General features: G+C 61.9%; 54 protein-coding genes and 3 pseudogenes (2 of these 57 only partly in view). 30 read left to right on the top strand and 27 right to left on the bottom strand.

The annotated features are described in order from the left end of the window. The 13 genes from CD175_RS02925 to CD175_RS02865 form a co-directional block, all read right to left on the bottom strand. On the bottom strand, positions 1-272 hold the beginning of the coding sequence (locus tag CD175_RS02925) for a hypothetical protein (protein WP_104447596.1). The gene continues 283 nt to the left of window position 1, outside the view; the window shows 272 of its 555 coding nt (coding positions 1-272); its start codon is at positions 270-272; its stop codon lies off the left edge, out of view. A 2-nt stretch (positions 273-274) separates the two neighbouring features. Then, on the bottom strand, positions 275-868 hold the full coding sequence (locus CD175_RS02920) for a KwaA family protein (protein WP_104447595.1): 594 nt from the start codon (positions 866-868) through the stop codon (positions 275-277). A gap of 383 nt (positions 869-1,251) precedes the next feature. Continuing rightward, positions 1,252-2,019 carry a phosphonate ABC transporter, permease protein PhnE gene (phnE, locus tag CD175_RS02915; protein WP_104447594.1) on the bottom strand — a complete coding sequence of 256 codons (768 nt, stop codon included), beginning with the start codon at positions 2,017-2,019 and terminating at the stop codon, positions 1,252-1,254. Then, on the bottom strand, positions 2,016-2,843 hold the full coding sequence (locus CD175_RS02910; protein ID WP_104447593.1) for a PhnE/PtxC family ABC transporter permease: 828 nt from the start codon (positions 2,841-2,843) through the stop codon (positions 2,016-2,018). The genes phnE and CD175_RS02910 overlap by 4 nt, the downstream gene beginning before the upstream one ends. Continuing rightward, a complete protein-coding gene (locus CD175_RS02905) occupies positions 2,837-3,634 on the bottom strand; it encodes a phosphonate ABC transporter ATP-binding protein (RefSeq protein ID WP_104447592.1) in 798 nt (265 codons plus the stop codon). Before CD175_RS02905 ends, CD175_RS02910 begins: the two co-directional genes overlap by 7 nt. Further along, positions 3,631-4,482 (bottom strand): putative selenate ABC transporter substrate-binding protein, encoded by an 852-nt coding sequence (locus CD175_RS02900; protein ID WP_008046909.1) that lies wholly within the window; start codon positions 4,480-4,482, stop codon positions 3,631-3,633. Before CD175_RS02900 ends, CD175_RS02905 begins: the two co-directional genes overlap by 4 nt. A gap of 283 nt (positions 4,483-4,765) precedes the next feature. Beyond that, positions 4,766-5,944, bottom strand: a complete 1,179-nt coding sequence (locus CD175_RS02895; RefSeq protein ID WP_104447591.1) for a trans-sulfuration enzyme family protein — start codon at positions 5,942-5,944, stop codon at positions 4,766-4,768. Further along, entirely contained in the window at positions 5,941-7,317 is a 1,377-nt protein-coding gene (locus CD175_RS02890; RefSeq protein ID WP_007976080.1) for a pyridoxal-phosphate dependent enzyme, read from the bottom strand. Before CD175_RS02890 ends, CD175_RS02895 begins: the two co-directional genes overlap by 4 nt. A gap of 186 nt (positions 7,318-7,503) precedes the next feature. Continuing rightward, positions 7,504-7,686, bottom strand: coding sequence for a hypothetical protein (locus CD175_RS02885; protein ID WP_104447590.1), 183 nt, complete (start codon positions 7,684-7,686; stop codon positions 7,504-7,506). A 28-nt stretch (positions 7,687-7,714) separates the two neighbouring features. Further along, positions 7,715-8,764: a beta/alpha barrel domain-containing protein gene (locus CD175_RS02880; RefSeq protein WP_104447589.1), complete on the bottom strand. Its 1,050-nt coding sequence runs from the start codon at positions 8,762-8,764 to the stop codon at positions 7,715-7,717. Between the two features lie 25 nt (positions 8,765-8,789). Continuing rightward, on the bottom strand, positions 8,790-9,722 hold the full coding sequence (locus CD175_RS02875; RefSeq protein WP_104447588.1) for a DUF6282 family protein: 933 nt from the start codon (positions 9,720-9,722) through the stop codon (positions 8,790-8,792). 46 nt (positions 9,723-9,768) lie between these two features. Continuing rightward, a complete protein-coding gene (locus CD175_RS02870; RefSeq protein ID WP_104447587.1) occupies positions 9,769-10,539 on the bottom strand; it encodes an HpcH/HpaI aldolase family protein in 771 nt (256 codons plus the stop codon). Continuing rightward, on the bottom strand, positions 10,536-10,937 hold the full coding sequence (locus tag CD175_RS02865; RefSeq protein WP_104447586.1) for a cupin domain-containing protein: 402 nt from the start codon (positions 10,935-10,937) through the stop codon (positions 10,536-10,538). The genes CD175_RS02870 and CD175_RS02865 overlap by 4 nt, the downstream gene beginning before the upstream one ends. Positions 10,938-11,198: 261 nt before the next feature. On the opposite strand from CD175_RS02865, the gene CD175_RS02860 reads away from it, so the two are divergent. Together CD175_RS02860 and CD175_RS02855 are read left to right on the top strand one after the other, a co-directional pair. Next, on the top strand, positions 11,199-12,629 hold the full coding sequence (locus CD175_RS02860; protein WP_104447585.1) for an NAD-dependent succinate-semialdehyde dehydrogenase: 1,431 nt from the start codon (positions 11,199-11,201) through the stop codon (positions 12,627-12,629). A gap of 168 nt (positions 12,630-12,797) precedes the next feature. Then, positions 12,798-13,619, top strand: a complete 822-nt coding sequence (locus tag CD175_RS02855; RefSeq protein ID WP_104447584.1) for an IclR family transcriptional regulator — start codon at positions 12,798-12,800, stop codon at positions 13,617-13,619. Between the two features lie 159 nt (positions 13,620-13,778). On the opposite strand, the gene CD175_RS02850 is transcribed toward CD175_RS02855, so the two are convergent. From CD175_RS02850 to CD175_RS02830, 5 genes are all read right to left on the bottom strand, one after another. Further along, complete coding sequence (locus CD175_RS02850) at positions 13,779-14,594, bottom strand: ABC transporter permease (RefSeq protein WP_104447583.1); 816 nt, start codon at positions 14,592-14,594, stop codon at positions 13,779-13,781. After that, positions 14,594-15,802 (bottom strand): ABC transporter permease, encoded by a 1,209-nt coding sequence (locus CD175_RS02845; RefSeq protein WP_104447582.1) that lies wholly within the window; start codon positions 15,800-15,802, stop codon positions 14,594-14,596. Before CD175_RS02845 ends, CD175_RS02850 begins: the two co-directional genes overlap by 1 nt. Positions 15,803-15,820: 18 nt before the next feature. Further along, positions 15,821-16,876: an ABC transporter substrate-binding protein gene (locus CD175_RS02840; protein WP_104447581.1), complete on the bottom strand. Its 1,056-nt coding sequence runs from the start codon at positions 16,874-16,876 to the stop codon at positions 15,821-15,823. A gap of 96 nt (positions 16,877-16,972) precedes the next feature. Then, positions 16,973-18,097 (bottom strand): ABC transporter ATP-binding protein, encoded by a 1,125-nt coding sequence (locus CD175_RS02835; RefSeq protein WP_104447580.1) that lies wholly within the window; start codon positions 18,095-18,097, stop codon positions 16,973-16,975. 35 nt (positions 18,098-18,132) lie between these two features. Further along, entirely contained in the window at positions 18,133-19,503 is a 1,371-nt protein-coding gene (locus CD175_RS02830) for an aminotransferase (protein ID WP_104447579.1), read from the bottom strand. A gap of 340 nt (positions 19,504-19,843) precedes the next feature. Here CD175_RS02830 and CD175_RS02825 point away from each other — a divergent pair, with 340 nt between their 5' ends. From CD175_RS02825 to argE, 5 genes are all read left to right on the top strand, one after another. Then, positions 19,844-20,626 carry an IclR family transcriptional regulator gene (locus CD175_RS02825; RefSeq protein WP_104447578.1) on the top strand — a complete coding sequence of 261 codons (783 nt, stop codon included), beginning with the start codon at positions 19,844-19,846 and terminating at the stop codon, positions 20,624-20,626. A gap of 642 nt (positions 20,627-21,268) precedes the next feature. Continuing rightward, the gene (locus tag CD175_RS02815; RefSeq protein ID WP_205886313.1) at positions 21,269-22,630 is read left to right on the top strand and encodes a flavin-containing monooxygenase; all 1,362 of its coding nucleotides are present in this window, start codon (positions 21,269-21,271) and stop codon (positions 22,628-22,630) included. Beyond that, positions 22,630-23,040, top strand: a complete 411-nt coding sequence (locus CD175_RS02810; protein ID WP_003201555.1) for a RidA family protein — start codon at positions 22,630-22,632, stop codon at positions 23,038-23,040. The genes CD175_RS02815 and CD175_RS02810 overlap by 1 nt, the downstream gene beginning before the upstream one ends. Before the next feature lie 10 nt (positions 23,041-23,050). Further along, positions 23,051-23,725 (top strand): DUF1028 domain-containing protein, encoded by a 675-nt coding sequence (locus CD175_RS02805; RefSeq protein WP_007976091.1) that lies wholly within the window; start codon positions 23,051-23,053, stop codon positions 23,723-23,725. Continuing rightward, entirely contained in the window at positions 23,718-24,878 is a 1,161-nt protein-coding gene (gene argE / locus CD175_RS02800) for an acetylornithine deacetylase (protein ID WP_104447576.1), read from the top strand. Before CD175_RS02805 ends, argE begins: the two co-directional genes overlap by 8 nt. A gap of 29 nt (positions 24,879-24,907) precedes the next feature. On the opposite strand, the gene CD175_RS31210 is transcribed toward argE, so the two are convergent. Next, positions 24,908-25,063 carry a hypothetical protein gene (locus tag CD175_RS31210; protein WP_157222277.1) on the bottom strand — a complete coding sequence of 52 codons (156 nt, stop codon included), beginning with the start codon at positions 25,061-25,063 and terminating at the stop codon, positions 24,908-24,910. Here CD175_RS31210 and CD175_RS02795 point away from each other — a divergent pair. The 3 genes from CD175_RS02795 (at position 25,062) to CD175_RS02785 (ending at position 28,995) form a co-directional block, all read left to right on the top strand. Beyond that, positions 25,062-26,102 carry a gamma-aminobutyric acid-binding protein gene (locus CD175_RS02795; protein WP_104447575.1) on the top strand — a complete coding sequence of 347 codons (1,041 nt, stop codon included), beginning with the start codon at positions 25,062-25,064 and terminating at the stop codon, positions 26,100-26,102. The two genes, CD175_RS31210 and CD175_RS02795, sit on opposite strands and share 2 nt — an antisense overlap. A 314-nt stretch (positions 26,103-26,416) precedes the next feature. Beyond that, a complete protein-coding gene (locus CD175_RS02790; protein ID WP_104447574.1) occupies positions 26,417-27,832 on the top strand; it encodes a purine-cytosine permease family protein in 1,416 nt (471 codons plus the stop codon). Positions 27,833-27,954: 122 nt separating this feature from the next. Beyond that, entirely contained in the window at positions 27,955-28,995 is a 1,041-nt protein-coding gene (locus CD175_RS02785; RefSeq protein ID WP_240628881.1) for a GGDEF domain-containing protein, read from the top strand. A gap of 181 nt (positions 28,996-29,176) precedes the next feature. Here CD175_RS02785 and CD175_RS02780 read toward each other — a convergent pair whose 3' ends face one another. From CD175_RS02780 to CD175_RS02765, 4 genes are all read right to left on the bottom strand, one after another. Next, positions 29,177-29,536 (bottom strand): cupin domain-containing protein, encoded by a 360-nt coding sequence (locus tag CD175_RS02780; protein WP_015095627.1) that lies wholly within the window; start codon positions 29,534-29,536, stop codon positions 29,177-29,179. A 13-nt stretch (positions 29,537-29,549) separates the two neighbouring features. Beyond that, a complete protein-coding gene (locus CD175_RS02775) occupies positions 29,550-30,947 on the bottom strand; it encodes an NAD(P)/FAD-dependent oxidoreductase (RefSeq protein ID WP_104447572.1) in 1,398 nt (465 codons plus the stop codon). Between the two features lie 70 nt (positions 30,948-31,017). Further along, positions 31,018-32,301 carry a nucleotide disphospho-sugar-binding domain-containing protein gene (locus CD175_RS02770; RefSeq protein ID WP_104447571.1) on the bottom strand — a complete coding sequence of 428 codons (1,284 nt, stop codon included), beginning with the start codon at positions 32,299-32,301 and terminating at the stop codon, positions 31,018-31,020. Between the two features lie 99 nt (positions 32,302-32,400). Next, complete coding sequence (locus CD175_RS02765) at positions 32,401-33,333, bottom strand: GntR family transcriptional regulator (RefSeq protein WP_015095624.1); 933 nt, start codon at positions 33,331-33,333, stop codon at positions 32,401-32,403. A gap of 198 nt (positions 33,334-33,531) precedes the next feature. Here CD175_RS02765 and CD175_RS02760 point away from each other — a divergent pair, with 198 nt between their 5' ends. From CD175_RS02760 to CD175_RS32025, 15 genes and pseudogenes are all read left to right on the top strand, one after another. Further along, complete coding sequence (locus CD175_RS02760) at positions 33,532-34,587, top strand: polyamine ABC transporter substrate-binding protein (RefSeq protein WP_104447570.1); 1,056 nt, start codon at positions 33,532-33,534, stop codon at positions 34,585-34,587. An 82-nt stretch (positions 34,588-34,669) separates the two neighbouring features. Further along, positions 34,670-35,530, top strand: coding sequence for an ABC transporter permease (locus CD175_RS02755; protein ID WP_007987087.1), 861 nt, complete (start codon positions 34,670-34,672; stop codon positions 35,528-35,530). Next, positions 35,527-36,333, top strand: a complete 807-nt coding sequence (locus CD175_RS02750; RefSeq protein WP_007976115.1) for an ABC transporter permease — start codon at positions 35,527-35,529, stop codon at positions 36,331-36,333. Before CD175_RS02755 ends, CD175_RS02750 begins: the two co-directional genes overlap by 4 nt. Next, positions 36,326-37,405 carry an ABC transporter ATP-binding protein gene (locus CD175_RS02745; RefSeq protein ID WP_104447569.1) on the top strand — a complete coding sequence of 360 codons (1,080 nt, stop codon included), beginning with the start codon at positions 36,326-36,328 and terminating at the stop codon, positions 37,403-37,405. Before CD175_RS02750 ends, CD175_RS02745 begins: the two co-directional genes overlap by 8 nt. Positions 37,406-37,437: 32 nt before the next feature. Further along, positions 37,438-38,721, top strand: coding sequence for a nucleotide disphospho-sugar-binding domain-containing protein (locus tag CD175_RS02740; RefSeq protein WP_104447568.1), 1,284 nt, complete (start codon positions 37,438-37,440; stop codon positions 38,719-38,721). Continuing rightward, entirely contained in the window at positions 38,714-39,082 is a 369-nt protein-coding gene (locus tag CD175_RS02735; RefSeq protein WP_015095619.1) for a cupin domain-containing protein, read from the top strand. The genes CD175_RS02740 and CD175_RS02735 overlap by 8 nt, the downstream gene beginning before the upstream one ends. Before the next feature lie 131 nt (positions 39,083-39,213). Further along, positions 39,214-39,558 (top strand): cupin domain-containing protein, encoded by a 345-nt coding sequence (locus CD175_RS02730; RefSeq protein WP_007976122.1) that lies wholly within the window; start codon positions 39,214-39,216, stop codon positions 39,556-39,558. Between the two features lie 5 nt (positions 39,559-39,563). Beyond that, on the top strand, positions 39,564-40,631 hold the full coding sequence (locus CD175_RS02725; RefSeq protein WP_104447567.1) for an aminoglycoside phosphotransferase family protein: 1,068 nt from the start codon (positions 39,564-39,566) through the stop codon (positions 40,629-40,631). Further along, positions 40,618-42,126: an aldehyde dehydrogenase family protein gene (locus tag CD175_RS02720; protein ID WP_104447566.1), complete on the top strand. Its 1,509-nt coding sequence runs from the start codon at positions 40,618-40,620 to the stop codon at positions 42,124-42,126. The genes CD175_RS02725 and CD175_RS02720 overlap by 14 nt, the downstream gene beginning before the upstream one ends. Positions 42,127-42,153: 27 nt before the next feature. Further along, a pseudogene (locus tag CD175_RS31530) lies at positions 42,154-42,633 on the top strand (NTP transferase domain-containing protein); the annotation flags it as partial. Positions 42,634-42,927: 294 nt separating this feature from the next. Further along, complete coding sequence (locus CD175_RS02715; protein WP_240628913.1) at positions 42,928-44,406, top strand: aldehyde dehydrogenase family protein; 1,479 nt, start codon at positions 42,928-42,930, stop codon at positions 44,404-44,406. A 580-nt stretch (positions 44,407-44,986) separates the two neighbouring features. Then, positions 44,987-45,133 (top strand): hypothetical protein, encoded by a 147-nt coding sequence (locus CD175_RS31280; protein ID WP_167399494.1) that lies wholly within the window; start codon positions 44,987-44,989, stop codon positions 45,131-45,133. A 189-nt stretch (positions 45,134-45,322) separates the two neighbouring features. Then, entirely contained in the window at positions 45,323-45,448 is a 126-nt protein-coding gene (locus tag CD175_RS31850) for a hypothetical protein (RefSeq protein WP_256358990.1), read from the top strand. Positions 45,449-45,700: 252 nt separating this feature from the next. After that, a pseudogene (locus CD175_RS32030) lies at positions 45,701-46,828 on the top strand (PDC sensor domain-containing protein); the annotation flags it as partial. A 324-nt stretch (positions 46,829-47,152) separates the two neighbouring features. Then, positions 47,153-47,689 (top strand): annotated as a pseudogene (locus CD175_RS32025) (methyl-accepting chemotaxis protein); the annotation flags it as partial. Between the two features lie 22 nt (positions 47,690-47,711). On the opposite strand, the gene CD175_RS02705 reads toward CD175_RS32025, so the two are convergent. Both CD175_RS02705 and CD175_RS02700 read right to left on the bottom strand, forming a co-directional pair. Beyond that, positions 47,712-48,671, bottom strand: a complete 960-nt coding sequence (locus CD175_RS02705) for an HlyD family secretion protein (protein WP_104447563.1) — start codon at positions 48,669-48,671, stop codon at positions 47,712-47,714. Between the two features lie 3 nt (positions 48,672-48,674). Then, positions 48,675-49,046 (bottom strand): DUF3302 domain-containing protein, encoded by a 372-nt coding sequence (locus CD175_RS02700; protein WP_104447562.1) that lies wholly within the window; start codon positions 49,044-49,046, stop codon positions 48,675-48,677. Positions 49,047-49,197: 151 nt separating this feature from the next. On the opposite strand from CD175_RS02700, the gene CD175_RS02695 reads away from it, so the two are divergent. Both CD175_RS02695 and CD175_RS02690 read left to right on the top strand, forming a co-directional pair. Next, entirely contained in the window at positions 49,198-49,860 is a 663-nt protein-coding gene (locus CD175_RS02695; RefSeq protein ID WP_102702492.1) for a hypothetical protein, read from the top strand. A gap of 77 nt (positions 49,861-49,937) precedes the next feature. Next, positions 49,938-51,020 carry a sterol desaturase family protein gene (locus tag CD175_RS02690; protein ID WP_104447561.1) on the top strand — a complete coding sequence of 361 codons (1,083 nt, stop codon included), beginning with the start codon at positions 49,938-49,940 and terminating at the stop codon, positions 51,018-51,020. 145 nt (positions 51,021-51,165) lie between these two features. On the opposite strand, the gene mug is transcribed toward CD175_RS02690, so the two are convergent. Both mug and CD175_RS02680 read right to left on the bottom strand, forming a co-directional pair. Next, positions 51,166-51,687 carry a G/U mismatch-specific DNA glycosylase gene (gene mug, locus CD175_RS02685; protein ID WP_104447560.1) on the bottom strand — a complete coding sequence of 174 codons (522 nt, stop codon included), beginning with the start codon at positions 51,685-51,687 and terminating at the stop codon, positions 51,166-51,168. Then, positions 51,680-52,306 carry a TetR/AcrR family transcriptional regulator gene (locus tag CD175_RS02680; RefSeq protein ID WP_104447559.1) on the bottom strand — a complete coding sequence of 209 codons (627 nt, stop codon included), beginning with the start codon at positions 52,304-52,306 and terminating at the stop codon, positions 51,680-51,682. The genes mug and CD175_RS02680 overlap by 8 nt, the downstream gene beginning before the upstream one ends. A 260-nt stretch (positions 52,307-52,566) precedes the next feature. Here CD175_RS02680 and CD175_RS02675 point away from each other — a divergent pair, with 260 nt between their 5' ends. The 3 genes in view from CD175_RS02675 to CD175_RS02665 are tightly spaced (at most 19 nt apart) and all read left to right on the top strand, a layout consistent with a single transcriptional unit that may run on beyond the window. Beyond that, the gene (locus CD175_RS02675; RefSeq protein ID WP_104447558.1) at positions 52,567-53,703 is read left to right on the top strand and encodes an HlyD family secretion protein; all 1,137 of its coding nucleotides are present in this window, start codon (positions 52,567-52,569) and stop codon (positions 53,701-53,703) included. Then, positions 53,703-55,199 carry a DHA2 family efflux MFS transporter permease subunit gene (locus CD175_RS02670; RefSeq protein WP_104447557.1) on the top strand — a complete coding sequence of 499 codons (1,497 nt, stop codon included), beginning with the start codon at positions 53,703-53,705 and terminating at the stop codon, positions 55,197-55,199. The genes CD175_RS02675 and CD175_RS02670 overlap by 1 nt, the downstream gene beginning before the upstream one ends. Positions 55,200-55,218: 19 nt before the next feature. Further along, positions 55,219-56,661, top strand: the 5' portion of a protein-coding gene (locus CD175_RS02665) for an efflux transporter outer membrane subunit (RefSeq protein WP_104447556.1). 36 nt of this gene lie beyond the right edge of the window; the window shows 1,443 of its 1,479 coding nt (coding positions 1-1,443); its start codon is at positions 55,219-55,221; its stop codon lies beyond the right edge, outside the window.

Here is a 56,661-nt window from a genome sequence, read left to right as displayed (position 1 = left end):
AACTTGGCTGCATGGGTTTCGTCCTGCGGAATTGTGAGCGCGCTCGATTGATTGTTTTCAGCGAGCAACCCGTATTCAAGCGTTTCAGTGAGCGCCGCTTTGAAGGCCGCTGCCGTCGACTTCAATGCCAGTTTGAGCTCGTTATCCAGGCTTACCCATTTACCCGTGTATTTGGGCTCTGGTGGCGTGCCTTTTGTGTATCGCCTGAATATCCAGAAATTGACCGTTGCTTGTTCGAGATCAAAATCGTGTAGATCCTGCAGCACTGCCATGGCTAATCCCTTTTTACTATGACTTCTTGAATGAATTCGACGTCGATGGTGGCGTTGGCGGCGGGCTTGAACTCAGTTTTGGCCAAGGCTTTATCTACGCGCTCAGTTGGGCTGTTCTGGTACGTGTATTTGATCTCGTAAAGCTTCCAACCCAGGATAATCAGAATTGGATTAAGGACGACTTGACCTGTTTTGTAGGACAGCCAAAAGATCCACATCATGAATAGCGTAAAGCCCAACACTTTGGTCAATTGTGAGTATTCAAGGCTCATGAACGAGACGATGTAGGGCACTACGTAGTTGATCAGGTCGGTTGGAATTTGTTTTGACTCAATGATAGTAATGCTCTGAGGCTCTTGCTTACACCAGATCACAAAGACGGTGGTTAAAAAGCAAGCTAGGCAGCAGAGTGCAAATCCAATCGAAAGGCCAGAATTGTTGAAAGGGAGCTCGCACTCCGACGACATCTGCCAAAGCGTTGAGCAAAAAGGCCTACTGAAGAGGTCGACCTTCAAGTCCTGAACCAACAGGATGATGCTGAGCGGAAGGTAGGAGCCCAGGAAGATTGCTGCGGCGAATACTAGCCTGAGTTCCATTATGCATCCCTGCTAGAGCGGGGCGAATTCATCCGTCCCGTGGCGCGAAAAATATGGAAGTCAGGATAACGGCGATCACTGGCTGCTGCTAGTGGCCTTATGCTCCAGCAAGCTAGAGAGTCTAGGTTGTTGGCGCTGATGCGATTTTGACCCAGGCTGCTAATTTAGCTTAGTCCATGCTGCATCGAAATCACCCGCAATGAATCGCCTTGGGTTTCCCAGACACATCGAAGGTCTGCTATTGGCCGATTTCTGCCTGCCACGACCGGTTGAATCCACAGCCGTTTTCTGCCAGTTATGCCCATATAGCGCAGTAGCCAACACCATACAAACGCCTGCTCATCTCAAATGCAATCGTATGAGCAAACCCACCCAATCCCCCATCAAGCCTTAACCCACCGCTGCCGACTCCAACTACTCAACCCATCAACCGCAAACACCAGCACCAACATCGCCAAAATCACCGTACTAGCCTGAGCCTCCTGAAACAGGCTAAGGCTCACATAAAGCATCTGCCCCAACCCCCCAGCCCCGACAAACCCCAGCACGCTGGCCATGCGAATGTTGTTCTCCCAGCGGTACAAAATGTACGCCAACAGTTGCGGAAACAGGTTGGGCAGGGTGCCGTAGCAGAACGCCCAGACCACGTTACCGCCCTGCAATCGAATGGCTTCGGCCGGTTGCGGCGGGGTGTTTTCCAGTGCTTCGGCGAACAGGCGGCCGAGTACGCCGGTGGTGTGCATGGCCAGTGCCAGGGTGCCGGCGTTCGGGCCGAGGCCGGCGGCCAGTACCATCAGCGCGGCCCACACCAGTTCGGGAATGGCGCGCAGGCCATTGAGCACAAGTCGCGACGCGCTCTGCAGCAGCCAGCCGAAGCGTCCGGCCGCCGGCAGCGCCAACAGCAGGCCAAACACTGCCGCGAGCAGGGTGCCGAGGGCGGACATCGCCATGGTTTCCACGGCGCCACGGCCGATGGCTTGCAGGTGGCCGGCGCTCAGGTCCGGGCTGAGAAAGCGCAGCACGTAGGCGCCCATCTGCTTGAGGTTTCCGCTGCCCGTCAGTTCGCCGAGGTCGATGCCCAGATAGCGGATCGAGGCGACGACCGCGGTGCCGATGCCCAGGATCAGCAGCAGGTTGATCAGGCGATTCATGCAAACCTCCAGCGCAGCAGGCGGCTTATCTGGTCGGCGAACAGCACCAGGACGAAGAAGGTCAGCAGCATGCTCGCCACTTCACCGCCGGCGAACATGCGCAGCGACAGGTCGATCTGCTGGCCCAGTCCGCCGGCGCCGACGAAGCCCATCACCACGGACGCGCGGATCGCGCATTCCCAGCGGTACACGGTGTACGACAGCAGTTCCGCCGCAACATTGGGCAGGATGCCGTAGCAGAACGCTGCCAACCGGCCACTGCCGGCTTGCAGCAGTGAGTGGGCGGGGCGCTGGTCGACCGACTCGAAGATTTCCGCGTAGACCTTGCCCAGCATGCCGCTGTAGGTGATGGCGATGGCCAGCACCCCGGCGGTCGGGCCAAGGCCGACGGCGCGCACGAACAGCAGGGCCCAGACGATTTCCGGCACGCTGCGCAGGAAGATCAGCAACCCGCGCACCGGCCAGCGCAACAACCGGCCCAGGACGCTCGGGCGGCCACCGCGCGAAGCGGCCGACAGCGACAGGGCGCGGCTGGCGAGCAGGCTGGCGGGCACGGCCAGCAGCAAGGCCAGGGCCATGCCGGCGGTGGCGATGGCCAGGGTCTGCAAGGTGGCTTGCCACAGCAACTGGAGGAACTCTTCGCCATGGGCCGGCGGCCAGAAGGCCGAAACGAAACGGCCCATTTCACTCTGGCTGTCGGCCTTGAGCAGCACGCCCAGGTCCAGTTCGCTGAAGTGGATGCCGGGCCACAGCAGGGCAAGCGCCAACAGGCTGAGCAGCAGGCGGGGCAGGGTGGCCGGGTCTCGTGTATCGCGCGTCAGCATCGGGGAATCTGCAGGCTCAAGGGCGCCACCGGAGCGGGCGGGGATTGCAGTTGCTCGTTGGCGTAGAGCCGGTCGAGCAAGTCGTGGTCGACGTCGGCAGAGGGAAGATCGAAGAGAATCTGGCCGTCGCGCAAACCGATGATGCGAGAGAAGTTGCTCAGCGCCAGCTCCACCGCATGCAGGCTGGCGACCAGGGTCACCTTGTGTTCCCGGGCGTGGCGGCAGAGGATCGACAGGGTGTGCCCGGCCAGCACCGGGTCCATCGCCGATACCGGCTCATCGGCCAGCAGCACGTCGGGGGCCTGATACAGCACGCGGGCAATGCCCACGCGCTGCAGTTGGCCACCGGACAATTGCTGGCACTGGGCGAACAGCTTGTCGCCCAGATCGAGTTTAACCAGGGCCGCGCGTGCGCCGGGCACATCCACCGGATGCAGCAGGCTCAGCAGGCTTTTGGCAAAACCCCACTGCCCCAGTTTGCCGGCCAGCACCGCCGTGACCACGCGCTGGCGCGGTGGCAGCGGCGGCGCTTGATGCACCAAGCCGATGCGCGCGCGCAGGCGTTGGCGCTGTCGGGCGCCGAGCTGCCAGGCTTGCTCGCCGAGCACCTCGACCGTGCCGCTGCCGGGGCGCAGGGCGGTGGCCAGCAGGTTCAGCAGGCTCGACTTGCCGGCGCCGGACGGGCCGATGATCGCCACCTGTTCACCGGCGCCGATGTGCAGGTCGACCTCATGCAGCGCCCGCACGCCCGTGTCGTGGGTGAGGCTGACCCGGTTCAGATGCAAGGTCATTTCAGCAGGTCGGCAGCGCGCGCGGCTTCCTCGATGCCCTTGTAGTTCTCAGGCTTGGTTTCGATGAAGCGGCTGGCGGCCTGCAGGTCGAGGATCGCCTTTTGTTCCGGGTTGGCCGGGTCGAGCGCGAGGAAGGCGACCTTGATTTTCTCGGCCAGGGCCGGGTCGAGGGTGCCGCGCACGGTCCAGTTGTAGTCGAAGTAGGCCGGCGTGGTGGCGAAGACCTTGACCTTGTCGGTGTCGACCTTGCCGGCCTTGACCAGTTTTTCCCAGACGCTGGCGTTGAGTACGCCGGCATCCACTTTGCCCGCCTGAACCCAGGCGACCGTGGCGTCGTGGGCGCCGGAGTAACCGACGCGGCTGAAATAGGTTTCCGGTTTGATGCCGTCCTGCAGCATGAAATAACGCGGCATCAGGCTGCCGGACGTCGACGAGACCGAGCCGAAGGCGAACGATTTGCCCTTGAGGTCGGCCAGGGATTTGACCGCTGGATCGGCGGTGATGAATTTGCTGGTGAACTGGGCATCCTGCTCACGCTGTACCAAGGGAATGGCATTGCCGGTTTTCAAGCGCGCCTGCACGAAGGTGAAACCGCCCAGCCAGGCCATGTCGATACGGTCGGTGGCCAGCGCCTCGACCACGGCCGGGTAGTCGGACACCGGTACGAACTCGACCTTCATGCCCAGTTGCTTCTCGAGGTATTCGCCCAGTGGCTTGAACTTGCGCAGCAATTCGGTGGGGGCTTCGTCGGGAATGGCGCTGACCTTGAGGGTCTCGGCAGCCTGTGCCAGCAGGGTGGAAAGGGACAGGGTCAGGCCGACGGCCATAGCCAGGGTACGTTTGAGCATGGAAGTTCTCCGGTTCAATAGCGGAAAAATGTCGATGCGCCCCGCACAAGCTGATTGCTGCACGACGCTTCGTGAGGGTAGACGAAAACGGCGCGATTATAGGGAGTCTTGGGTGAGAGACCAAAGGCAAAAGATCGCAGCCTGCGGCAGCTCCTACAGAGGGTGTGCATTGGAATAAAAATGGGGCGATTGTAGGGAGGGTCAAAAGATCGCAGCCTGCGGCAGCTCCTACAGGGTACGCATTCCCCTGTAGGAGCTGCCGCAGGCTGCGATCTTTTGACCTTTACATCCGCGCCAACGCCTGCGCCAGATCCGCGCGCAAGTCCTCGACGTCCTCAACCCCCACCGACAATCGCACCAACCCATCGCCAATCCCCAACTCTGCCCGGGTATCGGGCGGGATGGTGGCGTGGGTCATGATCGCCGGGTGTTCGATCAGGCTTTCCACGCCGCCCAGGCTCTCGGCCAGGGCGAAGATCTGTACGTTTTCGAGGAAGCGTTTGGCGCCGGCCAGGTCGCTGTTGAGGTCGAGGGAGATCATCCCGCCGAAACCACGCATTTGCCGCTGGGCCAGTTCGTGCTGCGGGTGCGAGGGCAGGCCGGGGTAGTAGACCCGTGAGACTTGCGGCTGACGCTCCAGCCACTGCGCCAGTTCCAGTGCGTTGCTGCAGTGCCGTTCCATGCGCAGGGCCAGGGTCTTCACCCCGCGCAGGGTGAGGAAGGCGTCGAACGGCCCGGCGATGGCCCCCACGGCGTTTTGCAGGAAGCCCAGGCGCTCGGCCAGTTCGGCGTTCTGCCCGACCACGGCGATGCCGCCGATCACGTCGGAGTGGCCGTTGAGGTATTTGGTGGTCGAGTGCAGCACGATGTCGAAACCCAGTTCCAGCGGGCGCTGGATCCACGGGCTGGCGAAGGTGTTGTCGGCCACGCAGATGATGCCGCGCGCGCGGCAGGTGCGGGCGATGGCGGCGAGGTCGGTGAGGCGCAGCAGCGGATTGCTCGGGGTCTCGACCATGACCATGCGGGTGTCGTCCTGCAGGGACGCCTCGAACGCCGCCAGGTCGGTCAGGTCGACGAAGCTGAAGCGGTGCCCGGCGCTGCGCTGGCGCACCTTGTCGAACAGGCGGAAGGTGCCGCCGTACAGGTCGTTGCCGGAGACGACGTGCGAACCGGCGTCGAGCAGTTCGAGCACCGTGGAAATGGTCGCCAGGCCCGAGGCGAAGGCAAAGCCCCGGGTGCCGCCTTCGAGGTCGGCCACGCAGCGCTCCAGCGCCCAGCGCGTCGGGTTGTGCGAGCGCCCGTAGTCGAGGCCCTTGTGCACCCCGGGGCTCTGTTGCAGGTAGGTGGAGTTGGCGTAGATCGGCGGCATCAAGGCCCCGGTGGATGGGTCCGGCGTTTGCCCGGCATGGATCACCCGGGTGGCGAAGCCCTGAGGCGGGGCGTTTTTGTCCTGGTGACTCATGGCAGGGATCTCCGCAAATGGTTGAGCATGTCGGTTCGGGTAATCAGGCCGTGAAAGCCCGAGGCATCCTGGATGATCGCCACCAGCCCACGGCCCAGCTCTGCCTCCAGTTCCGCCAGGGTGGCAGCGGGGGACAGGGTCTGCAGTTTGTCGGTCATGGCGCTGGCCACGGTTTTACGGAAGTGCGCAACGTCTTCATGCACCCCCAGCAGGATGTCGGACTCGTCGATCACGCCGACCAGTTGCTGACCCTTCACCAGCACCGGCAATTGCGACACGTCCGCCAGGCGCATGCGCTGGAACGCGGTGAGCAGGGTGTCGTCGGGGCCGACGCTGATCACCCGTCCATCCTCGAAACGCCGCGCGATCAGGTCGCGCAGGTCGCCGTAGTGCTTGCGTTGCAGCAGGCCCTGATCGTTCATCCACTGGTCGTTGTAGACCTTCGACAGGTAACGCGTACCGGTGTCGCAGACAAAGCTCACCACCCGTTTCGGCTGGGTCTGTTCGCGGCAGTAACGCAGCGCTGCCGCCAGCAAGGTACCGGTCGACGAGCCGCCGAGAATGCCTTCGGCGCGCAGCAACTGGCGGGCATGGTCGAAGCTTTCTTCGTCGCTGATCGAATAGGCGTGGCGCACGCTGGACAGGTCGGCAATCGACGGGATGAAGTCTTCGCCGATGCCTTCCACCGCCCAGGAACCGGGGGTGGGGAGGGTGCCACCGCGGCTGTATTCGGCCATCACCGAACCGACCGGGTCGGCCAGGACCATTTCCAGGTCCGGCTGCACGCGTTTGAAAAAGCGGGTCAGCCCGGTGAGGGTGCCGGCCGATCCGACGCCGACGACGATGGCGTCCACATCATGCTGGGTTTGCGCCCAGATCTCCGGCGCGGTGCTGCATTCGTGGGCCAGGGGGTTGGCCGGGTTGTTGAACTGGTCGGCGAAGAACGCATCGGGAATTTCCGCCGCCAGCCGCGCGGCGACGTCCTGGTAGTACTCGGGATGGCCCTTGCCGACATCGGAGCGGGTGATGTGCACCTCGGCGCCCATGGCCTTGAGGTGCAGGACCTTCTCGGTGGACATCTTGTCCGGCACCACCAGCACCACCCGGTAACCCTTGGCGCGGCCGACCAGGGCCAGGCCGAGGCCGGTGTTGCCGGCGGTGGCTTCGACGATGGTGCCGCCGGGCCTGAGGCGACCATCACGTTCGGCGGTGTCGATCATGGCCAGACCGATGCGGTCCTTGATCGAGCCGCCGGGGTTCTGTGATTCGAGCTTGAGAAACAGCGTGCAGGGACCGGTATCGAACCGGCTGACACGTACCAGCGGGGTATTGCCAATCAGTTCGAGTACGGCAGGACGGGAATAGTCGGGCATGTCATCACTCCTTGCGTGGATCCGCACTGGATGGACAGCAATCCGCGCCGGGTCTTCGCGCCGGTCGCGGGCAATGCATCGCTTGGACCATAGGCCGGGATGGTGTCGCTCGCAACCTTGTACAGCCGACTGGTAGCGTTACTGTCGAAACGACAACGCCGGTCGATGCGTGCAGTAGAGCGTTTTTCAGACCAGCATCAGTTGCCACGATTCGACGATTTCGCGGCCGATGCGGCGCAGCCTGGACAGTCGCCCCTTGGGCGCCACACGCCGACAGATTCGATCGGTGGTCACTGTGCCCGATAGCCGCCGGGCAACCTCTGGTTCAATCCAGCGCCAGCGCGGCGTGCACGCGTCAATGTTGCCCATGCTGTCAGTCCTCGATTCGGTTTACAGATCAGTGGGTATCAGGCGCAAAGTCCTGCCAGTAGTCCTGTCGGCTGGGTTGTTCCTGATAGGTCTGTACGTGATCTGCCGCCAGTCCCAGTAATTCGCTGGCGGTACGACCGCGTTTGGCCAGGTAGTGGTCGAGTTCGTCGATGGCTCGCCCCAGCACCGGGTAGCCACCGGTGAAGACGGACGAGGTCATTTCTGTTGCACAGGCGCCAGCCAACAGGAAGCGCGCAACATCCAGGCCGTTGCGTGCACCATTGGTGGCGATCAGGGGAAAGTCCGGTCCGAGCTTCTTGCGGGTGAGCATCAACCAGCGGGCGGTCAGTGGCAGGGCCCAACTGCCTCCAATGGCCGCCGACGTGCCGAGCAATGGCCGCTCTGTTTCCAGGTCGGGTAGAAAGCCCATGAAGCGGCCCATCATTACCACGCTGTCGGCACCGCCTCGCCGGGCGGCTTCGGCCAGGCCGACAACGTTTTCACTTTGTCCGGTCAGCTTGATCCATAGCGGCAGATTCGTTGCCTGGCGAATCCGCCGAACAATCTGCTCGATCCGCTCGGTGCCGCGCTCCAGCACGATGGCACCCTTGGCGGCCTCTTCACCATGGGGGGCGCCGATGTTGAGTTCCAGTACTCGTAGACCGGCTTGCTCGATCTGTTGCGCAAAGCGTGCGCACTGTTCGAGGTCGCTGAGGATCAGGCTCGGTACGACATAGGCGTCCTGGCCTTTGGCCTGACGATCCAGCAACGCCAGCTCCTCGATCCAGCCCTCGAAGTCACGCTGGACCAGCCCGGAACGCCCGAACAGACTGGCGTCGGCTGGCGGATTGAAATCCCATGGCAATCGGTTCCACTGGGCATCGAGCAGGGCATAGTCGGTTTTGTCCAGTTGCTGCTTGGCGGCCAGCGATTCGTTGGTGGATTTGGCAACCACCGCACCAGCGCCGGTATCAAGGGCCCTTTTGATGGCGGCGCTGGTCATGGTTTGTTCGCCGGCACCACAGATCACCGGATTCTTCAGGGTCAATGACCCGACGTGTGTCGTCAGACGGCTCATGCAATTGCCTCGATTATTGACCGGATCAGATGTTCATCAGGCGCGCGGCGTTGAGCGAGGTCATCTTGCGCACATCGTCTTCGCTGTAACCCAGGTCGAGTACGGTGCCGATCACGTTGCGGAAACCGTCGACGATGGTCGGGTTACCCTGTTGGCCCAGGTCCGAACCGAGAATGGTCAGGTCCACGGTGCCTGCCTCGATGACCTGCGCGAGGAATTCACCGTCGTAGAATTTGAACTTCGAACCCGGTACCCACATGCACATCGAATGTTCCATGTACACGCCTTCACGGGCGAGCTGGCGCATGTCATCGAGGGTGGCATCGACCACATAAGTCGGATGATTGACCAGCAGGCGCTTGACCCCGCGCTTGCGCGCTTCTTCAAACAGCGGCCAGATTTCCTTGATGTTCAAATGTCCGGCTGAAAGCACGACATCTTCGGCAGCGATCAGGTCCAGGATGCCTTTGACTTCTTCACGCAGCTTTCCATCGTCGTCCAGCACCGTGAGCGGAATTGGTTGCAGCATGCGCTGGGTGGTCTGCGGGAACTTGTCGACGAACGCCACATCCTGATGATGGTGGGCAATGTGGTTGGCCGAAGAGAAGGTCGGCATCCATACCAGCTTCGCGCCCAGTTTCAGGCCGTGCTCGACCGCGTGGATGTTCAGGCCGCCCACGGAGTTGTTGAGTGGCACACCCGACAGCATCTGCACGTTGAGTTCGGAAAAGTGCTTGTTCAACAGTGTCGTGACCGGCGTGCAGGAATAGTAGTGATCCTTGAGCAGGACGGCTTTCAGGCCGGCTGCGGAGGCTTCCTGCATGGCTTCGATATGGTCGCAATAGCGCGGCATCACCGAAGGGCCGCTGTGGCAATGCAGGTCGATCGCGCCGCGCACCAGGCTGTCAATTTGGGCTTCACGATCTGCCGAGGAAGAGGTTTGGGCTGTGGCGTTCATCAGGGGCACCTTGTTTGGGTGGTTGTTCTTGTTGAGTGTGTTTGTGTCAGCGCGACGAGGCGTTGCGAAAAAGCTGTACTTGCTCGGTCCAGCCCTTGCGCAGGACGGCCTGATCGGAACCGACGATAAAAAAGCTCGCGCCGTGGGCGGCGTAACGCTCGACATCGCCGATGTCCGCGACGAAAAGGCCGGCGGCCTTGCCGGCTCGGCGAGCGGCCTGCAGGGTCTGGATCACGGCGTGTTCTACCGCCTCGTGATTGAGGTCGAAGTGGCGCAGCGAGACCGCCAGGTCGGCGCGGCCGACGAACAGGCAATCAACACCGTCAATGTTGGCGATGTCATCCAGCTGCGTGAGGGCGGCTGCATCTTCGATCTGGCAAATCACCGCTGCACGGCCATCGTGGAAGTCAATGTGCCGGGCCAGCGGCATGAGGCCATAACCGCCGGCGCGCGGTGAGTTGGAGAAACCGCGATGACCCTCCCGGTAACGGGTTGCGGCAACGATTTCATGGGCTTGCGCCGCGCTGGTCACGTGGGGCAATACCAGTCCGCCGGCACCGAGGTCCAGCGCCTGAAGCAAAGTAGCCGGACGGTTGTCCGGCACACGGACCAGCCCGCAAATATTGGCGGCCTGACAGGCCAACAGGCCGATGTCGAGGCTAGTGCCGGAGAACCCGGCATGCTCGGCATCCAGTACCACGGCATCGAGCCCGGCGATTCCGGCGATTTCAATCGAGGCGTGGGCGGGCGTCTTTATGAAGCTGCTCAGCAAGCGCTCACCTGCCAGCAGACGCTGCCTCAAGGTTGGGCTGCTCATGACCCGTTCTTCGCGGTGTCGATAGAGCCGAACTCGTTGGCCTGATACTCCACCAGATGCTGGTAGTCGCCGCGCAACGGCGAGAACACATCCAGGTTCATCACCACCTCGTCCCCCAACGGTTCGGCGTAATGCACCACATGCGGCGGGATGCGCAACATGCTGCCTGGCCCGCCTTCCACCACCTCATCGCCCAAATGAAAGTGCACGCGCCCCTGCACAATGATCACCAGTTGTTCAAAGGTATGGCTGTGGGGGAACACATCCATGCCCGGTGTCAGCCAGTTCATCACGCAGATCGTGTCATCACCCCGGAAGCCGACGCGCTCGACGCCCTTGCGGACAGTTTCGCGAGGCAGGTCATTCCAGTTGTGCAGCAGCGCCTGGGCCAGGTTCATCGTGAAAATCCTCGGTTGCGAGACCAGGGAAGGTCTGTCTTGATTGTAATTTTGGTTTCTTTGAAGAGAACAATGTTTCTCTTGTAGATAAAAGCTACTCCCGCTGACTTGGAGTCGTCAACACCTGTGGACATAACTTTTTCAAGCAGGGAATGACTTGACAGAGGTGAAAAACCGGCCATAGCATTGTGTCTTGCAGGAAAACAACGTTTCGTACAAAAGAACACAATTGAAGCGTCTCCAACACCGCGAGGATCCACAATGCGTGTTATCGAATCCATCTTGATTGACGGTCACTGGTCCCGAGGCAGTCATGAGCAACGGGGCGCCGTATTCAATCCCGCCAATGGCGAACACATCGCCGACCTGGGGTTTGCCAGTCGCGCTGACCTTGATCTGGCCCTGGTTGCCGCCGCCAAGGGATTCGAGGTCTGGCGCAAGATCTCGGCCTACGACCGTTCGAAAATTCTTCGTCGCGCGGCTGATCTGGTGCGTGAGCGCTCGGACGCGATTGCTGAACTGATCACCCTGGAGCAAGGCAAGCCACTGGCCGAAGCACGCATGGAGGCCTTTGGTGCCGGTGACCATATTGATTGGTATGCCGAGGAGGGCCGACGGGCCTATGGTCGAGTGATTCCACCTCGTATGCGCGGCGCGCGGCAGATCGTGTTGCGCGAGCCTGTCGGTCCGGTGGCGGCCTTCAGCCCATGGAATTTTCCGGTCAGCCAACTGGTTCGCAAGATTGCCGGGGCCTTGGCTGCCGGATGCTCGATCATCGCCAAAGGGCCGGAAGAAACACCGTCTTCGTGCATCGAGTTGTGCCGCGCCTTCCAGGATGCAGGTGTGCCGCCCGGCGTACTCAACCTGGTGTTTGGTGTGCCGGCGGAGATCTCCGATTACCTGATCCGCTCGGAGGTCATCCGCAAGATTTCCTTCACCGGTTCAGTACCGGTTGGCAGGGCACTGGGCGCGTTGGCAGGGCAACACCTCAAGCGCTGCACGCTGGAACTGGGCGGCCATGCGCCGTTCATTGTCTGCGATGACGTTGACGTCGAGTCAGTGGCGGCATTGGGTGCCGGATTGAAGTTCCGCAATGCCGGGCAGATCTGCGCATCGCCTACGCGTTTTTTTGTCCAGCGCGGGATCTACCAGCGGTTCGTCGACGCATTCAGCAAGGCCAGTGCCGCGTTGAAAGTCGGAGCTGGCGACGTCACCGACAGCCAAATGGGGCCGCTGGCCAATCCGCGGCGGGTGGCGGCGATGCAGGCGTATGTCGATGACGCATTGGCTGTGGGGGCAACCCTGGCGGTCGGAGGGCAGAACGCCGCGCAACCGGGCTTCTTTTTTCCTCCCACCGTACTGGCAGACGTACCCGACAACGCTCGCGTGATGCACGAAGAACCCTTTGGTCCGATCGCCTCGATCATCGCCTTCGATGACCTGGAGGACGTGATTGCCAAAGCCAATGCCTTGCCGTTCGGTCTGGCGGCGTTTGCCTTCACGCGCTCGATTTCACGCGCTACGTTGCTGGCCGATGAGCTGCAAAGCGGCATGGTGTCGATCAATCACTTCGGCATCGCTGCGCCCGAAACCCCGTTCGGCGGGATCAAGGACAGCGGTTACGGCAGCGAGGGAGGCAGTGAGGGGTTGGAGGCTTATCTGACCACCAAGTTCGTCAGCCAGGTCGGCTGATCCACTACTGACGCTTGACGCCTGCACCCGGGCCACCGCTTTCCGAGGAAAGAAAGGTCGCCCGGGTGCAGGCGTCCGGTTTTTTTGGTGTTTCTTTAAGCGATACGATGGGTAAGAATGGCGAAACACAGCAAGTCGCTATCAAGGTTCAGGAAAAAGAGGTGAGCAGTGAAAGCAGAAGACAAAGACCCCAAAGAGGTGACTGCCACCGGACCGGTTTTACTGGAGTCGGTCGAAATGGTTTTCCGGCTGCTCGATGAGCTGACCGCTGCCCGGCGCCCGCTGGGGGTTACCGAGCTGGCGCAGTTGATGCAAACCGCCAAGCCGCGCACCTATCGCCATCTGGCCTCGATGCGGCAGTTGGGCATTCTCGAACAGGACCCCAGCACTGAAAAATACCTGCTGGGTTCACGCCTGGTCGCCTATGGCGAAGCGGCCAGCGAGCAATTTGACCTGCGTGCACTGGCTGATCCTTACCTGACGCGGATTCGTGATAACACTGGCCAAAGTGCGCTGCTCGCGGTGGCTCAGCATGAATCGGCACTGGTGGTTTCCTGCGTCGAATCCAAGGCCAACGTGTGTATTTCGGTCAAGCCGGGTAATCGGGTGTTGCCTTACTGCTCGGCGCAAGGCCGCACGGTATTGGCGTTCGCCGATGCGGCAACCCAGCAACGGGTGATGCGACGCAAGATGCCACGCCTGACTGACAAGACCCTGTGCGATCCCGAAGCGCTGGCGCAGCGTCTGGCGCTGATTCGCGAGCGTCTTTATGACGACGCCGATGGCGAAATCACGGTGGGTATCAATGCGCTGTGCTGCCCGATCTTTCGCGAGAACGACGTGATCGTCGGCACCATCGGCATTGTCGGTCCCAGCTCGGCGATTCCGGTACCGCCACCGGCCAACATGCTGAAGGAACTGCAATCGGCTGCCGCCGAAATCAGTGAGCGGTTGCATGCCGCGACCTACAACAAGAAGCCGGCACGCTGAAGTCCTTCGCATAAAAAAACGCCCTCCCTGTAGGAGCGAGCTTGCTCGCGATGGACGTCAACGATAACGCGGGTTTTCTGGTTAAACCCGGCGCTCTCCAGTCCATCGCGAGCAGGCTCGCTCCTACAGGGGGGGCGTTTTTTTTGCCTGGATTTTTGCTCAGGCGGCATTTTCCTTGCGTTGGGTCAGGTGCCGCGACAGCACCAGCAGAACGGTAGCAAACAGCACCATGATGGTCGCCGCCGCCAGCAAGACCGGGCTGAGGGACTCCCTGGCGGTGGTGAACATTTCCCGGGGCAGGGTGCGTTGATCGGGGCCGGCGAGGAACAAGGTGACCACCACCTCATCCAGCGAGGTGGCGAAGGCGAACAGCCCGCCGGAAATCAATCCCGGTGCTATCAGCGGCAATGTCACTTTACGCAGGCAGACCCAGGGCGTTGCACCCATGCTCGCAGCCGCCCAGAGCAGGCGTTGATTCAGCCCGCTGAGGGCCGAGCCGACATTGATCACCACGAAGGGGACGGCCAGTGTGGTGTGGGCCAGCACCAGGCCGCCGAAGGTGCGGGTCAAGCCAAGGCTGGAGAACACAAAGTACATGCCGACTCCGACAATGACCGCCGGCACGATCATCGGCGCAATCAGCAGGACTTCAATGAAGCGCCGCCCGGGCAAGCGTTCATGACTCAGGCCGAGGGCTGCCAGACCACCCAGCACTACGGCGCACAGAGTACTGAGAATGGCGATGGAGAAGCTGTTGAACAGCGCTCCGATCCATTGTGTCGAACCGAAGAAATCCCGATACCAGTGCAAGGTAAGACTGTTGATCGGCAATGACATGTAGCGACTGTCACTGAACGACAACGGCAATACGATCAGGATCGGCAGCACCAGAAATGCCAGCACCAGCCAGCCACTCAAGGACAGGCTGAAAAAGCCCAGGAAACTCATCGGCCCTGCGTTGGGATTCTTGATCATCATCGTGTCCCTTGGGAGCGGCCGCGAGCGAGGCGGGCCTGAATCAGGTAGAGCAGGGTCGTGACCGTCAGCAGGATAATGCCCAATGCCGATGCCAGGCCCCAGTTCAATGTGCCGGTGGTGAATTGTGCGATGTAGTAGCTGATCATCTGGTCGCCCGGGCCACCGATCAGGGCCGGGGTGATGTAGAAGCCCAGGGTGACGATGAACACCATCAAGGCACCGGCGGCCAGCCCCGGCAGGACCTGCGGCAGGTACACCCGAAAGAAGGTGAACACCGGGCGCGCGCCCATCGAATAGGCGGCTTGAATCAGTAGTTTGTTGCTCGACTGCATGGCCGCCAGCAACGGGAAAACCATGAACGGCAGCATCACGTGCACCAGTGCCAGAATGACGCCGAAACGGTTGTACAACAGGCGCAGGGGCGAATCGATCACGCCCAGATACATGAGTGTGGTATTGACCACGCCGTTGTCCTGGAGCAGCACCATCCATGCAGTCGTGCGGACCAGAATCGAGGTCCAGAACGGCAGCAGGATCAGCAACAGCAGCAAATTACGAGTGCGCGGCGTGCGTCGATCGAGAAAGCTGCATAGCGGGAAGGCCAGCAACACGCAGATGACTGTTGTGGCCGCGGCGATGGCAAAGGTGCGCAGCAGGATCGAGCGATACAAACCTTCCTCGCCTTTACTGACGATCCCTTCGGTGTAATCGCGCTTGAGGTCCAGGGCCGACAACACATGGAAACTGCCCACGGGGCCCGTAGCACGCTTGAAGGTTTGCCAGGTTTCGTTGGTCAACCAGCGTGGGTCGAGGGTGGCAAAGGCTTGGGGTGAACCGTCCAGGCTTTCAACCGAGCGCTTGGCGGCGGTCAGCATGGCGCGCATTTGCGGCGCCTCGTAGGAAAGGCGCCGGGCCAGCCCCGCCAGTTCCTTGGAGGAGACGGCTCGCAGGTCCTCGCTGAACGGCTGTAGCAGGCGTTCATCAGGGGCTGACCGCCCGTCCCACTGTTTGAGTGCCAGTGCGGTTTGGGGCAGCGCCTCGGGCAGTTCGGTGTCCGCCACGCCACGCCATAACAGCGTGGCAATCGGCCCGACGAACGTCAGCAGCAAGAACAGCACCAGCGGTGCCAGCAGGGCATAGGCCCGCCATAGCGCCCGATAATCCTTACGGGCGGCGACGGGCAGGGGAAGAGCGATCGTGGTCATTTCAGGGCCTCGGGATGATTACTTGGCTGACCAGGCGGTCCACTTGGCGCTGAGTTCATCGACACGATCGACCCAGAACTTGTCGTCGATCTGTAGAACGTTCTGGCTGTTCTGCGGTGCGCTTGGCATGTCGGCCAGCACCTTGGGGTCGACCTGGGCAATGCCCTTGACCGCCGTGATGCCGGTTGGCTGCAGCGCAGGCCAGAGTTTCTGCTGCTCGGGGTTGCCCATTTCCTTGAGCAGGCCATAGGCAGCTTCGACGTTTGGCGAATTTCTGAGGATGACCCAGCTGTCCATGGTTTGCAGCGACTGGTTCCAGACCAGGCCAAAAGGTTTGTGATCCTGTTTGATCGCGTTGGTTACTCGACCGTTATAGGAGGTGGTCATGGCGACTTCACCAGACGCCAGCAGTTGCATGGGTTGACCGCCGGATTTCCAGAACAGCAACTGGTCCTTGATTTGATCCAGCTTGGTGAATGCCCGTTTCACGCCTTCGGGTGTGGTCAGCACTTTGTAGACATCCGCGACCGGTACGCCATCGGCCATCAGGGCAATCTCCAGATTGCCTTTCGGTCCCTGGCGCAGTGCGCGTTTGCCCGGGTAGGTTTTCAGGTCGAAGAAGTCGTTCCAGCCCTGGGGCGTGCCTTTGAGTTTTGATTTGTCGTAACCCAGCACGAAGTTGTAGACCGCCGCACCCACGCCGCATTCACTCGCGGCAGACGGGATGTAATTGTCCTTGCCGCCAATGCGTGAGAAATCCAGTGGCAGGAACAGGTCTTCGCTGCATCCCAGTTGCAGGTCTTCACCTTCGACCTGAACCACGTCCCAGCCGCTGTCAGGGCCGTCAGCCTTGGTGCGCAAAATACCGATGCCGCTGTCCCAGGAATCTTCCAGTACCTTGTGACCCGAGTCTTTGGCATAGGGCGCGAAAAAAATCTGCCGTTGCACGTCCTGATAGCTACCGCCCCAAGAGACGACTGTGAGATCGCGCGCTTGAACGCTACTCGAAAGCGCGCCGACACAGAACAGGCCGAACACAGTGGAAAGGGTGATAAGCGGTTTAGCGTTGAACATGATGGACTCCAGAGCTGGTTTTTAATCGTTCTTGTGGGCAGCAATAGAAAAAATGCGGTCTTTCTGGTTGTTATCGATCTCTCGTCGTCGAAGCGCTCAAGGCAGCAGTAATGAATGCTCCCTGGGCAACGCCAGTGCCACCGTGTCGCCGGGAACGGGCAGGGGGCGATTCAAGCTGCCGGGGTTGAGCTTCATCGTCAGGGGCGTGCCGCTGGGCAAGGTCAGTCGCAGGTTGCAATGGGCGCCATGGAAAATGCTGTCCACCAGACGCGCCTGCAAAGCGGGTTCTCCGGGGTTGGCCAAGCGCACGTTTTCCGGGCGGATCGCCAGTGATGCAGGGTCTCCAACAGCCAGCGTCGCAAGATGGCATGGCACATCGCGAATCGAGTTGTCGTCCTTGAGGAGGATGCTGGCACTCGTACTGCCGACACCGGTAATGACCCCGTCGAGCAAATTGGTTTCGCCGAGAAAGTTGGCGACGAACCGGCTGCTGGGACGGTTGTAGATGGCTTCCGGGCGGTCGATCTGCTCGATCTTGCCGTTGTGAAACACCGCCACGCGATCAGACATGGTCATCGCCTCATCCTGGTCATGGGTGACGTAGACGAAGGTGATGCCGAGTTGGCGGTGGATACTCTTGAGTTCAAGTTGCATGCGCTCGCGCAGGGCCTTGTCGAGCGCACCCAGCGGTTCATCCATCAACAACATGCGCGGGCGATAGACCAATGCTCTGGCCAGTGCGACGCGTTGCTGCTGGCCGCCGGACAACTGCGCCGGGCGGCGCGAGGCGAAGCCGCTCAGTTGTGCCAGCTCCAGCGCTTCGCCGACGCGCTGCTTGCGCTCGGCGGCGGAAACTTTGCGCAGGTTCAAGGGGAACGCCACATTTTGTTCCACGGACATGTGCGGGAATAACGCATAACTCTGGAACACCACACCCATGTCGCGCTTGTAGGCGGGCAGCCGACTGATGTCGTGGCCATCCATGAAAATCTGCCCGCGATCCGGTGAGTCGAACCCCGCCAGCATCATCAGCGTGGTGGTCTTGCCTGAGCCGCTGGGACCGAGCAAGGACAGGAATTCGCCCTGGGCAATTTCCAGGTTCAGGTCATTCACCACCCAATTTCGTTCATCGTAGGTCTTGTGCACGTTTTCAAAGCGCACCAGTGGCTGTGCGCAGGCTGCAGCTGCCGGCAGGGAGGATTGGGGCGACGGTGCGTTCATGGGGCTGACTCGTTCTTTCATGGCTGAAAATGCAGTCATTGCTGCATCCCGGCATAGACCTCATCGAGGGATTCGGCCACGGCTGCGAGGATGACATCGACCTGAGCCGCGTTAATGATCAGGGGCGGAGCCATGACTAGCGTATCGCCCAGCGCCCGGAGCAGGACACCGCGACGCTGGAGGGCTTCAGCGACCTGGCCGGCGACCTTCAGTTGGGCGGGGAAGGGCTCGCGGGTCTGCTTGTCGGCAACGAACTCCAGCGCCGCCATCAGGCCAATGCCTCGTGCTTCACCGATCAGCGGGTGATTGCCGAGTGCACGAACACCCTCCTGGAATCGAGGTGCCACGGCTGCGACGTTGGTCAAAATGTCGAGTTCGTCGTACAGCGCCAGCGTTTCCAGCGCCACAGCCGCCGCCACCGGGTGTCCGCCGTAGGTGTAGCCGTGACCGAACCCGCCCAGCGCGTTGCTCTGGTCGGCGATAGCTTGATAGATCGTGTCACTAATCAGTAAAGCAGAGATGGGTTGGAAGGCCGCTGACAGGCCCTTGGCGCAGGTCAGCATGTCCGGTTCAATCCCCATGGCTTGCGAGCCCCAGTAATGTCCGGTACGACCGAAGCCGCAGATCACTTCATCGGCGACCATCAGAATGTCGTACTTGCGCAACACGGCCTGAATTTTGGCGAAATAGGTCGCGGGGGGAACGATGACGCCACCGGTGCCCATGACCGGCTCGGCGAAAAACGCACCGATGGTCTCGGGACCGGCCTCAAGAATGGTCTGTTCCAGTTCGTCGGCCAGGCGGCTGGCGAAGCCTTCTTCGCTTTCGCCGGGAAGGCCCTGGCGATAAAGGTGCGGGCAGCGCACATGGATCACGTCAGCCAAGGGGTCGCCCCAGCCTTTATGCATGTTCGGCAGCCCGGTCAGGCTGGCGGCGGCGAGCGTAGTGCCGTGGTAGCTGCGCTGGCGAGCGATGAGTTTGTGTTTTTCCGGCTTGCCGATTGCGGTGTGGTAGTAGCGAACCAGTTTGATGGCGCTGTCGATGGCTTCCGAACCGGAGCTTTGAAACAACACTTTGCTCAAGGATGCCGGCGCTCGCTCTATCAGCGCGGTGGCCAGATCGATGACCGGCTGGGTCGTGCGGTGCGCGAAAGTCTGCTGATACGGAAGTTTGAGCATCTGGGCATAGGCCGCCTTGGCCAGCCGGGGTTGATTAAACCCCAGCGTTGCGCACCACAACCCCGACATACCTTCGATGTAGCGATTGCCGTCAGTGTCGAAGACATGGATTCCTTCCCCTCGCTCCATCACCAAAGGACCGATCTGTTCGTGCAGGCGCAGGTTGGTCTGGGAATGGAGATGGTGAGCAATGTCCTTGCTCGCAAGGGTTGAATCGATCGGCGCCATAGTCTGTTCCTCGCTTTTGTCGTATGCGTATGCGTGACGTGGTTTCATTTTTACGAGGATTTTTTGTAAGCGTCAATGACTATATTGTTTCGCACAGAAGAATATTATTTCTCTGAGTGGGTGATTTTTACTGATTTCTATTGCTTGTACGTGGTCGTTTTTATGGTTTTTCTTCAAGATCAACGGCTTACTGCGAGCAACTTCAGGGGGGAGTTCTTGCTGGGGAGAGCGTAATTGCGAAAGCTTGTGTTCTCTGTTTTCCTGGTGTCCTATGAGGGATAGGCAAAAACAGAAACCCACGTATCGACTGTCGAAACGGCAGTTGTTGCAGGAAGCCCGCATGAGTGATGACATTGGTAAAGGAGGGGTCCGCTCCGTGCAACTGGCGCTTGATGTGCTGGAGCAGGTTGCCGCTGCGCAGGGTGAGATCGGCGTGAGTGAGTTGGCGGTAAAATTGGGTACGACCAAGGGGTCGGTTTTCCGCCATTTGAAAACATTGGTGGAGCGGGGATATTTGAGTCAGAACCCGGCCACTTCCCGTTATCGTCTCGGCATACGAACCTATGTGTTGGGGCAGGCTGCCGCATCGGGCATTGATCTGCTCAGCGCATCGGGTGATGCCATGCGCGACTTGCGAGAGGAGCTTGGGCTTTCCGTGGTGTTGTCGGTTCTCGAGGGAGGGCGATTGACAGTCGTCACCACCAACCTGGGCAAGGCCTCACTGGAAATTGGCGTGCGGCCGGGTACCGAGCTGCATTTGCATTGCAATGCTCAAGGCAAGGTGGCTTTGGCATTCTCAGGCAGGCTGATGGCCGAGCTCGCGCGGCATTCGCCGCTGCAGCGCTACACCGAATACACCATTGTCGACCCCGGGGCTCTCGAGCGTGAAGTGCACCAGGTCATGTCCACTGGATATGGGACGGCCTTTGAAGAGGAAACGCTGGGCATCAGTGCGCTTGCTGCACCCATCTTCAATGGTGCCAATGAGCTGGCAGGGACCTTGGCCATCGTCGGTACTGTGCAACACATCCCCAGAGAACCACCGACTGATCATGTGGATGCGTTGCGCCGGGCTGCCCTGCGCATTTCCTGGAACCTGGGGTACAAGGGCTTACTGATTTGACGGCATTGGCAACAAACAAGAGCCTCCCGAATCTTGTATAGCGAGTAAAGATGCACAAAAAACGCCACTGAGTTGAGTGGCGTTTTTTTTTGCCCTTCACGGAATCCCGGGGGAACACAGATCACGAAATATCTGTAGGAGCTGCCGAAGGCTGCGATCTTTTGATCTTGATCTTCAGCAATCTCCAGATCGCAAAAGCAAGATCAAAAGATCGCAGCCTTCGGCAGCTCCTACAAGGGAACGCGTGCACCACCAAACAACGCCCATCGCCAGCAAGCTGGCTCCTACAGTCGCGGTCCTTTGTAGGAGCTGGCTTGCCAGCGATGGTCGTTAACGATAACGCGTGTGAACGGGATAAACGCGGCGCACTGGAGCCCATCGCCAGCAATCGAGCGTCGACCGGTTGCTCCTGCAATTCCCCGGGATCGGGTGATGAACCTTTTTTTTGCCATTCCTTCGACCTCTCTGCAAAGCCTTCTGCCATGCGGCTTCCGCGCTTTTCCTGGCGACAGCTTTTTCCTCGCCAGCAACCACAAAAAACATAATTTCGCTATTTCCCGGCTCCGAACAGAATGCGGCCAACACCCTGATACCGATAGCCGCAGCAGAAGAACAACAGTGATCAGCATCGAGGCGGCAGCCATGACCGACCTGAATCAAACCACCTTTCAGAAGTGCACAGCCATGACAGTTGATAAAACCGAAATTGATACGCTTGTTGTTGGCGCCGGCCAGGCCGGCGTGGCCATGAGTGAACACCTGAGCAAACTCGGTGTGCCCCACCTCGTGCTGGAGCGCAACCGTATCGCCGAAGCCTGGCGCACCGGCCGCTGGGATTCGCTGGTGGCCAACGGTCCTGCCTGGCACGACCGCTTTCCGGGCCTGGAATTCGACGGCCTGGACCCGGACGCCTTCGCCGGCAAAGAGCAGGTGGCCGAGTACTTTGAAGCCTATGCCCGCAAGTTCAACGCGCCGATCCGCACCGGTGTTGAAGTCAAGAGCGTACAACGTAATGCCGACCGTCCGGGTTTCACCGTTGAAACCTCTGATGGCGTGATCGAGGCCCGCCACGTGGTGGTCGCCACGGGCCCGTTCCAGCGTCCGGCCATTCCGCCGATTGCCCCGCCAATGGCCGGCATCAGCCAGATTCACTCCGCCCAGTACTACAACCCGCAGCAACTGGCCGAAGGCGCGGTGCTGGTGGTGGGCGCCGGGTCGTCGGGCGTGCAGATCGCCGATGAACTGCAACGTTCCGGCAAACAGGTCTACCTCTCGGTCGGCGCCCACGACCGTCCGCCGCGCGCCTATCGCAACCGCGATTTCTGCTGGTGGCTGGGGGTGCTGGGCGAGTGGGATGCCGAGGCCATGCAACCGGGCAAGGAGCACGTGACCATCGCCGTCAGCGGTGCCCGTGGCGGCCACACCGTGGACTTCCGGCGCCTGGCGCATCAGGGCATGACCCTGGTCGGCCTGACTCAATCGTTCAACGGCGCTGTGGTGAGTTTCGAAAACAACCTCGCCGACAACATCCGCCGTGGCGATGAAAACTACCTCGCGCTGCTCGACAAGGCCGACGCCTATATCGAGCGCAACGGCCTGGACCTGCCGCTGGAACCGGAAGCCCGGGCCATGCTGGCCGATCCGGATTGCGTGACAAATCCAATCCTGGAACTGGACCTGGTCAAGGCCGGCGTGACCACGATCATCTGGGCCACCGGTTACTCCACCGACTACAGCTGGCTGAAGGTCGATGCCTTCAAGGAAAACGGCAAGCCGCAGCACCAGCGCGGCGTGTCGGCCGAGCCGGGGGTGTATTTCGTCGGGTTGCCGTGGCAGTCCCGTCGTGGCTCCGCGTTCATCTGGGGCGTTTGGCACGACGCCAAGCACATCGCCGATCACATCGTTAAGCAGCACACCTATTTCAACTATCGGGATGCGACCCAGCGTCAAGCCGACGCCGCCCGCGCACCTGTTCAGAAAGCCAGCCTCATGGGAGTTCGTTAATGCCTACTCATACCCGCATCCGCATGTTCAACACCAAAGACACCTACCCGAACCAGACGCTGGACAACGATCTGTGCCAGGCCGTGCGCGCCGGCAATACCGTGTATGTCCGTGGTCAGGTCGGCACCGATTTCAACGGCCAGCTGGTGGGCCTCGGTGATCCGCGCGCCCAGGCCGAACAGGCCATGCGCAACGTCAAGCAACTGCTTGAAGAGGCGGGCAGCGACCTGAGCCACATCGTCAAGACCACCACTTACCTGATCGACCCGCGCTATCGCGAGCCGGTGTACCAGGAAGTCGGGAAGTGGCTCAAGGGTGTGTTCCCGATTTCCACCGGGCTGGTGGTCAGTGCCCTCGGCCAGCCGCAGTGGCTGATGGAAATCGACGTGATTGCCGTTATCCCTGAATAAGGACTTCGCCATGACTTTTTCCATCGTGGGTCGCTGCGCCGAGACCGGCCAGCTGGGCATTGCCATCAGTTCTTCGAGCATCGCCGTCGGTGCGCGCTGCCCCTGGCTGCGTGCCGGGGTCGGCGCGGTGTCGAGCCAGAACATCACGCTGCCGGCCCTCGGCCCGCAGATCCTCGATGAACTGGCCAACGGCTCGGCGCCGCCCCAGGCGCTGGACCACTCGTTGACCCGCAACGGCTACAGCCAATACCGCCAAGTGGCGGTGGTGGATGCCCACGGCCGTACGGCGGTGTTCAGCGGCAACCATGCGCTGGGCATCAACAACGCGGTGGCCGGTGACCAATGCGTGGCGGCCGGCAACCTGCTGGCCAACAGTGGGGTGATCGAGGCGATGGTCGCGGCCTTCGAAAACAGCGAAGGCTGCCTCGCCACCCGCCTGATGAACGCCTTGCAGGCCGGGCAGGACGCCGGCGGCGAAGCGGGCGCGGTGCACTCGGCGGCGTTGTCGGTGGTCGGTGACCTGACCTGGCCGATTGTCGACCTGCGGGTGGATTGGGCCGATGAAAACCCGATTGGCGAGCTGGGCAAACTGTGGACTGCTTATGAGCCGCAATTGCAGGACTACCTGACCCGCGCGCTCAATCCGACCCTGGCCCCCGCCTATGGAGTGCCCGGCGATGAATGAGTTGCGCAGCCGCGCCATGCTCGCGCGGTTGATCGGGTTCGCCACGGTCAGCCGCGATTCGAACCTCGAGCTGATCGAGTTCGTGCGTGACTACCTGCATGGGCTGGGCGTGGATTGCGAATTGATCTACAACGCCGAGCGGACCAAGGCCAATCTGTTGGCCACGGTCGGCCCGAGCGTGGTCGGCGGCATCGTGCTGTCCGGTCACACCGACGTGGTACCGGTGGACGGCCAGGCCTGGACGGTCGAGCCGTTCAGCCTGAGCGAGGCGGGCGGCAAGCTTTACGGTCGTGGCACTGCGGACATGAAAGGCTATCTGGCCTCGGTGCTGGCGGCCGTGCCGGTGTTTCTCGCCAGCCCTTTGAAGCGCCCGGTGCACTTGGCGTTTTCCTATGACGAAGAGGTCGGCTGCCTTGGCGTGCGCGGTTTGCTGGAGGTGTTGCCCCAACGCATCCCGGCCCCGGCGTTGTGTTTGATCGGCGAGCCGACCGAACTCAAGCCGGTGCTTGGCCACAAGGGCAAGCTGGCGATGCGTTGCCACGTACGTGGTGCGGCCTGTCATTCGGCCTACGCGCCTTATGGGGTCAATGCCATCGAGCAGGCCGCGCGTCTGATCGGTCGGCTGGGCGACATCGGCGCCACCCTGGCCCGGCCGCCATTGCACGACAAGCGCTTCGATCCGGCGTTCTCGACCGTGCAGGTCGGCGTGATCCAGGGCGGTACGGCGCTGAACATCGTGCCAGCGGACTGCCGTTTCGATTTCGAGATCCGCGCCTTGCCGGACTTCGCTCCGCAAGTGGTCGTCGATGAGCTGCAGGACTACGCCGAGCAGACATTGCTGCCGGCCATGCAGGCCGTGGACACCGATACCGCCATTCGCTTTGAAAAAATTTCGGCCTATCCGGGCCTGGCGACACCCGCCGACAGCGCCGCCGCCCGGCTGATTGCCGAGCTGTGCGGCAGCGATGATTTCGGCACCGTGGCCTTTGGCACCGAAGGCGGGCTGTTCAATCAGGCCGGGATTGCGACCGTGGTCTGCGGTCCCGGCAGCATGGACCAGGGGCACAAGCCCGATGAATTTGTCAGCGTCGACCAGATGGCGGCCTGTGACCGCCTGATGGATCGCCTGGCGGCTTATCTGAGTGAGCAATAACAACAATGGGTCAACAGGGCTGATTCCGCTCAATCACCTGTAGGAGCCGGCTTGCCGGCGATAGCGATTTGGCAGGCGACATCGGTTTTGACCGATCCGCCGCCATCGCCGGCAAGCCGGCTCCTACAGGTGACGAATCGGCATTGGTCAGTGTGCGAACCCATACTTTCGAGGAAGCGATCCATGTCCAGATCCTTGCGTTGCAGTGTTCCGTTTACCCTGGCGTTGTTGAGTGCCAGTGTGTGGGCGGCCCCCCAGGACCTCACCGTGATTTCCTTCGGTGGTGCTACCAAACAGGCCCAGGATAAAGCCTACTTCCAGCCCTTCAACGCCAGCGGCGCGGGCAACATCATCGCCGGTGAGTACAACGGCGAGCTGTCGAAGATCAAGGCCATGGTCTCGGCCGGTCACACCAGCTGGGACGTGGTGGAAGTCGAAAGCCCCGAGCTGTTGCGCGGCTGCGAGGAGGGCCTGTTCGAGAAGCTCGATGCGGGGCGCTTCGGTGATTCGGCGAACTTCGTGCCCGGTGCGCTGACCGAATGCGGGGTGGCCACTTACGTCTGGTCGATGGTCATGGCCTATGACCAGAGCAAGCAGGCCAAGGCGCCGCAATCCTGGGCGGACTTCTGGAACGTCGCCGACTTCCCGGGCAAGCGCGGCCTGCGCAAGAGCGCCAAGTACACCCTGGAAATCGCCTTGCTGGCCGATGGCGTCAAGGCGGATGACATTTACAAGGTGTTGAACACGCCACAAGGCGTGACCCGGGCCTTTGCCAAGCTCGACCAGATCAAGCCGAACATCCAGTGGTGGGAGGCGGGCGCCCAGCCGGCGCAATGGCTGGTGGCCGGCGACGTGGTGATGAGCGCGGCCTACAACGGCCGGATCGCCTCGGCGCAAAAGGAAGGTATGAAGCTGAGCATCGTCTGGCCGCAAAGCCTGTACGACCCGGAATACTGGGCGGTGGTCAAAGGCACGCCGAACAAGGCATTGGCGGAAAGCTTCATCGCATTCGCCAGCCAGCCGCAGACGCAAAAAGTCTTTTCGGAAAACATCCCTTACGGGCCGGTGCATCGCCAGACCTTGCCATTGCTGCCCAAGGATGTGCAGGAACAACTGCCAACCGCCGAGGCCAACCTGGCCGGTGCACGGGCGGTGGACGCAGAGTTCTGGGTCGACCATGGCGAAGAGCTGGAACAGCGCTTCAACGCCTGGGCTGCGCGCTGATACAGGAACCGCATAACCCCTGTGGGAGCGAGCCTGCTCGCGAAAGCGGCATGTCAGTCACATCGATGCTGGATGTGCCGCCGTCTTCGCGGGCAAGCCCGCTCCCACAGGGATTTCGTTGTTCTGATTTTTATTGGTTTTTCCTGCTGATAATTGGCCATTACTGCGCAATCTTTTTTAACGTTTAAAGGCACAAATTAACTAATTTTCCTCCCCTCGCTCTTTGTCCATGATCGCCTCCAACAAGAAATGCGCCGTCCCGTTTGCGCACACCGAAGTACGAACACGTACTCATCCTTGCCTTGGAGTTCGTCATGTCCACCACCGCTTCATCCGCCCCGCTCATCGAGAAACACACGATCGGGTACGTCCCTCCTGAGGATCGCCACGGAAAGGTCAAAGATCTGTTCACCCTGTGGTTCGGCGGCAATATCGCGCCGTTGCCCATCGTCACCGGCGCGCTCGGCGTGCAGTTGTTCCACCTGAACCTGGTCTGGGGCATTGTCGCGATCATTGTCGGCCACCTGGTCGGTGGTGTGCTGATGGCGCTGCACTCGGCGCAAGGCCCGCAGATGGGCATTCCGCAGATGATCCAGAGTCGCGCGCAGTTCGGTTCCCTGGGGGCGTTGCTGGTGGTGGTCATTGCCGGTGTGATGTACATCGGCTTCTTCGCCTCCAACATCGTCCTGGCCGGCAAGTCGCTGCATGGCGTGGTCGAGAGTGTGCCGGTATCGGTCGGCATCGTGCTCGGTGGCCTCGGTTCGGGGATCATCGGCATCATTGGCTACCGCTTCATCCACGTGCTCAATCGCATCGGCACCTGGGTGTTGGGCCTGGGCATCGTGCTGGGCTTCGGCTACATCCTGACCCACGTGCAGACCGATGACTTCCTGACCCGCGGCAGTTTCAACATCTCCGGCTGGCTGGCCACGGTGTCGCTGGCTGCGCTCTGGCAGATCGCGTTCGCGCCGTACGTGTCCGATTACTCCCGTTACCTGCCCAAGGACGTCAAGGTCAGCTCGACCTTCTGGGCGACCTACCTGGGTTCGTCGCTGGGCTCGATCCTGTCTTTCGTGTTCGGCGCCGTCGCCGTGCTGGCCACGCCGGTGGGCATGGACGCCATGGACGCGGTGAAACTCGCCACCGGTGCCATCGGCCCGTTGATGCTGGTGCTGTTCCTGCTCAGCGTGATCAGCCATAACGCCTTGAACCTGTATGGCGCGGTGCTTTCGGTGATCACCTTGCTGCAAACCTTCGCCCACCGCTGGATTCCGACCGCGCAGAGCCGGGCGGTGCTGTCGCTGATCATCCTCGCCGGTTGCTGCGTGGCGGCCATCGGCGCTTCGGCGGATTTCATCGGGCATTTCGTCGACCTGGTGCTGGCGTTGCTGGTGGTGCTGGTGCCGTGGACCGCGATCAACCTCATCGACTTCTACGCGATCCACAAGGGTGACTACGACATTGCCTCGATCTTCCGTGTCGACGGCGGCATCTATGGCCGCTTCAATCCGCAGGCGCTGCTGGCCTACGCCATCGGCATCGTGGTGCAGATCCCGTTCATGAACACGCCGATCTACACCGGCCCCGTGGCGGTGCATATCGATGGCGCGGATCTGTCGTGGCTGGTGGGCTTGATCGTCACGACGCCGCTGTACTACTGGCTGGCGAACCGCGATACCGCTTATCGTCGCCGGCAGAACGTGGCGGGCCTGATGTCGTGCAACCTGTAAAGGCCGCTGGAACCGGCGTACCGGGTTGAAATGAGGGTGTAATGGGGGATAGCTGTTTGTCGGGCGTATGGCTATGCTCAGCGGGTTTGCCAACGCCAATGATAAACAACCACAGTGAAGCCATGAGCCAATCCGACACGCGTGCGACTGTTCTAGCGCTGTATCCAGAAGACTCCCGTGAGGCAGCGGCATTGCTCAAGCAGGCAGTGCCGCTGATGGTTCGTCACAACATTCCGCCCAACCCGGTGCACTACGCGCTTTGGTACACCTACAGCAAGGGCCAGGAGCCGGAACTCAATCGGCACCTGGACCGGGTGGTCAACGATTTCGACTCTTTCCCGCCGGAATCGGCGGCCAAGCTGTTTCGCGAATACATCATCCGCGACGAACTGGCGGACGCCCGTTCCGGGCAGCAGGACGCGATCAACCTGGTCGACGACATGGAACGCGACGTCTCGCGCAGCGTGAAGGGTAACCAGAACTTCCAGGCCAGCCTTGGCCAGTACCTGCAAATGCTCGAAGAGCCGGCCAGCGAACGCTTGCCGAGCATCCTGATCCAGCTGCAGCAGAGCACCCGGCTGATGCAGGGGCAGCAGGAACACTTCCTCGCCCAGTTGCAGTCGGCGCAACACGAGATCAAAAGCCTGCGCGACAAGCTGGAGCGTGCCCAACTGGCCGCGACCCTCGATGGCCTGACCGAATTGCTCAACCGCACCACCTTCAACCGCAAGCTTGAACAGGCGATGAATGACGCAGCAACCGGTGTGGCGCTGGTGATGCTGGATATCGATCACTTCAAGCAATTCAACGATCAGTACGGCCATCCGTTGGGGGACCGTGTTCTCCAGCATGTTGCCCGGGTGTTGCGTGAATCGCTGTCGGGCGAAGCGTTCGCGGCGCGTTACGGCGGTGAGGAGTTCTGCGTGGTGCTCAAGGATTGCCCGGATCTGGCGGCGGCGGGTGCGTTTGCCGAGCGCCTGCGCCTGAAAATCCAGTCGCTGCGGGTCAAGGCCCGGGGCACCGATACCGTGCTGGACACCATCACCGCGTCGTTCGGCGTGGCCCATGCACAACCCGGCGACACGCCGGAAAGCCTGCTGACCCGCGCCGACGACGCGCTGTACCAGGCCAAGCGCAACGGGCGCAACCTCGTACGGCAGTAACCCCTTGAAGGACGAACCCCAGCACCTGTGGCGAGGGAGCTTGCTCCCGCTGGGCTGCGCAGCGGCCCCAAAACCTGAGCACTCAGGTATCACCTGGTAAACAGGGTTTGCGACTGCTGCGCAGCCGAACGGGAGCAAGCTCCCTCGCCACAGGTTGTTTGTTGCTCATTACATCGAGCGGTTAGCCGAGGATGAAGTAGACCTTGCGCACCGGGGTGAGGTTTTCCCAGGTGCCCTGGAATCCGCTGGCGACCACGAAGGAATCGCCGGGGCCGAACGTACGCGCGACGCCTTCGGCATCGGTCAGGCGCACCGTGCCCTCGAGAATGTGGCACAGCTCATCGTAATCGCACTGGCAACGTTCCCGGTGCGGTCCCGCCTCCCAAATGCCGGCCACGGCGTTTTTTCCGGGCGCCACAAAGTGCCGCCAACTCTTGCTGCGATAAGGCGCGTCGACCACGGCCGGGTCGTCGATTTCGGTTTCACGGGGGGCAAGCTCACTGGCGAAGTCTATGACGTGCCGGGGCAGGGCTGTGGACATGGTGGTCTCCGGGTCAGGAATCGAAACCGATGCCAAAGGCATCGAAGGTCTTGAGCAGCAGGTCGCGGTGACCGTCGCGGTCCTCCCGCGCCAGAGAGCGCTGGGCCAGTTTCACGCCGACATACCGCAACGGCTCCGGCGGAAAGCGGAACGGCGCCTTGGAGGTCATCAGCAGCTCGGTGCGCTCAGTGCGTTCCCCGGCCAACAGGTCGAGCATGTTCAGCGCTGCGAAGCGACTGGCCGATACCCCTTGCCCGGTGAAGCCCAAGGCATAGGCAACGCGGCCCTGATGTTCGCAACCGGTGAACATCGTGGTGCGTGCCGAGGTGTCGATGATGCCGCCCCAGGCATGGCTGAAGCGCACATTGCCCAGGGCCGGGAAGGTCTGTTGAAACTGTTCGGCCAGGCGCTGGAAGCTTTGCGGGCGCTGGGTCAGGGCTTCGTCGCGGCGCCCGCCGAAATGGTAGATGGCATCAAAGCCGGCCCAGAGAATGCGGTTGTCGGCGGTCTTGCGCAGGTAGTGGAACTGATTGCCGGAATCGGCGATGCCGTAACGCTCGGTCCAGCCGATGGCTGCCAGTTGTTCATCGCGCAGTGGCTCGGTGACCAGCGAGTAGTCGTAGACCGGGATCACGCTCGAGGCCAGATGGCCGAGCAGCGGCGGGGCGATGTTGGTGGCGAGGGCGATCTGCCCGGCGATGATTTCGCCGTCGGCCGTGCGCAGGCGCAGGCTGTCGTTGCGGGCATCCAGTTGCAGCACCGGGCTGTTTTCGAACAGCTGGATCCCTTGTTCAAGGCAGACACGGCGTAGCTCGGCGGCCATTTTTGCCGGGTTGAGCAGCGCGTAGTTGGGCTCGAACAGGCCGGCCGCATAGGCCGGCGAATCAAGCTTCTGTGCCAGGTCGCGACCTTCCAGCCACTGGCAGTCAATGCCGAACCGCGCGTAGTTGCGTTGCATGGCATACAGTCCGTCGACCTGCCAGGGTTGGCTGGCGACGTTGAGTTTGCCCTGGCGTTCGAACTCGACCTGCATACCGAAGCGATCCACATCGGCAGCCAGCTCATCGAGGTTCTGCCGGCCCAGGCGGATCAGTTGCTGTGCTTCATCCGGCCAGCGCTTGAGGGCGTTGGACACGCCATGGGAAATGCTCGGTGCACAAAAACCGCCATTGCGCCCGCTGGCCTCACCGCCACAACGACGCGCCTCGATGATCGCGATGCTCAGCTTGGGGTTGCGCTGGCGTGCCAGTAGCGCCGTCCACAAACCGGTAAATCCGCCACCGACCACTGCAAGGTCGCATTGCACGGTTGCGCTGACAGAAGGTGCGGCGGGCGGTGGGGTGACGGTGTCCTGCCAGAAGGGATGGGGCAGGACGTGGTCGAGCGCATCGAGACGCGGTGGGGCATTCATGCTGAAACTCCGGCGGTGTGTCGGGCAGCGACGATTGCGTTCGGTTGCCCGACGGTTTTTGTTGTTATGGCTAGAGGTCTGGAAGCGCGAGGATCGCGCGCGCGGCAATATCGGTGCCGCGGGTCGCCTGCATGCGCAAGCTGAACGAGGCGAGGCGTTGCTTCATCGCTTGGTCGGCCAGCAGTTGTTCGAGGGCACCGGGCAGGACGGCCAGGGGATCGGCGAAGCGCGGCAGGTAGCGGCCGACGCCGACTTCCTCGGCGCGGGCGGCGTTGTCGTGACCGTCCCAGCAATACGGAATGATCAGCGACGGCAAGCCGAAGTACAGCGCCTCGCAGAAGCTGTTGTTGCCGCCGTGATGGATGAACACATCGCATTCCTTGAGCACGGCCGGCTGGGCAAACCAGCTGTCGAGGTACACGTTGTCCGGCACGGTGGTGTACATGTCGCGGTAGGCGCCGACGTTGACCAGGAAGCGGTACGGCAAGGTCTCGATCGTGCTGATCAGGCGCTTCATCATCCCGGTGTCGGCGGCGCCGAGGCTGCCGAAGCTGAGGTAGATCAGCGGTGCGTCGTTGTGCCGTGGAAAGTCCGGGACAATGTACGGCGCTTCGCGGCGTACGCAGCCGTCGAGGTAGACGTAGCGCTGCGGGTCGAGCGGCTGCCGGCGTTCATAGCGCACAGGCGTCGGCGACAGCAGCAGGTTGAGCCAGGGTGAATCGGTGAGGAACTGCCCCGCCGGACAGGGCGCCGTATGGTTGCCCAGGAGAAACTGCGAAAAGCGTTCATGGGCCGGTGCGACGGCCTTCAGGTACTGCCCGGAGTAACGCTCGCAGGCTTCGGTGTCACTGGCCAGGCAGCCGGACAGGTACGGCGGAACGGCGGCATCCGGCAGTTCGGTCTCGGCGCAGGACACCACCCGCACCCACGGGCAGCCGGCGTTGGCGATGGCCGGGAACATCACCACGTTGTCGAGCACGATCACGTCTGGCTTGAGGCGGCCGAGCAGCTGCTGCAGGGGTTTTTCCGCTTCGATCGCGGTGTCGATGATGGCTTCCCAGGCGGGCGCCACGTAGCTGTCGATCTGCGCCAGCGGGGTCTGGTCGAAGTAGGGGATGCTGCGTTCGATGAAGCGTTCCCAGTAGTGCTGGTGTTCCGCCGCCGACAAGGGGCTCACTTGCGGAATCGGGTATTCGTCGAAGCCGTACTCGGCGAACAGCCCCTGGAAATGCTCGTGGCAGATGAACACCGGTCTGGCGCCCAGCTCGCGCAACGACTGAGCGATACCAATGCAGTTCAAGGCCGCGCCGAAACTGGCTTCCGGAAACAGGGCGATCAGTTTTTGTTTTTGCATGGCGAGGGCTGTCCATGGCGGGTCAGACCCGCCGCTCCTGAAGGTGTTTTTGATGCTGTCTTATTTTCAAAAAAAAATCATCATGTTTTTGCGTGGCGCTTAACGACGCCCAAACAGATGGCTTTGCGGAATGCCCCGGTTGGCAGTTTGCGGTCGTTGCGCGGCGCTCAGGCGCAGGTGCAGGCGCAGCAGGTCGGCGGCGATCTCCATCTGCCCGCGTTCGATCTGCGCGATGATTTGCAGGTGTTCGCGCAGGGCCTCTTGCAGGCGGTGCACGCTGACCGATGGCAGCAGGTTCGGCAAGCGGCGCAAGCCCTGATGCTGGAGCAGGGCGTCGCTGATGAAGCGGTTGCCACAGCTCTGGGCCAGCAGTTCGTGGAAGCTGATGTCCAGTTCGCGAAACTGCTGCAGATCGAAGTCTTCCACGGGGCGGGCGAGCAGGCTTTGCATGGCGCTGCGCAACAGTGCAAGGCGTTGCGGGTCGGCGTTGAAGCTCGGGCTGAGCAAGGCCTCGGGCTCGAGGATCAGGCGGAACTTCAGGCTTTCTTCGAGGGCGGCAAGGCTGTTCAGCGACGGACGAAACAGCCAGGACTGGCCGGGGCCGCGCTCGATGGCCTGGCTCTCGCTCAATTGCTGCAAAGCCTTTTGCGCCGCCGGCCGGCCGATGTCGTAGCGGCGCATCAGTTCGCTGATGCTGATGCTGTCGCCCAGGCGCCCGGCCATGCGGTCACGCAGCACCGAGGCGGCCAGTTCTTCTTCCTCGGCCTGGGGCAGGGCGGCGTTGAAGGCCTGGCCCGCCGGGGATGCCAGCAAACGGTAGCCCTTGCCGGCTTCGTGGCTCAGCAGGTTTTCTTCCAGCAGCACTTTCAGCGCGCCGCGAATCAGCGTGCGCGACACCTGGAACGTGCGGGCCAGGGCCTGTTCGGCTACCGGGTCGCCGGCCACCAGGCCGCTTTCCTGGGTGTGCTCGAGGATGCGCCGGGCCAGTTCCAGGTGATTGGTGCGCGGTTTTTTTTCAGCTGTCGTGCTCAAGCGTCTTTTCTCGTTGTGATCCGCTGTGGGACTCAGTTGCCCATCTTATGTCATGCGCTGGCCAGTCGTCAGGCCGTAAAAAAGCGTTGACATCTTTTGGTACTGGTCCTAATTTCTAAAAAAAAACACAAGCAATCGTTTCTCGTTTTGCCGTACTGCCTTCGAACACAACAATAAACAATCGTCGGGTGAGTATTTATGAGCAAGCTGAATGATCTTCTGTGCGCGGGATTGGCTGTTTCCCTGGCGATCGCCTCACAGGCTGCAAGTGCGAAAGACATGGTGATTTCCATCTGGGACGGCTACATGGCCCCGGATGCGCTGGAGAAGTTCAAGGCTGCCAGCGGTGTGGGCGTCGACAAGGCGCTGCACGCCACCAACGAAGAAATCATGGGCAAGCTGATGGCCTCCGGTGGTGAAGGCTATGACGTGGTGTTCGTCTCCTCGCCCTTCGCCGAAGTCCTGCACAAGCAGGGGCTGCTGGCGGACATTGATCCGGTCAAAGTCCCCAACCTGAAAAACCTCTACCCCGAAGCCACTCACCTGGAATATGACCAGGGCAACCAGTTCTCCGTGCCTTACACCTGGGGCACCACGGGCATCTGCTATCGCTCCGACAAGGTGACACCGGCGCCGCAGAGCTGGAACGAGCTGCTCAATCCGAGCGATGCCCTCAAAGGAAAGGTGACGATGCTCGCCACCGACCGCTGGATGCTCGGCGCCGGTTTCCTCGCCAAGGGCTGGTCGGTCAACGACAGTGACCCGGCACAGATCGCCGCGGTTCGCGACCAGTTGATCGCCACCAAAAAACGCATTCTGTCCTTCGACGACACCACCTTCTATTCCAAGCTCGCTTCCGGCGAATCGCTGATGGCCCATGCCTGGGACGGCTGGTGCAACTACGGCACCCAGGCCAACGCGGCGATCAAGTTCGTGGTGCCCAAGGAAGGTTCCGACCTGTGGGTGGACACCATGGTGGTGCTCAAGAGTTCGAAGCACCAGGACCAGGCCTTCAAGTTCATCAACTTCATGCTGGCCAAGGAAAACCACGCCTGGGTCGCTGAGAACATCCTCTACAAAGTCCCCAACCAGGCGGCCATGGCCGGGTTGTCCGCGGACCTGCTCAAGCAATACCCCAACCTGACCATCGCCCCCGCCGAGCTGCTGAAAATGGAGCAATTGCGCGACCTGGGCGGCACCACGCAAAAGGCCTACACCCGCGCCGTCACCGAAATCATGGCGGCGCAGAACTAACGCCACGTCGATCCGAGGCATGCCCGGCATGCCTCGCCACGCTCGCAAGCCGCCTCTGTCCTGAGGCGGGAGGATAGGGTTAATGAGTGCTTTGCATGCTGACAGGCGTCTGTCGGCCTGGCTTCTTGCGCCCGGCTTTGGCTGGCTGCTGATGTTCCTGGTGATTCCGTGCCTGCTGGTGCTGGTCTACAGCTTCGTCGAACGCGGTGCCTACGGTGGCATCGACTGGTTGTTCACCTGGGAAAACTACCAGCGCGCGTTCGATCCGCTGTACCTGGGCATCCTGCTCAAGTCGGCGAAAATCGCCGGGCTGGCCACGGTGTTCGCGGTGTTGATCGGCTACCCGGCAGCCTATGCGATTGCCCGGGCGCCACGGCGGCGCCAGGCGGTGTACCTGTTCCTGGTGATGCTGCCGTTCTGGAGCAACTACCTGATCCGCACCTACGCCTGGATCGTCCTGCTCAACCGCGAAGGCCTGATCAACCGCCTGCTGCAAGTGTTCGGCTACAGCGGCGAACCCATCAGCCTGCTGTACACCGAGTCGTCCGTGGTGTTGGGGCTGGTCTACAACTACATCCCCTTTGTGATCCTGGCGATCTTCTCGTCGCTGTCGCGGATCAACAACGAACTGTGGGACGCCTCGAAAGACCTCGGCGCCTCGGGCTGGATGACCTTCCGGCGGATCATCCTGCCGCTGAGCGTACCGGGTATCGCCGCCGGTGCGGTGTTTGTCTTCGTGCTCAGCATCGGCAACTTCATCACCGCCGACCTGCTGGGCGGCAAGCAGGTGCAGATGGTCGGCAACCTGATTTATTCGCAATTCCTCACGGCGCGGGACTGGCCGTTCGGTGCGGCGCTGAGTTTCTTCCTGATCGCGATCATGCTGATCCTGTTGTTCATCCAGGCCCTGGTGGCCCGTCGTGCAGAAGGGGCGCGCTCATGAGTCAGCCACGTTCTGTCAGCGCCACCGTGCTGGGTTCGCACCTGGGGCTGGTGTACGCCTTCCTTTATATACCGATCCTGGTGTTGATCCTGCTGTCGTTCAACAAGTCCGGGTTGCCCACCGCCTGGGGCGGCGTGTCGTTGAAGTGGTACGCGGCACTGGCGCACAACACGGCGATCCTGTCGGCGGCGCTCAACACCCTGATCGTCGCCTTGTCGGCGACCTTCATTGCCTGCGTGCTCGGCACGTTCCTCGCGCTGGGCATCGAGTTGCGCCGCAAGGGCAATGACAAGGGCCAGGTGGTCGACACCTTGCTGATGGCGCCGATGATCATTCCCGACATCGTGCTGGCGATTGCGCTGCTGAGCTTCTTCAACCTGCTCAAGGTCGGACTGGGCCTGCACTCGATCATCATCAGCCACGCCGTGTTCAACATCGCCTTCGTCTGCGCGGTGGTGCGCACGCGGCTCAAACACTTCGACTATTCGATCCTCGAAGCCTCGATCGACCTCGGTGCGAGTTGGTTCACCACCTTCCGCCGGGTCCTGCTGCCGGTGATTTTCCCCGGCGTGCTGGCCGGTGGATTGCTCTCGTTCACCCTGTCGGTGGACGAATTCATCATCGCCTTTTTCAACTCCGGCTCCGGCCAGGCTTCGACCACGTTGCCCATGCAGATCTACGCCATGATCCGCTTCGGCGTCACCCCGGAAATCAACGCTCTGGCGACGCTGGTGATGCTGGTCAGCATCACCGCGCTGCTGGCCTCGCAGCGTCTCAACAAGGCTCCTCGCACCCATGAATAATTCTTCCGCGGTACTGATCCTGGATAAGGTCAGCAAGTCTTATGGCAACGGTCTGGCGGTCAACGAGGTGTCGCTGAGCATCCGCGAGAACGAGTTCTTCGCGCTGCTCGGGCCGTCCGGCTGCGGCAAGACCACGCTGCTGCGCATGCTCGCCGGGTTCGAGACCCCCAGCGGTGGCTGCATCTACCTGGACGGCAATGACATCTCGCCGTTGCCGGCCAACAAGCGTCCGCTGAACCTGATGTTCCAATCCTATGCGCTGTTCCCCAACATGACCGTGCGCAAGAACATCGCCTACGGCCTGGAAATGGAGCGCCTGCCCGAAAGCGAAATCCGCCGGCGGGTCGATGAAGTGCTGAGCACTGCGCAACTGGGTGAGCTGGCCGAGCGCAAGCCCGATCAGCTTTCCGGCGGCCAGCGTCAGCGCGTGGCACTGGCCCGGGCATTGGTCAAACGGCCACGGGTTTTATTGCTCGACGAGCCCTTGGGGGCCCTCGACAAAAAGCTGCGGGAAAAGATGCAGCTGGAACTCAAGCGCCTGCAACACGAGAGCGGCATCACCTTCATCATCGTCACCCACGATCAGGAAGAAGCGCTGGTGATGTCCGACCGCATGGCGGTGCTCGACGGCGGCAAGGTGTGCCAGTGCGGCAGTCCGTCGGAGCTGTACGAGAATCCCAACAGCCGGTTTGTCGCCAACTTCATCGGCGTCAGCAACCTGCTCGAAGGCGTGCGCTCGGGCCAGCACTCGGTGCGCGTGAATGGCCAGGAGTTGAGCGTGGAAACCGACGCACCGCTGGTTTCCGGCCAATCCGTCGCCGTGGTGGTGCGCCCCGAGCGCCTGCAGGTGCTGACGGAGCAGGGCAGGATTTGCCCGAATCAGGTCAGCGGAAAAATCGTCGAGGTCGCCTACCACGGCCTCGACACCAACCTGCACGTGCAGACAGCCCTCAGCGACAAACCGCTGATCGTGCGCGTGCCGTCTTCACAGTTTGAATTCGCCCATTTTGCAATCGACACGACCATCCGGCTGGGCTGGCAGGCCCGGCATGCCCGCGTATTGACACGCTGAACAATAAAAAGACCAGGCAGGAGCAGCACTCGATGAAACAGAAAGTGATCGCATTCTTCCCCGAAGCCGCCTACGGCCCGGCGCTGAACTCAGTCGGTATCGCCCAGGCGTGTGAAGCCCTGGGGCATAAAGCGGTGTTCCTCACCGACCCGGGCATGAGCGGTGTCTACGCCGGGTACGGTTTCGAGGAGCACATGGTCAACATGTCGGCACCGATGCCGGCCGAAGAGATGGCCCGCTACTGGGTCGACTTCATCAACGGCCACATTCCGAACTTCCGCAAGTCGCCGCTGGAGCAGATCGACAACTACGTCAAGGAATGTTGGGCGGCCATCGTCGAAACCGCCAAGTGGGCGCAAAAGGACCTGCCGGCGGTGCTGGACAAGGTCAAGCCCGACCTGATCTGCGTCGACAACGTGATCCTGTTCCCGGCGATCAAGCAATACGGCAAGCCGTGGGTGCGGATCATTTCCTGCTCGGAAAACGAGATCGAAGACCCGGATATCCCGCCGCACCTGTCGGGCATGAGCATCGACGACAAGGCCGGCCACGCGCAATTCCGCCAGCGCTTCGAGGAAGTGGTGGGGCCGATCCACGAGGACTTCAACCAGTTCCTCCAGGCCCACGGTGAAGCGCCTTATCCGCTGGGCACCTTCTTTGAAGCCTCGCCCTTCATGAACCTGCTGCTGTACCCGGACGCGGTCAAGTTCGACCGCCGCCATCCGTTGCCGGCCGAGCGTTTCCATTACCTGCAAGGCTGCGTGCGCCACGACACGCCGTACGAGATTCCACCGTTCCGCGCCCACAATGACAAGCCCCTGCTGTACGCCAGCTTCGGCAGCCTCGGTTCCGGCGATGTCGAGTTGCTCAAGCGCCTGATCGAGGCGGTGGGCAAGCTGCCTTACCGGGCGTTGTTCAACGTCGGCGAACACCTCGACGAATACACCGACCTGCCGGACAACGTACAGATTTCCAACTGGTTCCCTCAGCCGTCGGTGATCGCCCAGGTCGACGCGGTGATCCACCACGGCGGCAACAACAGCTTCACCGAGTGCCTGTTCTTCGGCAAACCGGCGATCGTCATGTCCTACGTCTGGGACGGCCACGACAACGCCATGCGCGCCGAAGAAAGCGGCCACGGTTTCAAGCTCGATCGCTACGAATGGAGCGAAGAACAGCTCGCACAAAAACTCCACGCCTGCCTCAACGACGGGGCGATGCGCCAACGCCTGCAGCGCACCAGCGCGCAGATGCAATCCCGCAAAGGGCCGCAAGACGCGGCCGCGATTCTCGACAAGGTGCTCAACGATGCCTGATTCATCCACCACGGCGGGTATCACGCCGTACCTCGAAGCCGTCAGCAGCCGCACCGACCTGGTGGACTGGGGCGTGCAGAGCGACGCCATCGAAGGCGTCTCGCATTCCAGCGGGCGCTTGCTGTTCAAGGGCCCGAACAACAGCCCGGAAACCGGGTTGTGGGTCTGCACCCCCGGGCGCTGGCGGCTGTCGATTCCCCGGGACGAGTTGTGCCACTTCATCGCCGGGCACGCGACTTACCGGAACGACAACGGCGAGGTGATTGAGGTGCGCCCCAACACCCTGGTGCTGTTCCCGGCCGGCTGGACCGGTGAATGCGACGTCCGGGAAACCTTGCGCAACGTTTACATGCTGGCTTGAACCTTGTAGGAGCCGGCTTGCCGGCGATTGCGGTGTACCGGGCCACACCGGTGTCGGCTGTCCCGCCGCCATCGCCGGCAAGCCGGCTCCTACAGGGGACATCTGAGACTGACTTTTTTGGAGAACAACACATGACTACCCCGTTTCTGTACGACCCGCTGAGCATCACCGACGTCAAGGATTGGGGCGTGATCCCGACCATGCTCGAAGGTGAATCCCGTGTCTCCGGCGTGGTGCTGCACAAAGGCCCCGAAGGCCAGTCCGAATGCGGCATCTGGATCTGCACCCCGGGCAAATGGTTCTGCCATGTCACCAGCGACGAGTTCTGCCACTTCCTCGAGGGCCGCTGCACGTACGTCCACGAGTCCGGCGAAGTGATCGAGATCAAGCCCGACACCGCCGCCTTCTTCGGCAAGGACTGGAAGGGTGTGTGCACCGTCCACGAGACCATCAAAAAGGTCTACATGATCCGGTGACTGCCATGACTGATGCACTGGCGTCATTGCCAACCCGTGAAGACCAGCGCGCCGCCTTTCTGGCCCGCGCCGGTTTCGCCGGGGCCCCGCTGGTGGCCTTGCCGGCGGATGCTTCGACCCGGCGCTATTTCCGCCTGGACGGCGCCGGCCTGTTGCTGATGGATTCGCCGCCTCATAGCGAACCCATCGGCCCGTTTGTGCGGATCGCCCGGCAGTTGCAAGGGCTGGGCCTGTCCGCGCCGGCCTTGCTGGAAGTGGATGAAGTGGCGGGGCTGGCGCTGATCGAGGATTTCGGTCACGACACCTACACCCGGCTGCTGCTGGCCGGGCATTCGGAGTCGGCGTTGTATCACCTGGCGGTCGATACGCTGGTGGCCTTGCATCGCGCAGCGCCGGCTGCGGAACTGGCGCCTTACGACGCGCAGCGACTGGCGGACGAGTGCGCGCTGTTCATCGACTGGTACGCGCCTTTACTCGTTGGCAAGGAGGCGGCACAGGGTTTGCGCGAAGAGTATCTGGCGCTGTTCGCCGAGGCTTGTGGTGACGTTGCCCAGCGCCGCGAAGCCCTGGTGCTGCGTGACTTTCACGTCGACAACCTGATGCTGCTGCAAGGCCGCGAAGGTGTCGCCGCCTGCGGCTTGCTGGATTTCCAGGACGCCCTGGCCGGGGCGGCGGCCTATGACCTGATGTCGCTGCTCGAGGACGCCCGGCGCGATGTGCCCGAGGCGTTGCGTGAGGCACTGATCAGCCATTACCTGTTGCAGCGCCCGGAGCTGGACGCATTGCGTTTTCTCGAAGACTACCGGCGCCTGGCCGCCCAGCGTCACGCCAAGGTGCTGGGGATTTTCGTGCGCCTGGCCGGTCGTGACGGCAAGCACGGTTACCTGGCGCACCTGCCGCGCACCCTGGGTCTGTTTGTTCGTGCGCTGGACGCCGAAGCCTTTGCGCCCCTGCGCCAGTGGCTCGACCGGCACGTATCGGGCTGGCGAGAAGAGCTGCCCGCCACGACCCTGGCGACATTGCGTGAAACCCCTTATCGATTGGTTCAAGGATTATCCCATGGCCACGTTTAACAGCGATTCTGCCTTGCGTTTCATCAACCCCGAGTTCCTGCCGCTGAGCGATGGTCGCGTGCGCCAGGTGCTCGATCCGGCGACCCTGCAACCGGTCGGGCAAGTCGGCGTGTGTGGCGAAGCCGATGTGCAAGCCGCCATCGATGCCGCCACCGCCGCGCAAAAACAGTGGCGCCTGGTGGACGCGAAAAGCCGCGCCGCGCGCCTGCATCAACTGGCCAATGCCATCGAACAGAACCTGGCGTGCAACCGCGAAGTCGCACGCCTGATGACCCTGGAGATGGGCAAGCCGTTTCCCGAGGCCATGGGCGAACTGGCCAACTGCGCGCCGATCTTTCGCTACTACGCGGAAATGGCCCGCGACGATGCCGGTAAGGTCGCCGGCACCACGCAGATCGGTTCCTTCCAGCATGTGCGCTATGAGCCCTATGGCGTCAGCGTGCACATCATGCCGTTCAACTTTCCGATCCTTCTGATGTGCTGGACGGTCGCCGCGTCGCTGGCGGCGGGCAATGCCTGCCTCATCAAACCGGCGGAAGCGACGACCCTGTGCACCCTCAAGTTCATGGAACATTTCAGCGCGTTGTTGCCGGGACTGGTGTCCTGTGTGCCGGGCGATGCGGCGACCGCGCAGCTGCTGGTGCAGTCGGCGCAGACTCACGCGGTGGCCTTCACCGGCAGTGTCGCGGCGGGGAAGGCGGTGGCCGTGGCCTGTGCCGAGCGGATGAAGCCTTGCGTCATCGAGGCGGGTGGCAGCGATCCATTGATCATCTCCAGGCATGCGCCGCTGGATGTCGCGGCGGCGGGTGCAGTGACGGCTGCGTTCCATCTCAGTGGGCAGATCTGCACGTCGGCCGAGCGCTTGTATGTCGTGGACGAGGTGCATGACGAATTTGTCGCGAAGTTCGCTGAACGCACCCGCGCCCTGCGTATCGGCCATGGCCTGGAACGCTCGGAGATCGGGCCGATGGCCAGCGAAGCGGCCCGCAATAAAGTCATGCGCCTGGTCGATGACGCTGTGGCCAAGGGCGCGAAAGTGGTGTGTGGCGGGCGGATTCCACCCCAGCAGACGGTCGGCTGGTTCTATGAGCCGACCATCCTCACCGGCGTGACGGGTGACATGGCGATTCTTCAGGAAGAGTGCTTTGGCCCGGTGGCGGCGATCTGCCGGGTCAGCGATTTCGATGAGGCGGTGCGGCTGGCCAACGACTCGCCGTTCGGCCTCGGGGCTTCGCTATTTTCCACGGACCTGGCCGAAGCCATGGAGGCCGCCGAGCGCCTGGAGGCGGGGATGGTCTGGGTCAACAACCCGCTGATCGACAACGATGCGCTGCCGTTCGGTGGCTGGAAGATGTCGGGTCTTGGGCGCGAGCTCGGGCGTCAGGGGCTGGAAGCGTTCCGCCGCTCGAAAATGGTCATCATCGATCATCAGCCGAAGATTCAGGACTGGTGGTATCCGTACACCGACGATGTGTTCTATCGCGATCCGGTCTGAAGCCCGGATGCACACAGGAGGATCGTGATGAACGACAACGTGGGCGGGTCGACGCTGGCGGTGATTCTCGCGGCCGGGCAGGGCAAGCGGATGCAGTCGCCGCTGCCCAAGGTGCTGCACCCGGTGGGCAACCGGCCGCTGCTCGGCCATGTGCTGGCGGCGGTGGAGGCGGCCGGTATCGAGCAACGGGCGGTGGTGGTGGGCGCGGGCGGCGGGCAGGTGGCTGAATACCTGCGGCAGGTCGCACCGACGGCACAGGTATTTACCCAGCATGAACAACGGGGCACGGCCCACGCGGTACTCGCCGCCCGGCCGGCCTTGCAGGTCCAGCAGCAGGGCTGTGTGTTGGTGCTGTTTGGCGACTCCCCCCTGATCACCCCGCAGACCTTGAATCGCTTGCGCAGGGCGTTGATGGACGGCGCGGCGGTGGCGGTGGCGGGTTTTCACACCCAGCAACCGGGACCCTACGGGCGGCTGCTGGTGGAGCAGGGGCGTTTGCGGGCGATCCGCGAAGCCAGGGATGCGAGCCCGCAGGAGCTGGACATCAACTTCTGCAATGGCGGCGTCATGGGCCTGCGGGCAGATACCTGCCTGTGGTTGCTGGAGCGTATCGGCAACCACAACGCCCAGGGCGAGTACTACCTCACCGATGCGGTGGCGTTGGCCAACGAAGCGGGGTTGATGGTGACTGCCGTGGAAGTGGAGGAAACCGACGTGCTCGGGGTCAATGACCGCGAGCAATTGCAGGTCGCCGAACAGCTGTACCAGCAGCGTCGGCAGCGCAGGATCAAGGAGTGTCCCATGGGTGACTATCAACGGTTGTACATCGGCGGTGAGTGGGTTGTCCCGGTTCAACGCGGTGTTTTCGATACGCTCGATCCGAGTGACGAGTCGGTGCTGGCGCGGGTCGCTTCTGCCACGTTCGAGGACGTCGACCGGGCGGTGGCGGCCGCGCGTTCGGCGTTTGATGAGGGGGACTGGCCACGCTGGTCCGGCGCGCAACGGGCCGAGGTCCTGCGCCGTATCGCCGAGGGCATTCGCCACCGTCAGGACGAACTGGCCGCCATCGAAGTGCGCGACAACGGCAAGCCATTGCCGGAAGCATTGTGGGACATCGCCGACACCGCCGGGTGCTTCGACTTCTATGCCGGGTTGGCCGAGCAGTCGGATCAACAGGGTGAACAGTCGATCGATGTGCCGGATGCGCGCTTCACGTCATCGGTGATCAAGGAGCCGGTCGGTGTGGTCGCGGCGATCATCCCGTGGAATTTCCCGATGTTGATGGCCTCGTGGAAGGTTGCCCCGGCGCTGGCGGCAGGTTGCACCGTCGTGCTCAAGCCATCGGAACTGACCCCATTGACCGCCCTCGAACTGGCGGGCATCGCCGACAAGGCAGGGTTGCCGGCCGGGGTGCTGAATGTGGTCACGGGCCTGGGACGCGAGGCGGGCGCGCCGCTGGCCAAACACCCGTATGTCGACAAGGTCGCCTTCACCGGCAGCGTACCGACCGGGCGCAAGATCATGCAGGCGGCTGCCAACGATATCAAAAACATCAGCCTGGAACTGGGCGGCAAATCACCCTTCGTGATCTTCGCCGACAGCGACATTGAAGCCGCCGTGGAGTGGATTCTGTTCGGGATCTTCTGGAACCAGGGCCAGGTCTGTTCAGCCACTTCACGGGTGCTGGTGGAGCGCGGGTTGTACCCGGCGTTGCTCGAACGCCTGATTGCCGCGACCGAGCAGATTCAGATCGGCCAGGGTTTCGAGGAGGGGGTGAAACTCGGGCCGCTGGTCAGTCAGGGGCAACTGGACAAGGTGCTGGCGGCCATTGCAGCCGGTCAGCAAGAGGGCGCTCGTCTGGTGTCGGGCGGCGGACGGCCGGGCAATCTAAAAAAGGGTTATTACCTGACGCCGGCGATTTTCGCCGATGTCCCCGAGGACAGCTCGGTATGGCGTGAGGAAATCTTCGGACCGGTAGTGTGCCTGCGCGCCTTCGACACGGAAGCCGAAGCGATCCGATTGGCCAATGATTCGCCGTTCGGTCTGGCGGCAGCGGTCATGTCCCGGGATATCCCGCGCTGCGAACGGGTCGCTCACGGATTTCGCGCCGGTATCGTGTGGGTCAACTGCTCGCAGCCGACCTTCGTCGAAGCGCCCTGGGGCGGCTACAAGCAGAGCGGCATCGGTCGCGAGCTGGGTGAGTGGGGCTACAACAACTACCTGGAAACCAAGCAGATTACCCGCTACAACGGCGAACCCTGGGGGTGGTACCTGAAGTGAACGCCGGTTGGCAGGTGCCCCGCAAGGGGGATCGGCCACAAATCCCTGTAGGAGCGAGCCCGCTCGCGATGGTCGTCAACGATAACGCGGGTTGGCGGGTACCCCGCGGCGCTCTCGGGTTTATCGCGAGCAAGCTCGCTCCTACATCCCCACACATGGGTTATTACACCCAGCTGACTGGGCCTTTATCACCACATTTGCGTCTCGCCTGGCACGCCGTCAAACAGCTTGTTCATTAACTTGGACTTTTTCTTGGCCCTGTGATGATGGCTCATTCGTTGCTTAACCTCCTGGTACCCGCAACAGTTTTCGTCCCGGACATCATGGAGACGGCGGGACTCGCCTGATTCGGTATGACGCGAGGGGTGAAAAATGAAGCGAGCGACACCAGCATGCAACGCCATCGCCTTACCGTTCAGGTCAAGCCCGCCCTGCACGATGCTCCTTCCCGGAACACGTCACGGGCTGACAACGCGCTTGCACCCAACGTGCAGACATCATTCAGATCGCCACCGACGGCCAGCCCAGCCCATTGTTCGCGAGAGCTATTACATGTACGGCGGGAAAGGGAGAATGGGTGATGGCTTCCACGACTAAATCCATTGATCTGATCACGAAAAGATCGACACACCTTTATAAGCAGCTCGCTCAGTTGAGTCTGATGGTTGTTGCGTTGCTGATGATGCTGGCGTTGTCTGCCGTACTGGCGATGGCGTTGACCCTTTGAGCGCTCTGACCTCCCGTCGCCGATGACGGGTCAGGTCTGATGCAAACAGGTGAGCAAGCCTGTGAATTACCCAGCCTATGGAACTGCAAACCATTTCGGCAATCGAATCCTTTACGGGCGAGACTGGCGTCGTAATGGTTACGCATTCGCATTGAACGCCCCGTATGGCTGTAAAGCCGGGAGGGTTGCATGGGAAACAGTGCGATGGTCAAGTTCTTTGCGGGCTACCTGTTCGTATGCGCACTGCTGGCATGGGCGGTGACCCAGGCGTCGCCCTGGATTGCCTCGCACCTGCTGCTCAACTGGATTCTCTAGCGCCGCGCCCCTCAATGCCACGCCCGATACTTCAAGCTCCGCGAGGGTGCAAGCCACGGTTTGACCTTCTTCCTCTCCTGCGGTCCTGCCGCAACCTGTTTTCCCTCACGCATTCCAGTGGCAGACGAACGGTCATTTGCATTGCACTGTGACGGTGCGTCTCTATATAGTGGCATAACAACATCACCCCTTGGTCAGCGGAGCTGCATTCACATCGTTGGGCGCTCTGGCTGACGCCTTGCCCAATAGAGAATGTGCATGCCAAACCGCTCTTTACACTTCAAGTTGTTCTGGACGGCCCTGACTGGAACAGTGGTCGTCATGGCGTTGCTCCTGGGTTCCATTGCCTGGATCGCTTATGGCACGTCGATAAAGGAAACCTCTGCGCTGGTCGAGACCATCGTCAAGGCCAATGCCAAGGAAGTCGAAGTTGAACTGGGTGCCGGCTTTACCGTGGCCGAGTCGCTGGCCAGTGTCGCCACGGCGATGCAGCAACAGCACGTCGAGCGCCGGGCCGCTGATGCGATGACGCGCCAGTTGCTCGAGGCCAATCCGAACCTGTTGGGCCTGGGGCAATACTGGGAAGCCGATGCGTTCGACGGCAAGGACAGTGACTTCGTCAACCAGCCGAACCACGACGCCACGGGCCGTTACCTGACGTACTGGAATCGCGCGAACGGCTCGGTGAAGTCCGAGCCGCTGAGCGGTTACGCCCCGGAGAATGCCGATAACCAGTACTACTACCGGCCGCTGCACACCCGTCAGTCATGGGCGACCGAGCCCTATGTCTACAGCACGGGCAACGGCCAGAAGGTGATGCTGGTATCGATCATGGCGCCACTGTTGCAGGGTGGCAAAGCGCTGGGGGTGGCCGGTGTCGATATTCCGCTGGAAAACATCAACCGGCAGTTGGCGAAAATCGACGCCTATAAAGGCTACGGTGCGCTGGTCTCCAGCGATGGGCTGTACGCCAGCCATCCCGATGCCAAGCGCCTGGCACAACCGGCCGACGATTTGCCGGCTGAAGCCAAAAGCGCCATCAAGGCCGGCCAGCCCTATCATTTCCAGCGCGATGGCTGGGGCTATGTGCTGCAACCGGTGCGCATCGGCAAGGCTCCGAACAGTTGGGCGTTGATGGTGGCTTATCCACTGGCCGAAGCCATGGCCGGCATCAATCACTTTCTCTATACCGCGGTGGTCATCGGCCTGGTGGCACTGCTGGCGCTGGCCATTGTGCTCTGGCATTTGCTGGCATGGCAGATTCGTCCGCTGTCGGGCCTGACGGTCGGTATCCAGGCCTGGGGCGGCGAACTGGGCCTGCGTTTCGAACAACGCAGCGGCGATGAGACCGGCAAGCTGGCCGGGGCGTTCAACCAGTTCATCCAGCGCCTGGGGGACCTGGTGGGGTCGATCCGCCACAGCAGCGCGACGCTGATGCAGATCTCCACGCACCTGGGCGACACCACCCAGGCGGTTGCCGAGCGCGCCACCTCGCAACACACGGCCACCGAGGAAATGGCCAGCGGCGTCACGGCGCTGGCGCACTCGGTGACGGAAATGTCCCAGCAGGCCGAAGACGTGGAACAACTGGCGCGCAATACCGAGATGTTGACCACGCATATCTCCGGGGACATGAGCCAGACCCTCGCCGGCATCACCCACATCGACCAGACCATGGATGTGGTGGCGGGCGCCGTGGGCGATCTGGAAAAACGTTCGCAGCAGATCGCCGGCATCATTGCGGTGATCCGCAGCATCGCCGACCAGACCAATTTGTTGGCGCTCAACGCGGCGATTGAAGCGGCGCGGGCAGGGGAGCAGGGTCGCGGATTTGCCGTGGTGGCCGATGAAGTGCGGCAACTGGCCGAGCGCACCAGCCGTTCGACCGGGGAAATCGGCGAGATGATCGGGGCCATTGGTTCGGATGTGCGCAACACCGTCGCCAACGTGCAGCAGGTCGGTGAGGCGGTGCGTCAGGGTGTCGTGCAACTGACCACGTCGGCGCAGGGTGTGGACCAGATCCGCCAGCATGCCCAGGACATTCTGACGCGCATCAGCGAAGTGGCGCGCCAGACCCAGAGCCAGGCCGCGACAGGGGAGCAATTGTCCGTCGCGATCCAGGGTGTGAGTCGTATTTCCGAGCAGAACGATCACGCGATCCGCAGCCTGCTCGATCAGTCGTTGCAACTGCGCGACCAGGCCGGTTCGCTGAACCGGCAACTGACCCAATTCAAGGATTGAGCCAGTTGCCGACGCTAGCGGGTTAGTGGAACGGAAAGATGTAGTTCATCCAGGCAGCCATGCGCAGGAGGATCTTGCGCATCATCGCGATGTGATGGAAATGCTGGCTGTACAACGCCGCCTGGCCGTAGGCCCCGCCGGGCATCCGGTCGGCGTACTGGGCATAGTCGGGATCGGTGATTTCAATGATCACCGGTACCCGGCCGGCCGGTGGTGAACCGGTGAAACCGATCAGCGTGCCCGAAGGTTGGATCTGGCCTTCGGCGATGACCGAAACCACGGTTTTGACCTTGCCTTCGAACACCTTCCCGGGAATGCCGTCAAAAGCGACTTCGGCCTCATCGCCCTCGGTCAGGCGCAACAGGCTGTTCTGCCGCATCCACGCCGAGAAGTAATGCCCTTCGGCGGGAATGAACACCATCGAGGGGCGCAGCGGCAGCTTGGTCGCCATCATGCCCGGACGCAGCGAAACATGGGTGACGAAGCCTTTGCTGGGCGCACGCACCGTGGTGTTGTCGAGTTCGTACTGCGCGTTGTCCAGTTGTGCCTTCAGGTCGTCACTGCGAGCGATCACCATATCCAGTTCACGTTGGGTACTGAAGTTACGCTTGATCAACTCGGTGATTCGGGCACGATCGGCCTGGGCGGCAATCAGCTGTGCCTTGAGGGATTTCACCCGGTACTCGAAGGGCGCGGGGTCGATGCGAAACAGCACATCGCCTTTTTCCAGGGGCTGGTTGGTCTTGACCGGCACGTCGATCACCTGGCCACTGACCACGGGAATCACCGGAACCGATACGAAATAGGAACGCGCCACTTCGGAGTAGGGGTGGTTGTAGTTCATCGTGAAAATCAGCGCGCCGATAATCACGATCCCGCCCAGCACCGCCGTGGGCACCGTCCATTTGTTCAGGGGGATGCGGAAGATCTTGAAGATGGCAACGCAGAGTGCCGCATACGTCAATATGAGTAAGAGATCCATGGCTCAAATGCCCTCGCCGAGATTGTCCGTTGGCTGTCTTCTCTGCGTCGTGCCCGTCGCCGCCTCGAGGCGCTCGATCCGGCCTTGCAGTTCGGCGACCTGTTGTTCGAGGTGAACCACATGGCTCTTGGGTGAGTGTCCGTCACTGAAACCCCAGCCCCGGTCCTCTCGATAGGCCATCGCCCAGATCCACAGGAACGGCCAGAGCGCGTGCAGGGTGAACAGGCTGACCCAGCCGGTGGCGTGGATAGCATCCTGGTGAGGGTGGTTGCGGTGGACGGCAATTTCATAGGGGATGTCGTGGAGCAGGATGATCCCGTAGAACAGGACGAGCCCGACAAAGATCAGTATGCCCAGCGCGAAGTAATCAAGCATGAATCACTCCTATTGAAGCAGGTAACGTGTGCGCATGAGTGTAGTCGTTCAATCTACACTTGACGGGGATGCGGATCTCCAGCCCGGGCACCCGGTGCCTGGCCGACGCGTCGACCGGTATCGTGCAGTTAGCCCAAGGGGAGGTGTACTCATGCCAGGCAATGGTCAATTCGAAAGGGCGCCTGTACTTGACCCTGTCGAGCGCATTACCGAGGTGATCTTCGGCCTGCTGATGGCCATGACGTTCACCGGCACCATCAGCGTGGCCACGGCAGACCAGGCCGCCGAACGCACGATGATGCTGGCCGCGCTCGGTTGCAATCTCGCCTGGGGACTGGCCGATGCGGTCATGTACCTGTTGCGTGCACTGGTCGAGCGCACGCGCCGGATCAAGCTGTACCTGGCCTTGCGCAATGGCGCGGACGCCGCGGCCGGTCAGGCGCTCATTGCACAAGTACTGCCGTTGCAATTCGCGACGGCGGCCGGCAGCGAGGGCCTGGAGCTGTTGCGTCGTCGGCTGCTCGAGCAGCCGCCCTTGCCGATCAGGGCCGGCCTCGGCTGGACCGACTTCAGGGGGGCGTTCGGTGTTTTCCTGTTGGTGGTGTGCTCGACCTTTCCGCTGGTGGTGCCGTTCATACTGCTCGACCAGACCGCACTCGCCATCCGCTTGTCCAACCTGATCGGACTCGTGGTGCTGTTCATCGCCGGCTGGATGCTCGCCAGATACGCTGGCGCCACGCAGTGGCAGGGTGGGGTGATCATGGCCGCTACGGGAGGTGTGTTGATCCTTGCGATCATTGCGCTGGGCGGCTGACAACTGGACATAATTCAGCACACTAAAGACTCATTCTCATTTACAATTGCCCTTCCATTTACGTTGGGCAGCCCGGTATGGATGTTCTTGCCGCAATCCATCTTTATTTATCCCAGTGGGTGATCGAGCCGGTCACCCGGCAGTTCCTGGGCATTTTCGACTTCAACGGCAGACTCGGTCTATCCTTTCTCTGCATGTCTTACAGCGTCGCTTATTGCCTGTTCCGGCACCGTAAATCGCGGGGTTTGACCGACGCGCATTCCTTCGTTCAGTTCATCGGTGGCAGCCGGGTTTACCTGCACCGCTCGGCGCTGCTCGACTACCGCTATTACTTCGTACTGGCCATCCTCAAGGTTGTCCTGGTGCTGCCCATCGTCGCACTGGTCGATCCGTACGTGCTGCGCTCGGCGGACTACATCGCCTTCTTCACCCGGCTGTGGGGCGCGCGCACGCAAGTGGAGGAGCACCTGGCGCTGACTCTGCTCTATGGACTGGGGGTATTCCTGGTCAAGGATTTCAGCCATTACTGGGGCCATCGCGCGTTTCATTCGCGGTATCTGTGGGCCTTCCACAAAGTCCATCATTCGGCGCCCGTGCTGGTGCCGGCGACGGCCAGCCGCGTGCACTTTCTGGAAGAAGTGGTCGAAAAGCTCACGGACATCATCTGTGTCGGCGCCTTTGCCGGTGTCTTCTGGTACGCCTGCGGGGGAGAGATCAGCCGCTACACATTGTTTGGCGTGACCTACATGGTGTTCATCTTCAATAGCCTGGCGGCCAACCTGCGTCACAGCCATGTCTGGTTGTCCTTCGGGCCAGTGCTTGAGCGGGTGTTGAGCAGCCCGGCGCAACATCAGATTCATCACAGCGATGCGCCACGACACTTCAACAAGAACTTCGGCATCAACCTGTCGCTGTGGGACTGGATGTTCGGCACGCTGTACGTCACCCGGTCCACACCCGAGGTCATCCATTTCGGCACCGGGGAGCAGGATCACGAGCGTTACCTGACGATGAAGGGTTTGATCGTCACGCCTTTTGTGGATGTCAGCCGCAAACTCCTCTGTGCAATACGCCCGAAAGCACAGCCTGAAAGCGCATCTGATCCGTATTTTTCAGTGCAATCTGCCTCTGTAACGGATGCAGCCGCCAGCCCACAATAAATCTCCGGTACGGCAGCATTCGGCGCCCGCTGTACCGCCAATTCATAGTGTGGGAGGCCGCATGGCCAAGATGACGATTTTTCTCGGCGGTTTTCTGCTGTTGACCATCCTGATCGGTGTGCTGGCGACGATTCCTCCGGCGTGATCACTGCGGCCGGTTTTCGTCGATGGCCAGGCGCAGCTCGCGGTACGCCGCGACCAGTTGCTCAAGGCTGAACGCACGATTTCTGCCGCTGGGGTTCGGCAGGACCCAGACCGCAGCGTTGCCGAAGGTTTTCGCTTGAAGACCCCAGGCAACCTCGCGCTGACCGGACAGCGCGCAATACGCGGCCTTGCCCAGGAATGCCACGAAACGCGGCGCATGGCGGGCGATTTTCTGTTCGAAGCCCGCTGCGGCGGCGCTGAACTCGTGCAAGGACAACTGATCGGCGCTGGCCGTCGGCCGCTCGACCACTGCGGTCAATCCGCATTGATAGCGCAAGAGTGTCCGGTCGTTTTCCGGTTGCACTTGCCCGGGGGTAAACCCGGCGAGATGGAGCGTGCGCCAGAAGCGATTGCCGCGCCCGGCAAAATGGTGCCCTTGGGCGGCGGCGGTCATGCCGGGATTGATGCCGCAAAAGATTACGGCAAGCTCCTCGGCAAGAATATCCTCGAGTCTTTCACTCACCGCAGATCACTCTGATCGCCTGGCGTGCGAGCCCTGTCAGCTCGGCTCGGGATTTACCGGCCCGGGCACGTATCGAAATGCTGTGAAGCAGGGACGAGGCGAGCACGGCAAGGGCGGCCGGGTCGGCATCGCCTTTCAACTCGCCAGCATTTTTCGCCGCTTGCAGGCGTACTTCCAGATCGGCATCCAGCCGGCTCAAACGGTCGGACAGCACTTCGCGAATCTGCGGGTCCTCGACGGCTTCGGTGGTTGCCGTGCCGATGGCGAAGCAACCGCGGGGCTGGCCATCGCCCGAGAAGTAAATCGATAACTGCCCCTCGTAGAAACGCTGCAAGGCCTCGGCCAGCGGCAGGCTCAGGTCCGTCAGCGCCTCATGCATGGCCGCCGCGGCAAACTCCCAATATTGCTCCAGCGCTTTGATGTAGAGCGCGTGCTTGTCGCCGAATGCCGCATAGAGGCTGGGGCGGTTCATGCCGGCGGCGGTGGCGATGCTGTCCAGGGACGCGCCGGAATAGCCGGTGTTCCAGAACACACCGAGTGCCTGCTGCAACGCGGTCTGCGGGTCGTAGGCCCGAGGGCGGCCGCGGCCTTTGCCCTCTGTCGATTTATTTTGTGCCATGTCGTACAAAATCCTTGTGGGGAGATGGGGCGAGGGATATTCTTACACCATCGCACAAAATTAAGGAATCAGAAATTCCTTGATCCAGGGTTTGTTGTAGCCGGGCTCGAACTGAGTGTTGCGGCGACGAAACCGACGCGCTGGGAGCGATCCTCCCGACCGCGCACGGGCTTGCTTGTTTACAGCATTTATTGACCCCCGGGCCGTCGCCGCTTGTTGCCGATGCGGGCCCGATTACCCGGCTAAAGGTGAACTCGATCATGACCAAACCCTTCGATATCCCGGCTTCACAGACCTTCGGGCAGCCTGACCCGAACCCGCTCGGCGCAGCCACCGCAAAACCGCTGAAACAGAGGTTGCGTCCCTGGCTGATGGTGGGTGTTCCCCTCCTGTTCGCGGCGCTGGGCTATGCCCACCATGTGTCGGGCCAGGCCTATGTGTCGACCGACAACGCTTACGCCCGAGTGGCCAAGGCGTCGATCAATGCGCGGATCTCCGGGCAGGTGGTCGAGATCGCCGTCGAGGACAATCAGCAGGTCAGCAAGGGCCAGGTGCTGTTCCGGATCGATCCGAAACCCTTCCAGATCGCCGTCGACCGTGCGCAAGCGCAACTGAGCGTGGCGCGGCTGCGGATCGACGGACTCAAGGCCAGCTATCGCCAGCAACAGGCGGAACTGCAATCGGCAAAAGAGTCGGCTGACTTCGACCAGAAGGATTTTGCCCGCAAGAAAGCACTGGTCGCGACCGAGTTCGTTTCGAAGTCGATCTACGAACGGGCCGACACTGACGTGAAGGTGGCGCGGCAACGGATCGCGTCCATTGAGCAACAGATCGCCAGCACCGTGGTGGCCCTGAACGGCAATCCGAACATCGAGGCCGATAGCCATCCGACGGTGCGCGAAGCCCAGGCGCAGCTCGACGAGGCGCAGTTGTACCTCTCGTACACCACGGTGTATGCGCCGCAGGATGGCATCGTGGCCAAGGTCGACGACCTGCAGGTGGGCAACTACCTGAACAACGGCGCGCCGGCCTTTGCCTTGTTGTCCGGTCACGAGATCTGGATCGAGGCCAACTTCCGCGAGACTGACGTGACCCACATGCGCCCTGGCCAGCAAGCCACCATCCGCATCGATACCTACCCGGATCGCGTGTTCAAGGCCCACGTCACCAGCATGAGCCCGGGGGCCGGTTCGGATTTCGCCCTGCTGCCACCGGAGAACGCGACCGGCAACTGGGTCAAGGTGACGCAGCGGGTGCCAGTACGGCTTGAACTCGACGAAGTGGACCCGGCGCTGCCGCTGTTCTCCGGGACCAGCGCCACGGTAAAGATCGACACCCGGTTTCGCAGCCCCTGGTGGCATCCGCTCAAGGCATTGCTGACCGCAGGTAACTTCTGATGAACGCCCAAGCGATAGTAAGCCCCGGCGGGGAGGGTGCGCGCTCCCTCAGGTTCGCTGCTTTGCTGGCGACCTATATGCAGTCGGCCAATCTGCCGTTGCCGAACGCGGTACTCAGGTTGATTCAGGGCAGCCTGTCGATGACCGACGATCAGGCGGGCTGGATTTTCACCTCGTACCTGGCCGCGAGTGCGATCAGCATGCCGCTGGCCCAGTGGCTGGCCGCACGCTTTGGCTTGAAGTGGGTGTATCAGTGGGCGCTGGCGTTGTTTGTCCTGGGCTTGCTGCTCGCCACGGTGGCGACGACTCCGCTGGAATTCGTCGGCGCGCGCATCGTTCAAGGCATTGCCAGCGGCGTACTGGCGCCGCTGTCGATGGCGATCGCCCTGGAAACCTTGCCGCTGGAAAAGCGTGCGAAGTTCGGCGTGAGCTGGACCGCCATCGTGCTGTTCGGCATCGTCAGCGGCCCGAGTATCGGTGGCTGGATCGCCGAACATTTCGGCTGGCGCCCGATGTTCTACCTCAGCGTGCCACTGTCGGTGTTTATCTTCCTGGTGGCGGCGCTGTTGTTGACCGAGAAGAAAGCCGAAAAACCTCCGGCGTTCGATTTCTTCGGTTTCGGCACCTTCACCCTCGGCCTGATCAGCCTGCAGATGCTGCTCGACCGGGGTGAACGACTGGACTGGTTCGCCTCGCCCGAGATCTGGCTGGAAGCCGTGGCGTCGGCGCTGGGGTTCTACCTGTTCGTGGTGCACGTGCTGACCTCGAACGTGCACTTCCTCAACAAGCACCTGCTCAAGGACCGCAACTTCGTGCTGTCGACAGTGATCTTTTTCGCCCTCGGTTTTGTGCTGTTGTCGACCATGGCCCTGACCTCGCCGATGCTCGACGAGATTCTCGGCTACCCGCCGGACACCACGGGCGCCTTGACGATCCCTCGTGGCGTGGGCCTGGTCGGTGCCTTCCTGCTGATGGGGCGGCTGCCCCAGCGCTTCGACCGTCGTCTCTTTGTGGCCGCCGGTATCGCCATCGTGATCTATGCCAACTGGCTGATGCTCGGCTATTCGCCGCTGATGGACGAGTGGCCCGTGGCGGTCGCCGGCGCGATCCAGGGCGCGGGCCTGGGCATCCTGATGCCGGCGGTGAGCAACGTCGCGTTCAGTACCCTCGACCCCGCGCTGCGCGCCGAAGGCACCGGCCTGTTCAACCTGGCCCGGGTCTACGGCAGCACGCTGGGGGTGGCGATCGTGCAGCTGTTTTTCTTCAACAACACCCAGGCCATGCACATGGCGCTGGTCAGCAACCTCACGCCGTACCGCACCGCCACGCAGTCGCTGGCCTCGGCGCCGTTGCAGGTGCTGGAGGGGCTCAACGAAATGATCACCGGCCAGGCCGCGTTCATCGCCGTGGTCGACCAGTTCAAGATCCTGATGGTGGTGATGCTGGTGGTGAGCCCGCTGGTGCTGTTTCTTCGCAAGCCTGTTGCGGCCAATTAGTTTTCGTGGAGTTCGCCAAATGAAATCTTGTGCGCTGGTCATCACCCGATACTTGCTGCAAACGAAGATCGCGGCGTTGTCGCTGCTTTTCTTGCTGACGGCTTGCACCGTTGGCCCCGACTATCAAACACCGCCAGCGAGTACATCGCAGCACTATGACCCACAGGCCGAGCATCGTCTTGCCCAGGGTGCCGATCCACGCATCGACTTCGGCAAGAAGGTCAGTGGCGATTGGTGGTCTGCCTTTCGCTCGCGCAAACTCGACCAGGTGGTGCGTCGTGCCATCGACGGCAACCTGGACCTGGTGGCCGCCGACGCAACGATCCGCCAGGCCGCTTCGTCTGTCGCGGCGGCGCAGGGTGCGCTTTATCCGCAGGTCGATTTCGCTGCCGTGGCCGGTCGTCAGCGGCTGCACAACGCCAAAGAGCCCTCGATCGCCAACTTCTATGCGATTGGCCCGCGGGTGGGGTTCGACCTTGATGTGTTCGGCGGCAACCAGCGTCTGATTGAGCAGCAGCAGGCGTTTGCCGAGCTGCAAAAACACCGCTACGAAGCGGCGTACCTGACATTGACCGGCAACGTTGCCAGCCAGGCCTTGCTGTTGGCCTCGGCCAACGCGCAGATGCAAGCCGTGGAAAAACTGCTCGCCAACGATGCGAAAAACCTTGAGCTGGTGCGCATGGCACACTTCAACGGCAGCACCACGCAGATCGATGTGTCGCTGGCCGAGACCCGGCTCGCCCAGGACCGCACGCTGTTGCCGCCTCTCGCTCAGCAGCGCGATGCGGCACGCCATGCGCTGTCGATTTTGGCGGGGAAGGGGCCGGCGGACTGGATCGCTCCCGACTTCGACTTGAGCGAGTTCGCCCTGCCGTCGAACCTGCCGGTGAGCCTGCCTTCGGAAATGGCCCACGACCGCCCGGATGTGCTGCAGGCCGAGGCGCAACTGCACATGGCCAGCGCGGCAGTGGGCGTGGCGACGGCGAACCGCTATCCCCACGTCACGTTGTCGGCGTCCCTGGCGCAGGCGGCGTCGGGCAATGGCGGCGCGGCACTCTGGGGTTTCGCTGCCGGGCTGGCCGGGCCGATCTTCGATGGCGGCACGCTCAAGGCACAGCAGCAGGCCGCCGTCGACGGCTACAAGGCGACGCTCGCCGGATACCAACAGACGGTCATCAACTCGTTCGGCCAGGTCGCCGACACCTTGCAGGCGATCAACCATGACGCTGAAGAACACCTGGCCCAGACCGACGCCTTGCGCGCGGCCGAAACCAGTCTGCAGCTGAACCAGCAAGCCTTTGCGCAAGGCGAGAACAGCATCCTCCAGGTCCTGGAAGCGGAGCGTGCCTATGAGCAGGCACTGCTGGGACAGATCCGCGTGAATACCGCGCAGTACCTCGACACCGTGCAGCTGTTTGTTGCCCTGGGCGGTAACGCTGTCGGCACCTTCGAGCAACGCGTT

It is taken from the genome of Pseudomonas laurylsulfatiphila (assembly GCF_002934665.1).
Classification (GTDB): Bacteria; Pseudomonadota; Gammaproteobacteria; order Pseudomonadales; family Pseudomonadaceae; genus Aquipseudomonas; species Aquipseudomonas laurylsulfatiphila.
This window is presented reverse-complemented; position numbering and strand designations above follow the sequence as displayed.

Coding starts and splice junctions, on each gene's coding strand:
- CD175_RS31850 (WP_256358990.1), top strand. CDS start 45,323: ATGGGAAACAGTGCGATGGTCAAGTTCTTTGCGGGCTACCTGTTCGTA.
- CD175_RS02675 (WP_104447558.1), top strand. CDS start 52,567: ATGACCAAACCCTTCGATATCCCGGCTTCACAGACCTTCGGGCAGCCT.
- CD175_RS02690 (WP_104447561.1), top strand. CDS start 49,938: ATGGATGTTCTTGCCGCAATCCATCTTTATTTATCCCAGTGGGTGATC.
- CD175_RS02865 (WP_104447586.1), bottom strand. CDS start 10,937: ATGAACCTGGCCCAGGCGCTGCTGCACAACTGGAATGACCTGCCTCGC.
- phnE (WP_104447594.1), bottom strand. CDS start 2,019: ATGAATCGCCTGATCAACCTGCTGCTGATCCTGGGCATCGGCACCGCG.
- CD175_RS02795 (WP_104447575.1), top strand. CDS start 25,062: ATGTCCAGATCCTTGCGTTGCAGTGTTCCGTTTACCCTGGCGTTGTTG.
- CD175_RS02830 (WP_104447579.1), bottom strand. CDS start 19,503: ATGGCGCCGATCGATTCAACCCTTGCGAGCAAGGACATTGCTCACCAT.
- CD175_RS02775 (WP_104447572.1), bottom strand. CDS start 30,947: ATGAATGCCCCACCGCGTCTCGATGCGCTCGACCACGTCCTGCCCCAT.
- CD175_RS02885 (WP_104447590.1), bottom strand. CDS start 7,686: ATGGGCAACATTGACGCGTGCACGCCGCGCTGGCGCTGGATTGAACCA.
- argE (WP_104447576.1), top strand. CDS start 23,718: ATGAATGAGTTGCGCAGCCGCGCCATGCTCGCGCGGTTGATCGGGTTC.
- CD175_RS02810 (WP_003201555.1), top strand. CDS start 22,630: ATGCCTACTCATACCCGCATCCGCATGTTCAACACCAAAGACACCTAC.
- CD175_RS02850 (WP_104447583.1), bottom strand. CDS start 14,594: ATGATCAAGAATCCCAACGCAGGGCCGATGAGTTTCCTGGGCTTTTTC.
- CD175_RS02790 (WP_104447574.1), top strand. CDS start 26,417: ATGTCCACCACCGCTTCATCCGCCCCGCTCATCGAGAAACACACGATC.
- CD175_RS02815 (WP_205886313.1), top strand. CDS start 21,269: ATGACCGACCTGAATCAAACCACCTTTCAGAAGTGCACAGCCATGACA.
- CD175_RS02680 (WP_104447559.1), bottom strand. CDS start 52,306: ATGGCACAAAATAAATCGACAGAGGGCAAAGGCCGCGGCCGCCCTCGG.
- CD175_RS02825 (WP_104447578.1), top strand. CDS start 19,844: ATGAGTGATGACATTGGTAAAGGAGGGGTCCGCTCCGTGCAACTGGCG.
- CD175_RS02750 (WP_007976115.1), top strand. CDS start 35,527: ATGAGTCAGCCACGTTCTGTCAGCGCCACCGTGCTGGGTTCGCACCTG.
- CD175_RS02920 (WP_104447595.1), bottom strand. CDS start 868: ATGGAACTCAGGCTAGTATTCGCCGCAGCAATCTTCCTGGGCTCCTAC.
- CD175_RS02905 (WP_104447592.1), bottom strand. CDS start 3,634: ATGACCTTGCATCTGAACCGGGTCAGCCTCACCCACGACACGGGCGTG.
- CD175_RS02840 (WP_104447581.1), bottom strand. CDS start 16,876: ATGTTCAACGCTAAACCGCTTATCACCCTTTCCACTGTGTTCGGCCTG.
- CD175_RS02670 (WP_104447557.1), top strand. CDS start 53,703: ATGAACGCCCAAGCGATAGTAAGCCCCGGCGGGGAGGGTGCGCGCTCC.
- CD175_RS31280 (WP_167399494.1), top strand. CDS start 44,987: ATGGCTTCCACGACTAAATCCATTGATCTGATCACGAAAAGATCGACA.
- CD175_RS02900 (WP_008046909.1), bottom strand. CDS start 4,482: ATGCTCAAACGTACCCTGGCTATGGCCGTCGGCCTGACCCTGTCCCTT.
- CD175_RS02755 (WP_007987087.1), top strand. CDS start 34,670: ATGAGTGCTTTGCATGCTGACAGGCGTCTGTCGGCCTGGCTTCTTGCG.
- CD175_RS02875 (WP_104447588.1), bottom strand. CDS start 9,722: ATGAACGCCACAGCCCAAACCTCTTCCTCGGCAGATCGTGAAGCCCAA.
- CD175_RS02860 (WP_104447585.1), top strand. CDS start 11,199: ATGCGTGTTATCGAATCCATCTTGATTGACGGTCACTGGTCCCGAGGC.
- CD175_RS02805 (WP_007976091.1), top strand. CDS start 23,051: ATGACTTTTTCCATCGTGGGTCGCTGCGCCGAGACCGGCCAGCTGGGC.
- CD175_RS02770 (WP_104447571.1), bottom strand. CDS start 32,301: ATGCAAAAACAAAAACTGATCGCCCTGTTTCCGGAAGCCAGTTTCGGC.
- CD175_RS02725 (WP_104447567.1), top strand. CDS start 39,564: ATGACTGATGCACTGGCGTCATTGCCAACCCGTGAAGACCAGCGCGCC.
- CD175_RS31210 (WP_157222277.1), bottom strand. CDS start 25,063: ATGGATCGCTTCCTCGAAAGTATGGGTTCGCACACTGACCAATGCCGA.
- CD175_RS02845 (WP_104447582.1), bottom strand. CDS start 15,802: ATGACCACGATCGCTCTTCCCCTGCCCGTCGCCGCCCGTAAGGATTAT.
- CD175_RS02695 (WP_102702492.1), top strand. CDS start 49,198: ATGCCAGGCAATGGTCAATTCGAAAGGGCGCCTGTACTTGACCCTGTC.
- CD175_RS02715 (WP_240628913.1), top strand. CDS start 42,928: ATGGGTGACTATCAACGGTTGTACATCGGCGGTGAGTGGGTTGTCCCG.
- CD175_RS02740 (WP_104447568.1), top strand. CDS start 37,438: ATGAAACAGAAAGTGATCGCATTCTTCCCCGAAGCCGCCTACGGCCCG.
- CD175_RS02910 (WP_104447593.1), bottom strand. CDS start 2,843: ATGCTGACGCGCGATACACGAGACCCGGCCACCCTGCCCCGCCTGCTG.
- CD175_RS02880 (WP_104447589.1), bottom strand. CDS start 8,764: ATGAGCCGTCTGACGACACACGTCGGGTCATTGACCCTGAAGAATCCG.
- CD175_RS02780 (WP_015095627.1), bottom strand. CDS start 29,536: ATGTCCACAGCCCTGCCCCGGCACGTCATAGACTTCGCCAGTGAGCTT.
- CD175_RS02735 (WP_015095619.1), top strand. CDS start 38,714: ATGCCTGATTCATCCACCACGGCGGGTATCACGCCGTACCTCGAAGCC.
- CD175_RS02720 (WP_104447566.1), top strand. CDS start 40,618: ATGGCCACGTTTAACAGCGATTCTGCCTTGCGTTTCATCAACCCCGAG.
- CD175_RS02895 (WP_104447591.1), bottom strand. CDS start 5,944: ATGAGTCACCAGGACAAAAACGCCCCGCCTCAGGGCTTCGCCACCCGG.
- CD175_RS02730 (WP_007976122.1), top strand. CDS start 39,214: ATGACTACCCCGTTTCTGTACGACCCGCTGAGCATCACCGACGTCAAG.
- CD175_RS02870 (WP_104447587.1), bottom strand. CDS start 10,539: ATGAGCAGCCCAACCTTGAGGCAGCGTCTGCTGGCAGGTGAGCGCTTG.
- CD175_RS02705 (WP_104447563.1), bottom strand. CDS start 48,671: ATGGATCTCTTACTCATATTGACGTATGCGGCACTCTGCGTTGCCATC.
- CD175_RS02785 (WP_240628881.1), top strand. CDS start 27,955: ATGAGCCAATCCGACACGCGTGCGACTGTTCTAGCGCTGTATCCAGAA.
- CD175_RS02745 (WP_104447569.1), top strand. CDS start 36,326: ATGAATAATTCTTCCGCGGTACTGATCCTGGATAAGGTCAGCAAGTCT.
- CD175_RS02760 (WP_104447570.1), top strand. CDS start 33,532: ATGAGCAAGCTGAATGATCTTCTGTGCGCGGGATTGGCTGTTTCCCTG.
- CD175_RS02700 (WP_104447562.1), bottom strand. CDS start 49,046: ATGCTTGATTACTTCGCGCTGGGCATACTGATCTTTGTCGGGCTCGTC.
- CD175_RS02835 (WP_104447580.1), bottom strand. CDS start 18,097: ATGAACGCACCGTCGCCCCAATCCTCCCTGCCGGCAGCTGCAGCCTGC.
- CD175_RS02890 (WP_007976080.1), bottom strand. CDS start 7,317: ATGCCCGACTATTCCCGTCCTGCCGTACTCGAACTGATTGGCAATACC.